Annotated in this window: 47 protein-coding genes and 1 tRNA gene (2 of these 48 cut by a window edge); 38 read left to right on the plus strand and 10 right to left on the minus strand. The window is 64.1% G+C overall.

Annotated features, from left to right (window positions below; translation table 11 throughout):
• A protein-coding gene (gene sdhE / locus C1N62_RS02985) for an FAD assembly factor SdhE (RefSeq protein ID WP_137762228.1) crosses the window boundary here: on the plus strand, window positions 1-102 show its end. Its footprint begins 165 nt before the window's first position; 102 of the gene's 267 nt are visible here — the last part of the coding sequence; its start codon lies off the left edge, out of view; the stop codon is at window positions 100-102.
• A complete protein-coding gene (locus C1N62_RS02990) occupies window positions 83-523 on the plus strand; it encodes a protein YgfX (protein ID WP_137762229.1) in 441 nt (146 codons plus the stop codon). The genes sdhE and C1N62_RS02990 overlap by 20 nt, the downstream gene beginning before the upstream one ends.
• A gap of 17 nt (window positions 524-540) precedes the next feature.
• Here the strand turns inward: C1N62_RS02990 and fldB are convergent, their stop codons facing one another.
• Window positions 541-1,059: a flavodoxin FldB gene (fldB, locus tag C1N62_RS02995; protein ID WP_137762230.1), complete on the minus strand. Its 519-nt coding sequence runs from the start codon at window positions 1,057-1,059 to the stop codon at window positions 541-543.
• Between the two features lie 74 nt (window positions 1,060-1,133).
• On the opposite strand from fldB, the gene xerD reads away from it, so the two are divergent.
• From xerD to C1N62_RS03055, 13 genes are all read left to right on the plus strand, one after another.
• Entirely contained in the window at window positions 1,134-2,084 is a 951-nt protein-coding gene (gene xerD, locus C1N62_RS03000; protein ID WP_137762231.1) for a site-specific tyrosine recombinase XerD, read from the plus strand.
• A gap of 28 nt (window positions 2,085-2,112) precedes the next feature.
• Window positions 2,113-2,829 carry a bifunctional protein-disulfide isomerase/oxidoreductase DsbC gene (dsbC, locus tag C1N62_RS03005; protein ID WP_137762232.1) on the plus strand — a complete coding sequence of 239 codons (717 nt, stop codon included), beginning with the start codon at window positions 2,113-2,115 and terminating at the stop codon, window positions 2,827-2,829.
• Window positions 2,830-2,848: 19 nt separating this feature from the next.
• Window positions 2,849-4,582, plus strand: coding sequence for a single-stranded-DNA-specific exonuclease RecJ (gene recJ, locus C1N62_RS03010; RefSeq protein WP_137762233.1), 1,734 nt, complete (start codon window positions 2,849-2,851; stop codon window positions 4,580-4,582).
• 119 nt (window positions 4,583-4,701) lie between these two features.
• A protein-coding gene (gene prfB / locus C1N62_RS03015; protein ID WP_137762234.1) for a peptide chain release factor 2 occupies window positions 4,702-5,800 on the plus strand; the annotation gives its coding sequence in 2 pieces (ribosomal slippage) (window positions 4,702-4,776 and window positions 4,778-5,800; 1,098 coding nt in all).
• Window positions 5,801-5,809: 9 nt separating this feature from the next.
• Complete coding sequence (gene lysS / locus C1N62_RS03020) at window positions 5,810-7,327, plus strand: lysine--tRNA ligase (protein WP_137762235.1); 1,518 nt, start codon at window positions 5,810-5,812, stop codon at window positions 7,325-7,327.
• A gap of 168 nt (window positions 7,328-7,495) precedes the next feature.
• A complete protein-coding gene (locus C1N62_RS03025) occupies window positions 7,496-10,615 on the plus strand; it encodes a chitinase (RefSeq protein ID WP_137762236.1) in 3,120 nt (1,039 codons plus the stop codon).
• A gap of 99 nt (window positions 10,616-10,714) precedes the next feature.
• Window positions 10,715-10,788: transfer RNA gene (locus tag C1N62_RS03030), tRNA-Gly, on the plus strand.
• A 292-nt stretch (window positions 10,789-11,080) separates the two neighbouring features.
• A complete protein-coding gene (locus C1N62_RS03035; protein ID WP_137762237.1) occupies window positions 11,081-11,938 on the plus strand; it encodes a glucose 1-dehydrogenase in 858 nt (285 codons plus the stop codon).
• A 10-nt stretch (window positions 11,939-11,948) separates the two neighbouring features.
• A complete protein-coding gene (locus C1N62_RS03040; protein ID WP_137762238.1) occupies window positions 11,949-13,016 on the plus strand; it encodes a class I mannose-6-phosphate isomerase in 1,068 nt (355 codons plus the stop codon).
• A 33-nt stretch (window positions 13,017-13,049) separates the two neighbouring features.
• Window positions 13,050-13,223, plus strand: a complete 174-nt coding sequence (locus C1N62_RS23115; protein WP_168195796.1) for a hypothetical protein — start codon at window positions 13,050-13,052, stop codon at window positions 13,221-13,223.
• A 156-nt stretch (window positions 13,224-13,379) separates the two neighbouring features.
• Window positions 13,380-13,886 (plus strand): helix-turn-helix domain-containing protein, encoded by a 507-nt coding sequence (locus C1N62_RS03045; RefSeq protein WP_137762239.1) that lies wholly within the window; start codon window positions 13,380-13,382, stop codon window positions 13,884-13,886.
• A complete protein-coding gene (fabF, locus tag C1N62_RS03050; RefSeq protein ID WP_137762240.1) occupies window positions 13,879-15,153 on the plus strand; it encodes a beta-ketoacyl-ACP synthase II in 1,275 nt (424 codons plus the stop codon). The genes C1N62_RS03045 and fabF overlap by 8 nt, the downstream gene beginning before the upstream one ends.
• Before the next feature lie 260 nt (window positions 15,154-15,413).
• Window positions 15,414-17,051 carry a PTS transporter subunit EIIC gene (locus tag C1N62_RS03055; protein ID WP_137762241.1) on the plus strand — a complete coding sequence of 546 codons (1,638 nt, stop codon included), beginning with the start codon at window positions 15,414-15,416 and terminating at the stop codon, window positions 17,049-17,051.
• A 52-nt stretch (window positions 17,052-17,103) separates the two neighbouring features.
• Here the strand turns inward: C1N62_RS03055 and C1N62_RS03060 are convergent, their stop codons facing one another.
• Window positions 17,104-18,849, minus strand: coding sequence for an ABC transporter ATP-binding protein/permease (locus tag C1N62_RS03060; protein WP_137762242.1), 1,746 nt, complete (start codon window positions 18,847-18,849; stop codon window positions 17,104-17,106).
• Window positions 18,850-19,007: 158 nt separating this feature from the next.
• Between C1N62_RS03060 and C1N62_RS03065 the strand changes: the two genes are divergently transcribed.
• Together C1N62_RS03065 and C1N62_RS03070 are read left to right on the plus strand one after the other, a co-directional pair.
• Window positions 19,008-19,736, plus strand: coding sequence for a tetratricopeptide repeat protein (locus C1N62_RS03065; RefSeq protein ID WP_137764886.1), 729 nt, complete (start codon window positions 19,008-19,010; stop codon window positions 19,734-19,736).
• Between the two features lie 232 nt (window positions 19,737-19,968).
• Entirely contained in the window at window positions 19,969-21,123 is a 1,155-nt protein-coding gene (locus tag C1N62_RS03070; RefSeq protein ID WP_137762243.1) for an MFS transporter, read from the plus strand.
• 8 nt (window positions 21,124-21,131) lie between these two features.
• On the opposite strand, the gene C1N62_RS03075 is transcribed toward C1N62_RS03070, so the two are convergent.
• The gene (locus C1N62_RS03075; RefSeq protein ID WP_137762244.1) at window positions 21,132-22,064 is read right to left on the minus strand and encodes a LysR family transcriptional regulator; all 933 of its coding nucleotides are present in this window, start codon (window positions 22,062-22,064) and stop codon (window positions 21,132-21,134) included.
• 124 nt (window positions 22,065-22,188) lie between these two features.
• Between C1N62_RS03075 and lysA the strand changes: the two genes are divergently transcribed.
• A complete protein-coding gene (gene lysA / locus C1N62_RS03080) occupies window positions 22,189-23,448 on the plus strand; it encodes a diaminopimelate decarboxylase (RefSeq protein ID WP_137762245.1) in 1,260 nt (419 codons plus the stop codon).
• On the opposite strand, the gene C1N62_RS03085 is transcribed toward lysA, so the two are convergent.
• On the minus strand, window positions 23,445-24,452 hold the full coding sequence (locus C1N62_RS03085; RefSeq protein ID WP_137762246.1) for a LacI family DNA-binding transcriptional regulator: 1,008 nt from the start codon (window positions 24,450-24,452) through the stop codon (window positions 23,445-23,447). The genes lysA and C1N62_RS03085 overlap by 4 nt on opposite strands.
• A 368-nt stretch (window positions 24,453-24,820) precedes the next feature.
• On the opposite strand from C1N62_RS03085, the gene C1N62_RS03090 reads away from it, so the two are divergent.
• The 5 genes from C1N62_RS03090 to C1N62_RS03110 all read left to right on the plus strand — a co-directional run bounded on the left by C1N62_RS03090 (window position 24,821) and on the right by C1N62_RS03110 (window position 29,226).
• Entirely contained in the window at window positions 24,821-26,164 is a 1,344-nt protein-coding gene (locus C1N62_RS03090) for a PTS sugar transporter subunit IIC (protein WP_137762247.1), read from the plus strand.
• Window positions 26,165-26,171: 7 nt separating this feature from the next.
• Window positions 26,172-27,599 (plus strand): glycoside hydrolase family 1 protein, encoded by a 1,428-nt coding sequence (locus C1N62_RS03095; protein WP_137762248.1) that lies wholly within the window; start codon window positions 26,172-26,174, stop codon window positions 27,597-27,599.
• Window positions 27,600-27,610: 11 nt separating this feature from the next.
• A complete protein-coding gene (locus C1N62_RS03100; protein ID WP_137762249.1) occupies window positions 27,611-27,928 on the plus strand; it encodes a PTS sugar transporter subunit IIB in 318 nt (105 codons plus the stop codon).
• Window positions 27,929-27,993: 65 nt separating this feature from the next.
• Window positions 27,994-28,761, plus strand: a complete 768-nt coding sequence (locus tag C1N62_RS03105; RefSeq protein WP_137762250.1) for an FCD domain-containing protein — start codon at window positions 27,994-27,996, stop codon at window positions 28,759-28,761.
• Between the two features lie 3 nt (window positions 28,762-28,764).
• Window positions 28,765-29,226, plus strand: a complete 462-nt coding sequence (locus C1N62_RS03110; protein ID WP_137762251.1) for a GNAT family N-acetyltransferase — start codon at window positions 28,765-28,767, stop codon at window positions 29,224-29,226.
• Here the strand turns inward: C1N62_RS03110 and galR are convergent.
• Window positions 29,223-30,263, minus strand: coding sequence for an HTH-type transcriptional regulator GalR (gene galR, locus C1N62_RS03115; RefSeq protein WP_137762252.1), 1,041 nt, complete (start codon window positions 30,261-30,263; stop codon window positions 29,223-29,225). The two genes, C1N62_RS03110 and galR, sit on opposite strands and share 4 nt — an antisense overlap.
• Before the next feature lie 201 nt (window positions 30,264-30,464).
• Complete coding sequence (locus tag C1N62_RS03120) at window positions 30,465-31,607, minus strand: alanine--glyoxylate aminotransferase family protein (RefSeq protein ID WP_137762253.1); 1,143 nt, start codon at window positions 31,605-31,607, stop codon at window positions 30,465-30,467.
• Window positions 31,608-31,727: 120 nt separating this feature from the next.
• On the opposite strand from C1N62_RS03120, the gene C1N62_RS03125 reads away from it, so the two are divergent.
• The 3 genes from C1N62_RS03125 (at window position 31,728) to lplT (ending at window position 37,687) form a co-directional block, all read left to right on the plus strand.
• Window positions 31,728-33,980: a molybdopterin guanine dinucleotide-containing S/N-oxide reductase gene (locus tag C1N62_RS03125; RefSeq protein WP_137762254.1), complete on the plus strand. Its 2,253-nt coding sequence runs from the start codon at window positions 31,728-31,730 to the stop codon at window positions 33,978-33,980.
• Between the two features lie 358 nt (window positions 33,981-34,338).
• On the plus strand, window positions 34,339-36,495 hold the full coding sequence (gene aas / locus C1N62_RS03130) for a bifunctional acyl-ACP--phospholipid O-acyltransferase/long-chain-fatty-acid--ACP ligase (RefSeq protein WP_137762255.1): 2,157 nt from the start codon (window positions 34,339-34,341) through the stop codon (window positions 36,493-36,495).
• Window positions 36,488-37,687 (plus strand): lysophospholipid transporter LplT, encoded by a 1,200-nt coding sequence (lplT, locus tag C1N62_RS03135; RefSeq protein ID WP_137762256.1) that lies wholly within the window; start codon window positions 36,488-36,490, stop codon window positions 37,685-37,687. The genes aas and lplT overlap by 8 nt, the downstream gene beginning before the upstream one ends.
• Before the next feature lie 37 nt (window positions 37,688-37,724).
• On the opposite strand, the gene C1N62_RS03140 is transcribed toward lplT, so the two are convergent.
• The 4 genes from C1N62_RS03140 to C1N62_RS23120 form a co-directional block, all read right to left on the minus strand.
• Window positions 37,725-38,765 carry an NADP(H)-dependent aldo-keto reductase gene (locus tag C1N62_RS03140; protein ID WP_137762257.1) on the minus strand — a complete coding sequence of 347 codons (1,041 nt, stop codon included), beginning with the start codon at window positions 38,763-38,765 and terminating at the stop codon, window positions 37,725-37,727.
• A 204-nt stretch (window positions 38,766-38,969) separates the two neighbouring features.
• A complete protein-coding gene (locus C1N62_RS03145; protein WP_137762258.1) occupies window positions 38,970-39,188 on the minus strand; it encodes a YgdI/YgdR family lipoprotein in 219 nt (72 codons plus the stop codon).
• 132 nt (window positions 39,189-39,320) lie between these two features.
• Complete coding sequence (gene mutH / locus C1N62_RS03150; protein WP_137762259.1) at window positions 39,321-40,001, minus strand: DNA mismatch repair endonuclease MutH; 681 nt, start codon at window positions 39,999-40,001, stop codon at window positions 39,321-39,323.
• A gap of 45 nt (window positions 40,002-40,046) precedes the next feature.
• Window positions 40,047-40,331: a hypothetical protein gene (locus tag C1N62_RS23120; RefSeq protein ID WP_168195797.1), complete on the minus strand. Its 285-nt coding sequence runs from the start codon at window positions 40,329-40,331 to the stop codon at window positions 40,047-40,049.
• Between the two features lie 361 nt (window positions 40,332-40,692).
• Here C1N62_RS23120 and rppH point away from each other — a divergent pair, with 361 nt between their 5' ends.
• From rppH to recD, 12 genes are all read left to right on the plus strand, one after another.
• Window positions 40,693-41,220 carry an RNA pyrophosphohydrolase gene (rppH, locus tag C1N62_RS03155; RefSeq protein ID WP_137762260.1) on the plus strand — a complete coding sequence of 176 codons (528 nt, stop codon included), beginning with the start codon at window positions 40,693-40,695 and terminating at the stop codon, window positions 41,218-41,220.
• Window positions 41,221-41,232: 12 nt separating this feature from the next.
• Window positions 41,233-43,479 carry a phosphoenolpyruvate--protein phosphotransferase gene (ptsP, locus tag C1N62_RS03160; RefSeq protein WP_137762261.1) on the plus strand — a complete coding sequence of 749 codons (2,247 nt, stop codon included), beginning with the start codon at window positions 41,233-41,235 and terminating at the stop codon, window positions 43,477-43,479.
• 149 nt (window positions 43,480-43,628) lie between these two features.
• The gene (gene lgt / locus C1N62_RS03165) at window positions 43,629-44,501 is read left to right on the plus strand and encodes a prolipoprotein diacylglyceryl transferase (RefSeq protein ID WP_137762262.1); all 873 of its coding nucleotides are present in this window, start codon (window positions 43,629-43,631) and stop codon (window positions 44,499-44,501) included.
• Between the two features lies 1 nt (window position 44,502).
• Window positions 44,503-45,297: a thymidylate synthase gene (thyA, locus tag C1N62_RS03170; RefSeq protein ID WP_137762263.1), complete on the plus strand. Its 795-nt coding sequence runs from the start codon at window positions 44,503-44,505 to the stop codon at window positions 45,295-45,297.
• 222 nt (window positions 45,298-45,519) lie between these two features.
• Window positions 45,520-45,981 (plus strand): prepilin-type N-terminal cleavage/methylation domain-containing protein, encoded by a 462-nt coding sequence (locus C1N62_RS03175; RefSeq protein WP_168195798.1) that lies wholly within the window; start codon window positions 45,520-45,522, stop codon window positions 45,979-45,981.
• Window positions 45,972-46,535: a prepilin peptidase-dependent protein gene (locus tag C1N62_RS03180; protein ID WP_137762265.1), complete on the plus strand. Its 564-nt coding sequence runs from the start codon at window positions 45,972-45,974 to the stop codon at window positions 46,533-46,535. The genes C1N62_RS03175 and C1N62_RS03180 overlap by 10 nt, the downstream gene beginning before the upstream one ends.
• Entirely contained in the window at window positions 46,532-46,975 is a 444-nt protein-coding gene (locus C1N62_RS03185) for a YgdB family protein (RefSeq protein ID WP_137762266.1), read from the plus strand. The genes C1N62_RS03180 and C1N62_RS03185 overlap by 4 nt, the downstream gene beginning before the upstream one ends.
• Complete coding sequence (locus tag C1N62_RS03190; RefSeq protein ID WP_137762267.1) at window positions 46,972-47,301, plus strand: prepilin-type N-terminal cleavage/methylation domain-containing protein; 330 nt, start codon at window positions 46,972-46,974, stop codon at window positions 47,299-47,301. The genes C1N62_RS03185 and C1N62_RS03190 overlap by 4 nt, the downstream gene beginning before the upstream one ends.
• Window positions 47,302-47,398: 97 nt before the next feature.
• A complete protein-coding gene (gene recC, locus C1N62_RS03195) occupies window positions 47,399-50,776 on the plus strand; it encodes an exodeoxyribonuclease V subunit gamma (RefSeq protein ID WP_137762268.1) in 3,378 nt (1,125 codons plus the stop codon).
• Window positions 50,777-50,998: 222 nt separating this feature from the next.
• Window positions 50,999-53,893, plus strand: a complete 2,895-nt coding sequence (gene ptrA / locus C1N62_RS03200; RefSeq protein ID WP_137762269.1) for a pitrilysin — start codon at window positions 50,999-51,001, stop codon at window positions 53,891-53,893.
• Window positions 53,890-57,447 (plus strand): exodeoxyribonuclease V subunit beta, encoded by a 3,558-nt coding sequence (gene recB, locus C1N62_RS03205; RefSeq protein WP_137762270.1) that lies wholly within the window; start codon window positions 53,890-53,892, stop codon window positions 57,445-57,447. The genes ptrA and recB overlap by 4 nt, the downstream gene beginning before the upstream one ends.
• Window positions 57,444-57,671, plus strand: the beginning of a protein-coding gene (recD, locus tag C1N62_RS03210) for an exodeoxyribonuclease V subunit alpha (protein ID WP_137762271.1). It continues 1,614 nt past the right edge of the window; only the first 228 of its 1,842 coding nucleotides appear in the window; its start codon is at window positions 57,444-57,446; its stop codon lies off the right edge, out of view. The genes recB and recD overlap by 4 nt, the downstream gene beginning before the upstream one ends.

Genomic DNA, 57,671 nt, shown 5'->3' on the forward strand with positions numbered 1-57,671 from the left:
AACTGGCTGATGAATCACGGCGCGCCGCAGGATGAGGCGTTGCAGCGCATGGTTACCCTGATTCAGACGCGAAATAAAGCCCGTGGCCCAGTGGCGATGTGATCTCCGCGTCTCCTGGCGTACCCAGATCCTCTCCCTGTTGCTGCATGGCGGCCTGATCCTGCTGGTGCTACTGGCCCCCTGGCCGGAGGGCTACACGCTGGTGTGGCTGGCGCTGCTGGTGCCGCTGGTGTTCCAGTGCATCCGCAGCCAAAAGCGCATCTCGGCCTGCCACGGCGAGATGGTGTTCCTGTCGCCGCAGCGCCTGCGCTGGAAGCAGCGGGAGTGGGAGTGTGTCGGCTCGCCTTGGCTGTTGCGCAGTGGGGCCATCATGCTGCTCAAGCCGCTGGCTGGCGCAGAGAGCCTGCCGTTCTGGCAGCGCCGCCGCCAGCGGTTTTGGCTGGCCTCTGACGCGCTGTCGCCAGAGGCATGGCGCCACTTCCGCGCCTACATGCAGAGCGGCGCGGGGCAGGGGGAGGCGTAGGGACTGACGGCAGTTCACTACAGCAGCGGTGCCATCTCCTGGAGGATCTGCTCGCACCACTGCTGGATGCGCTCATCGCTCAGCTCATACTGGTTCACGTCATCCAGCGCCAGCCCGACGAAGTGCTTGCCATCGGGCGTCAGCGGTTTCGGACTGGAGAACTCGAAGCCCTCGATGGGCCAGTAGCCGATAAAGTGCACGCCCTTGGGTTTGAGCTGATCGTGCAGCATCCCGAGCGCGTCCAGGAACCATTCACCGTAGCCGGCCTGGTCGCCCATGCCATACAGGGCGACAATCTTACCCTTCAGGCTTAGGGTCACGAGTTGGTTCCAGACCGCCTCCCAATCCTCCTGCAACTCGCCAAAATCCCAGGTCGGGATGCCGAGGATCAGCACCGGGTACTCCTCCATCAGCTTGGGATCGGCATCGCGCAGGTTATGCAGATCGACCAGCTCCTCGCCCAGAATGTCACGGATCTTCTCCGCTGCCATCTCGGTATAACAGGTGCTCGAACCGTAAAACAGACCAATCTTCATTTTATGTTGCCATCAGGTTACAGAATTGGAGATAAGCTGAGTGTATCAGATTTGCTCCACTATTTTGCCCTACGATGAGGCATAATGACGGCCGAGATCACTTCACTCCGGGAGCCAGCGTGACACAGCTTGAGCATGACCACAGCCTGATTGAACAGTTCCTCGACGCCCTGTGGCTGGAGCGCAACCTGGCGCAAAATACGCTCGATTCCTACCGCATTGACCTGCACACGCTGGCGGCCTGGCTGCACCACCACCAGAGCGGCCTGCTGGCCGCCGACACCCCAGCGTTGCAGGCGTTTCTGACGGAGCGCGTCGAGGGCGGCTACAAGGCCAGCAGCTCGGCGCGGCTGGTCAGCGCCATGCGCCGCCTGTTCCAGTACCTCTACCGGGAGAAGCAGCGCACCGATGACCCGAGCGCGCTGCTGGCCTCGCCCAAGCTGCCGCAGCGGCTGCCGAAAGACCTGAGCGAGGCGCAGGTGGAGGCGCTGTTGCAGGCACCTAGCCCCGAGAACCCGCTGGAGCTGCGCGACAAGGCGATGCTCGAGGTGCTCTACGCCACCGGGCTGCGCGTCTCGGAGCTGGTGGGCCTGACCCTGAGCGATGTCAGCCTGCGTCAGGGCGTGGTGCGGGTGATCGGCAAGGGCAACAAGGAGCGGCTGGTGCCGCTCGGCGAGGAGGCGATCCACTGGCTGGAGAACTACCTGGAGTTTGGCCGCCCGTGGCTGCTGAATGGCCAGACCCTCGACATCGTGTTCCCCAGCAACCGCAGCCAGAAGATGACGCGCCAGACCTTCTGGCACCGCATCAAGCACTATGCGATTCTGGCTGGCATTGACAGCGACCGGCTCTCGCCCCACGTGCTGCGCCACGCCTTTGCCACCCATCTGCTGAACCACGGCGCGGATCTGCGTGTCGTACAGATGCTGCTGGGCCATAGCGATCTCTCCACCACGCAGATCTACACCCATGTGGCAACGGAACGGCTGAAGCAGCTTCATCAACAGCATCATCCCCGCGCCTGAGCGGCGGGGGGCACTACAAGGAACAGGAATGAAAAACCCGATCATGTCGCTGGCCCTGCTGGCCGCGATGTTCTGTGGCGGCGCGCAGGCGGATGACGCCGCCATCATCAACAGCCTGAAGAGCCTCGGCGTGCAGCATATGGAGATCCAGCCCGCGCCGGTGGCTGGCCTGAAGACCATCCTGACCGAGAATGGCGTGCTCTACGCCACCGACGATGGCCGCTATATGGTGCAGGGGCCGCTGTATGACGTCAGCGGCAAGCAGCCGGTCAACATCACCAACCGCCTGCTGCTGAAAAAACTCGACAGCCTCGAGGGCGAGATGATCGTCTACAAGGCCGCACAGCAGCGCCATGTGATCACCGTCTTCACCGACATTACCTGCGGCTACTGCCACAAGCTGCATGAGCAGATGAAAGAGTACAACGCGCTGGGCATCACGGTGCGCTATCTCGCCTTCCCACGGCAGGGGCTGGCCTCGGCCACCGAGAAGCAAATGCAATCGATCTGGTGCGCCGCCGACCGCAACCGCGCCTTCGATGACGCGATGCGTGGCGACGCGCCGTCGCCGGCCACCTGCCAGACTGATATCAGCCGCCACTTCGAGCTGGGCGTGCAGTTTGGCGTCTCCGGCACGCCAGCCATCGTGCTGGAGAATGGCGCGATGGTGCCGGGCTACCAGCCGCCGAAAGAGATGGCAGCGATGCTGGATGCCCAGAAGGCGTCACACAATGAGAATAATTGATGATGGTGGTAAGCCCTGAGTGATCACGCAAACAACCCTGCGCCGCCGTGAGGCGGCCGAGGCCGGGGCGCTGCCCGCCGGTCTCTCCCCGCTGCTGCGCCGCCTCTACGCCGCGCGCGGCGTCCGCCAGCCAGAAGAGCTGGAGCGCGGCGTGCGCGGCCTGCTCAGCTACCAGCAACTGGGCGGCATTGATCAGGCGGTGGCGCTGCTGCAACAGGCGCTGGCCGATCGTCGACGCATCATGGTGGTCGGCGACTTTGACGCCGACGGCGCCACCAGCACCGCCCTGACGGTGCTGGCGTTGCGCAGCATGGGCGGCAGCGAGGTGAGCTATCTGGTGCCTAACCGCTTCGACGATGGCTACGGCCTCAGCCCGGAGGTGGTGGAGCAGGCGGCGGCGCGCGGCGCGGAGCTGATCCTGACGGTCGATAACGGCATCTCCTCCCACGCGGGCGTGGCGCTGGCGCATGAGAAGGGGCTTCAGGTGCTGGTCACCGACCACCACCTGCCGGGCGATACCCTGCCGGAGGCGGACGCCATCGTGAACCCCAATCTGGCGACCTGCGCCTTTCCCTCCAAGTCGTTGGCCGGTGTGGGCGTCGCCTTCTACCTGATGCTGGCGCTGCGCAGCGCCCTGCGCGACGCTGGCTGGTTCGCCCAGCGCGGGCTGGCGGAGCCGAATCTGGCGGAGATGCTTGATCTGGTGGCGCTCGGCACGGTGGCGGACGTGGTGCCGCTGGATGCCAACAACCGCATTTTGGTCTACCAAGGGCTGAACCGCATCCGCGCTGGCAAGTGCCGCCCCGGCATCCGCGCGCTGCTGGAGGTCTCCGGGCGCGAGGCGCGCACCCTGGCGGCCAGTGACCTTGGCTTTGGCCTGGGGCCACGGCTGAACGCTGCTGGCCGGCTGGATGATATGTCGATTGGCGTGGCGCTGCTGCTGAGCGACGACCTCGCACAGGCGCGGGCGCTGGCCAACGATCTCGACGCCCTCAACCAGACGCGGCGCGAGATTGAGCAGGGGATGCAGATGGAGGCGCTGGCGCTCTGCAACCAGCTGGAGCGCAGCACCACCGTGCTCCCTTCCGGTCTGGCGATGTACCACCCGGAGTGGCATCAGGGGGTGGTGGGCATCCTCGCCTCGCGCATCAAAGAGCGCTTCAATCGCCCGGTGATCGCCTTCGCCCCGGCGGGCGAGGGGGTGCTGAAAGGTTCTGGCCGCTCCATCGCTGGCCTGCACATGCGTGACGCGCTGGAGCGCATCGACACCCTCCACCCCGGTTTGATGATGAAGTTCGGCGGCCACGCGATGGCGGCCGGGCTGTCGCTGGAGGAGGCGCACTTTGAGCGCTTCCGCGACTGCTTCGCCGAGCTGGTGGGCGAGTGGCTGGATCCTTCGCAGCTGGAGGGGGTGATCTGGTCGGATGGCGAACTGGCGCCGCAGCAACTGACGCTGGAGACCGCCGAGCTGCTGCGCGACGGCGGCCCGTGGGGGCAGGCGTTCCCGGAGCCGACCTTTGATGGCGTGTTCCGCATCCTGCAACAGCGGCTGGTGGGCGAGCGCCACCTCAAGCTGATGGTGGAGCCGCTCGGCGGTGGCCCGCTGCTGGATGGCATCGCTTTCAACATCGACACCACCCAGTGGCCGGACACCAGCATCCGCGAGGTGCAGCTTGCCTACCGGCTGGATGTCAACGAGTTCCGTGGCAACCGCAGCGTGCAGCTGCTGATCCAGCATCTGTGGCCGCGCTAGGCGGCCGCCGGGGCGGCAGAAATCGGCGCAACTTGCTATAAACCCGCCGCCAGATCCGTTAGAATTATCGGTTCGAATGGCACTTCGTCACCGACGACTTAACGTAAGACTCATAAACCATGTTTGAAATTAATCCGGTAAAAAACCGAATTCAGGACCTGTCTGAGCGGACAGTTGTTCTGAGGGGGTATCTTTGACTACGATGCCAAGAAAGAGCGACTGGAAGAAGTAAACGCCGAGCTGGAGCAGCCCGACGTCTGGAACGAGCCTGAACGCGCCCAGGCGCTGGGCAAAGAGCGCGCCTCACTGGAAGCGATCGTTGAGACCCTCGAGCAGCTGACCCAAGGGCTGGACGATGTCAACGGCCTGCTGGAGCTGGCGGTGGAAGCCGACGACGAAGAGACCTTCAACGAAGCCGTTGAGGAGCTGGACGGTCTGGACGGCAAGCTGCAACAGCTTGAGTTCCGCCGCATGTTCTCCGGTGAGTATGACAGCGCCGACTGCTACCTGGACATCCAGGCTGGCTCTGGCGGCACCGAGGCACAGGACTGGGCCAGCATGTTGCTGCGCATGTACCTGCGCTGGGCTGAGGCCAAGGGCTTCAAGACCGAGATCATCGAAGAGTCCGACGGTGACGTGGCCGGCCTGAAGTCTGCCACCCTGAAAATCATCGGCGACTACGCCTTTGGCTGGCTGCGTACGGAGACCGGCGTCCACCGTCTGGTGCGCAAAAGCCCGTTTGACTCCGGCGGCCGCCGCCACACCTCCTTCAGTTCCGCGTTTGTCTACCCGGAAGTGGATGAGGACATCGACATCGAGATCAACCCGGCAGACCTGCGTATTGACGTCTACCGTGCCTCCGGCGCGGGCGGCCAGCACGTTAACCGGACGGAATCCGCGGTGCGTATCACCCACGTTCCGACCGGCACGGTCACCCAGTGCCAGAACGACCGTTCCCAGCACAAAAACAAAGATCAAGCGATGAAGCAGATGAAGGCGAAGCTGTACGAGCTTGAGATGCAAAAGAAAAATGCTGAGAAACAGGCGATGGAAGAGAACAAATCTGACATCGGCTGGGGCAGCCAGATCCGTTCCTACGTGCTGGATGACTCCCGCATCAAGGATCTGCGCACCGGCGTTGAAACACGCAATACCCAGGCCGTACTCGATGGCGATCTGGACAAATTCATTGAGGCAAGTTTGAAAGCCGGGTTATGAGGAACCGAAATGTCTGAGCAACAACCCCAAGGCGCAGATCAGGCGCAGGAACTGAACAGCGAACTGAAGGCGCGCCGCGAGAAGCTGGCCGCCCTGCGTGAAAAAGGCGTGGCATTCCCGAATGACTTCCGTCGCGAAAACACCTCTGACGCGCTGCACGCCGACTACGACAGCAAAGAGCCGGAAGAGCTGGAAGCGCTGGGCGTCGAAGTGACCATCGCTGGTCGCATGATGACCCGCCGCATCATGGGCAAGGCGTCATTCGCCACCCTGCAAGATGTGGGCGGCCGCATCCAGATCTACGTCTCGCGTGATGACCTGCCGGAAGGCATTTACAACGAGCAGTTCAAGAAGTGGGACTTGGGTGACATCCTGGGTGCGCGCGGCAAGCTGTTCAAGACCAAGACCGGCGAGCTCTCCATCCACTGTACTGAACTGCGTCTGCTGACCAAGGCACTGCGCCCGTTGCCGGACAAGTTCCACGGCCTGGCTGACCAAGAGACCCGCTACCGCCAGCGTTACCTCGACCTGATCGCCAACGACGAGTCGCGTAACACCTTCAAGGTGCGCTCCCAGATCATGTCCGGCATCCGCAGCTTCATGGTGGGCCGCGACTTCATGGAAGTCGAAACGCCGATGATGCAGGTGATCCCGGGCGGCGCCTCCGCGCGTCCGTTCATCACCCACCACAACGCGCTCGACATCGACATGTACCTGCGCATCGCGCCAGAGCTGTACCTGAAGCGTCTGGTGGTGGGCGGTTTCGAGCGCGTGTTCGAGATCAACCGCAACTTCCGCAACGAAGGGGTATCGCCGCGCCATAACCCAGAGTTCACCATGATGGAACTCTACATGGCCTATGCGGACTACCGTGACCTGATCGAGCTGACCGAAAGCCTGTTCCGTACGCTGGCGCAGGACGTGCTCGGCACCACCAAGGTGCCGTATGGCGATCAGGAGTTCGACTTCGGCAAGCCATTCGAGAAGCTGACGATGCGCGAAGCGATCCTGAAGTATCGCCCGGAGACCAACCTGGCCGATCTGGATGATTTCGACAAGTCCGTGGCGATCGCCCACTCGCTGGGCATCAAGGTTGAGAAGAGCTGGGGTCTGGGCCGCTTGGTCACTGAGATCTTTGAAGAGACCGCAGAGAGCCACCTGATTCAGCCGACCTTCATCACCGAGTACCCGGCTGAAGTGTCGCCGCTGGCGCGCCGCAACGACGAGAACCCGGAGATCACTGACCGCTTCGAATTCTTCATCGGCGGCCGTGAGATCGGCAACGGTTTCTCTGAGCTGAACGACGCAGAAGATCAGGCTGAGCGTTTCCAGCAGCAGGTTAACGCCAAGGATGCCGGCGATGACGAAGCGATGTTCTATGACGAAGATTACGTCACCGCGCTGGAGCACGGCCTGCCGCCGACCGCCGGTCTGGGCATCGGCATCGACCGCATGGTAATGCTGTTCACTAACAGCCACACCATCCGCGACGTGATCCTGTTCCCGGCAATGCGCCCGCAGAAATAAGCCTTCCTCATCTTTATCAAAGAGCGCCCCGGCGCTCTTTTTTATGTCTGTTATTTGCCGTGATTGATGTGTTATGACCGCAGGTTATACTTTTTGAGCGGCTAAATGATAGGAATAACAGGTGCTTAGTGAAAACCTTAGCGGACACCTTCCAATAAGGGGATTACCATGGCAACGCAACTTCCATCAGGGCTACATCTGGCCACCAGCGCCATCGACGTCAACAGCTGGTATCAACCGGTCACGCTGATCTTCAGCAACCACGGCAAGGCGGTGCTGGATCTCAATCAGGCCGAGCTGAATTTTTCCGCCAATGGCGGCATCGATGCCTACGCGCCGGTAGGCGGATCGCTGATGGGCGGCAAGATGCCCGACATCACCTTCACTGACGAGTGGCCGCTGAAGCACACGCGCGTGGTGCTGGATAACGGCGGGCCGCTGCTATTAGCGCCCGGCCAGCTTGGCACCTTGGTGTTCAACCTCGCTGCCGGGCAGATCCCGTTTGAGGTCAGCCACTGGACATTGACCCTCGCCAGCGGCGAGCAGGGTGAGGGCGAAGCGATCCCCGCCGAGGAGCCAACGCCCGCCGCCCCCGAGCCAGAGCCTGAAATTGCCCCGGAACCAGAACCTGAGGCAGAGGTGGCCCCGACGCCAGAACCTGAGCCTGAGGTTGCCCCCACGCCCGAGCCGACTGACAACCTGCCGCCGCCGGATTGGGAAGAGGAGGCGTCACCTGCGCCCCAGGAGCCGGCGGCGGCCAGTGTGGCGGTCAGCGTCAGCGCGCTGGCGTCCAGCAGCTGGTATCAGAAGGTGACCCTGAGCCTGACCAACGCCAGCCAGCAGGTGATCGATCTGGCCCACGCGGAGATTGAGTTCCTCGCCACCGGCCACCCCGATGAGTACAGCCCCTACGGCGGCACGCTGGCGGCCGGTGGCGCGCCCACCCTGACCCGTGACGGCGGCTGGCCGCTGGAGAAAAATACGCTGGTGCTGCCCGCCAGCAAGCCCATGACGCTGAAGCCGGGGGCCAGCGGGACATTAAGCTTTAGCCTGAGCGCCACCCAGACGCCGGTCACGCTGGGCGATGTGCACGTCACGCTGCAAAACGATCCGGCCCGGCAGGGGGAGCTGGCGTTGACCGCCCCCGGTTGCCCGCTGGCCGGTTTGCCCAGCCCGATAGTGGTGCTGGTGGATCCGCAGGGCAAATCCGTCACCCACACGCTGGCGTGGGGCAGCACCACGCGCATAGAGAACCTGGCCTATGGCCGCTATACCCTGCAACTGCCGGTGCTGGAGAGTGAGGAGGCGAGCCTCACCCCGCAGCAGGCGCAGCAGACGCTGTCGCTGTCGGCCAGCAACTCGCCCTACCAGGTGGCGCTGGCCTATCAGGCCCCGCACATCTTCGCCTCCGCCACCCTGACGCTGATGAACAACCATAGCATCCGGCAGGGGCTGATCCGCCTCAACCTGTCGCAGGGCGGCCAGACGCTGGAGGGGGATCACACGCTCTCCTTTGGTGAGTCGCTGACCCTCAACCGGCTGACGCATCAGGTGGCCTGTCAGGTCAAGATTGTCACCACCCATATCAACAACACCGAGTTCACCAACCAGTCGGCGCTGAACAGCTTTATCCCTAATAAAAACAGCCCGTTGGCCGTGACGGTGGGCTACCAGACGCGCAACCTCAACACCAGCGGCATGGTGAAGGCGACGCTCTCCACCACCTGCCTGCCAACCGGCAGCCATAAGCTGGAGGTGTCGTTGGTCAGCCCGGACGGCCTGACGCAGTACTACTTCACCCTGAATGGCAGCGGCGAGCTGGCAATCCCGCTACCGCTGGCGGCGGGTGACTACAGCCTGAGCGCGGGCCGCCTGAGCCTCAACGGCCGCACCTATCTGGCGCAGCGCGCCAGCGTCACGCTCTCCGCCAGCCAGAGCCGCATCCGGCTAGCGTTTGAGCAGGGCGTTGACCTCCAGGTGCGCGGCTGGCCGGACTATCTGGCGCACGGCGGTGTCACGGTCAACTCGCAGGCCAGCGTCACCGCCTACCAGAACGTGCCGGTCAGCGCGATCTTCAAGTATGACGGCTTCGACGGTGGCGGCGATCCGCTGCCCGCGCCGGAGGTGGATGAGAACGGCGACGGCTACCTCGATCTCCACACCCTGCCGGTGCACCGCACCTGCAAGGTGGCGCGCGAGATGGAGCAGAACAGCGGGCAGCCGGTGATGCCGGTGATGGTGGTCTACACCGCCAACGCCAGCGGCGGCAGCGCGCTCCCGGATCTCCAGGACACGCAGCGCCTGCGCAACCACTTCGGCAGCTTTATCACCCAGTGTGTCGCGGCGCAGAGTTACAAGGATGCCGCACACCCGGTGCCGGTGACCTTTGTGCTCAACCCGGACTTCCTCGGCGCGATGCAGCAGGAGCCGTATGGCTATGAGGTGGTGCGGCAGGCCAATAGCGTGCAGGTCAACAGGCTGCTAAAACAGGCGGTGCAGGATCTGGCACCGCTGCTTAAGTTCAGCGCGCCCACGCTGCCGACGTTCCGCGACGATCTCTATGGCTATGTGCAGGCGATCAACTTCATCGTGCGCCACTTCGCGCCCGACGTCCCCTTCGGCTGGCAGACCAACGTCTGGGCGACCGGCACCGCCGACTGGGTACTGCGCGAGAACGTGGACGCCCGCGCCCACGCTGACGCGGTGGTCAATTTCATTGATGAGCTGGGGGTCTACCGGGGGGAGGCGGTGCCGGACTTTATCGTCTTCGATAAGTTTGAGCGCGACTGCTTCAGCCCGGATGCGCTGGCGCACTATGGCTGGAACGCCTCCAGCTGGCTCAACTACCTGAAGCTGGTGAAGTACACCGCCGCCGGCTTGAACCGGCCGGCGATGATCTGGCAGATCCCCGGCGGCCACATGCCCACCGAAAGCGAAGGCACCTCGCTGATCCCTAGCAGCCACTTCGGCTCTGGCGGCACCTTCCTGATGGGGGACGATCGCATCGGCAGCAACGTCTCCGCCATCTACGCCGGGCTGCGCAACACGCCGCTCAACCCGGTGAACTATGGCGCGGCCACCGTCGGGGAGTTTTTGCAGCGCGACAAGGGCTACGACTGGGGCCAGCAGCAGGTGCACAACCTGCCGGATTACAACATCTTCTCCGTACTGTGGGGCGGTGGCTCGACCGTCAGTATCACCACCATCCACTCCAACGGTGATGACGGCGGCTGGCTGGCGGAAAAGATGCGGGCTTACTACGCTGCGCCACGCCGATTCTCCGCCTGACGCGGCCAATGCATCGCGATTGCTCAAAACACCGCCAATTGGCGGTGTTTTACTGCTTGTCTCTCAAGCGGTTAGGGTTATAATGCCCCTCACACCGACGCGGGTGTAGTTCAATGGTAGAACGGCAGCTTCCCAAGCTGCATACGAGGGTTCGATTCCCTTCACCCGCTCCAAACACCTGCTTTACCCTTCCCATACATGCTTCTGTTATCTGACATTCTTATTCCCTGCTATCACAGTATCAATCCAACCCACCCCCTTCGCCCATGCCTGAACCTTTATCCTGCGGTTTGGCCGTTTTGCCGGTAATCCTAATCTGGCTTGCAATCTCGTGCAGTCAACTATACTGAAAATCATGGCATCTCATTGCATAACCATGTGAGATAAGTCCAATTTTTAGCGTCAGGCCGTTGCCTGGCTCCGTTCTCAGGCTGGTAACAGCCCTCTGATACAGGAGAAAGCACGATGACACACTATCCGACCCCCCCACAGCCAGAACAGCAGCAGAGCGTACCGGGCACCATCTTTGATATGGACCCGAAACCCGACCATGGCGAAACCAGCTACCAAGGCTCCGGCCGGCTGGCGGGCAAAAAAGCCATCATCACCGGCGGTGACTCCGGGATTGGCCGTGCCGTGGCGATTGCCTATGCGCGTGAAGGGGCCGACGTCCTGATCTCCTACCTGAATGAGCATGAAGACGCCAAAGACACCGCGCGACTGGTGGAAGAGGCTGGCCAGAAAGCAGTGCTGGTCGAGGGTGACATCACCGAGCTGGCGCACTGTAAGGCGATCGTGGAAAAAGCGGTGGAAGCCTTCGGCCGCATCGACATTTTGGTCAACAACGCCGCCTTCCAGATGGTGCGCCAGTCGCTGGATGAGATCAGCGATGAAGAGTTCGACCGCACGATGAAAACCAACATCTACGGCATGTTCCGTCTGGTGAAGGCCGCGGTGCCGCATATGCCGAAGGGCAGCTCCATCATCAGCACCACCTCCATCAATGCCGACCAGCCGAAGCCGATGCTGGTGGCCTACTCGGCGACCAAAGCTGCCATGCTGAACATGTCTGGCAGTCTGGCGCAGTTGCTGGCAGAGAAGGGCATTCGCTCCAATACCGTTGCCCCCGGCCCAATCTGGACGCCGCTGATCCCGGCCACCATGCCAGCGGATCAGGTGAAAGAGCTGGGCAGCGCGATGCCAATCAAGCGCGTCGGTCAGCCAGCCGAGCTGGCGGCCCCCTATGTGATGCTGGCCAGCGATGAGGCGAGCTACATCTCTGGTGCCAACATTGCCGTGACGGGTGGCCAGCCCATCATCTAAGGAGGTGCGGATGGACGCTTACCCCTTATCGCTGACCACGCCGCTCGCCACCCATATCTTTGGCGGAGAGAAGATCCGCCAAATCCTCGGCAGGGCCGGGCTGCCAGAGGGCCGCATCGCCGAGACCTGGGAGGTGAGTGACGTTGACGGCATGATCGCCACCGTCACCAACGGCACGCTGGCGGGCAAAACGCTGCGGGAGCTGACGGAGCGCTACCCCGACGAGCTGGTCGCGCCCGGCTGGCGCGGCCCGCACTTCCCGCTGCTCAGCAAGTTCATCGACGCCAGCCACCTGTTGCCGGTGCACCTGCACGCCAATGACGAGGCAGCGCAGCGGCTTGAGTGCCAGCCCAACGGCAAAACCGAGGCGTGGCACATCCTGTGGGCCGCACCGGGTGCCACCTGCCTGCTGGGCGTCAAGCCGGGCGTGGATCGCGATACCCTGCGCGCCGCGCTGCTGGCCGAGGAGTATGACGCGGTGATGTACCGTTTCCCGGTGCGTGCTGGCGATACCTTCTACGTGCCGGGCGGGATGCTGCACTCGTTCGGGCCGGACACGCTGATCTATGAGATTGAGCAGACCTCCAACATCCAGCAGCACGCGATGCCCTGGCGGATGGAGGATGGCAAACCGCTGTCGCGCGCCACGCAGGAGCGCAACATCGACGCGCTGCTAGAGGAGCTGCGGCCGGAGCTGCGCACCGTGCCGTTCCCCGGCCTGTTGCGTGAAGAGACACCGGCCTGCCGCCGCATTATGTGCTGCGCTGGCCCGTACTTCGCACTGGAGCGCTGGCAGATCTCCGCCTCTTACGCCTACGCCTTCACCTCGGCGCAGTTAATCTCCAATATCGGTGAGCCGTGCGATGTGGAGGCCAACGGCCAGCGTTACCGGCTCGGCTGTGGCGAGAGCCTGCTGCTGCCGGCGGCGCTGGGCAAGGTGCTGTTGCGCGGGCCGGGCGAAATTCTGGTGGGGTATGTGCCAGATCTGGAACGTGACGTGCGTGCGCCGCTGCGGGCGATGGGCTGCGATGCGCGCAGCCTCGCACTGCTCGGCGACGTGGATGACCAGTGGCGGTAACCGCCGCCAACCCAACAACTGCAAGGAGAGAGAATGGCCAGTTATAAAGTGGTATTTGAACGTGAGGATGGCAGCCATGCCAGTGCGGAAGAGCTGGTGATCGTCAGCGAGCATGAGCTGACGGACAAAAGCCCGGAAGTGCTGGAACAGGCGAAACAGAAAGCCGGTGACAACGTCAAAATCATCTCGGTTGCCCCAGTGCCCTGAGCACTCCCCCCGCCCGCTGGGCGGGGGCCATTTCCTCCTCCACTTAGCTTCCTGCCTGTTTACCCCACTGCCTGCCCCCCATCGCGACCCATCCTGTTACTTGCAAAATGCTAGTGACCTCGCTAGAGTGACTTTCATTATGCAAGTGAGGTGGTGATGAAACGACGAGACTTGAGTGAAGAGGCGTGCCCCATTGCGCGCAGTTTGGAGCGGGTGGGGGAGTGGTGGAGCCTGCTGATCATGCGTGACGCCTTCCACGGTTTGCGGCGCTTCGATGAGTTCCAGAAGAGCCTGGCCATCGCGCCCAATATCCTGAGCCGCCGGCTGGCGACGCTGGTGGAGAACGGGCTGCTGGAGAAGCGCGCCTACAGCCAGCGACCGCCGCGTTATGAGTACCACCTGACCGAGGCCGGGCAGGGGCTGGCACCGGTGCTGCTCAGCCTGCTGCACTGGGGCAACACCTACTTTGCGCCCGAGGGGGCGAGCATCACGCTGGCCGACCGCGCCACGGGCCGGGTGGTTACGCCGGTGCTCTATGACCTCGAACAGCAGAAACCCATCAGCCTGGAGAGCCACCAACTGGTGGCCGGGCCAGCCGCCGATGAAAACATGGGCGCGCGCATCCGGCGCGCCAGCGAACAGCAGGAGAGCGCAAATGAGTAAGCAACGCATCGTGGTGACCGGCATGGGCATCGTCTCCCCGCTTGGCTGCGGGATTGAGCCGGTCTGGCGACGGCTGCTGGCGGGCGACTCTGGGGTGGCGGAGCTGCCAGCGGCGGTGGTGGCTGACCTGCCAACCCGCATCGGCGGCCAGGTGCCGGACATCGCGCACGACCCCGAGGCGGGCTTTGACCTTGAGCGGGCGGTGCCAGCCAAGGAGCAAAAGAAGATGGATCGCTTCATCACCTTCGCACTGGCCGCCGCCCGTGAGGCACTGGCGCAGGCCAACTGGCAGCCGGAGAGTGAGGCGCAGCGTGAGCGCACCGCCACGGTGATTGGCTCCGGCATCGGTGGCTTCCCGGCCATCGCGCAGGCGGTGACCACCACGGCAGAGAAGGGGCCGCGCCGTCTCTCCCCCTTCACCATCCCGGCCTTTTTGGCGAACATGGCGGCCGGGCACGTCTCGCTGGCCTTTGGCCTGAAAGGCCCGATGGGTACGCCGGTGGCTGCCTGTGCCGCTGGCGTGCAGGCGATTGGCGACGCGGTGCGCCTGCTGCGCAGTGATGAAGCCGATGTGGTGCTGTGTGGCGGCAGCGAGGCGGCGATCGATCGCGTCAGCCTCGGTGGCTTTGCCGCGGCGCGGGCGCTCTCCACCGGCTTCAACGACCAGCCGCAAGCCGCCTCGCGCCCCTTTGATACCGCCCGCGATGGCTTCGTGATGGGCGAGGGGGCGGGCCTGCTGGTGGTCGAGACGCTGGAACATGCGCTGGCGCGCGGTGCCACGCCGCTGGCGGAAGTGGTGGGCTACGGCACCACCGCCGACGCCTACCACCTGACCGCCGGGCCGGAGGATGGCAGCGGCGCGCGCCGTGCGATGGAACTGGCGCTGAAGCAGGCGGGTGTGGCACCGCATCAGGTGCAGCACCTGAATGCCCACGCCACCTCCACGCCGGTCGGCGACCGGGGCGAACTGGCGGCAATCAAGGCGCTGTTTGGTGAAAACAGTGGCCTGGCCGTCACCTCCACCAAGGCTTCCACCGGCCACCTGCTGGGCGCGGCCGGCGGCATTGAGGCCATCTTCACCCTGCTGGCGCTGCGTGACCAGATTGCGCCACCGAACCGCAACCTGACGCAGCCAGACCCGGCGGCGGAGGGGGTCGATCTGGTCGGCCCGACGGCGCGGCCCATGGCGATGGAGTACGCGCTCTCCAATGGCTTTGGATTTGGCGGCGTCAACGCCAGCGTACTGTTCCGCCGCTGGCAGGGCTGACGCGTCAAAACATCAGCGAAATCAATCAATCCCCGGCCCGCCTTGCGGGCCGTTTTCTTTTCTCTCCTGCCGCCCGCCGTGGGTTGAACGGTGGCGATTGCGCCGCCAATCGCCGCCATCCACCGTGAAAATCCCCGCTGTTGCCTGTCGGTGAAAATGTGACCGCTCTCATACTCTTACCGATGGCGTCTATACAAGCCACCGGTTCGTGACTTTACTCAAAAGGATGATTTTTCACCCTGCTTCAAGGAGATCGGGACATGATCAAGCTCGGCAGCAAGATTCATGATTTGGGTAAGGCACTGATGACGCCAATCTCGGTGATCGCCGCCGCCGGGATATTTCTCGGGCTGGCAGCGGCACTGCAAAACCCGGCCATTACCGGTAACGCCTTCGCCAACCTGCACTATCCGCAGCTGGTGATTGGCTTTATCCGGGCGGTATCTGGCGCGCTGTTCGCCAACCTGCCGCTGTTCTTTGCCGTCGCCACCGCGATGGGGCTGGCGAACGCCGAGAAGGCCACCGCGGCCTTTGCGGCCGGTATCGGCTTTATCAGTTTGCACGTCGGGGTGAACTTCTGCCTGAAGGCGCAGGGGCTGACCGCCGCTACCACCAGCGTCGCGCACCTCACCGGGCAGGGGATGCCGGAGACCGAGGCGATGATGTATGCCGCCGAGTTCACCAACACCCTCGGCATCTTCACCTACAACATGAGCGTGCTGGGCGGGGTGATCACCGGCCTGATTGTGATGCTGCTGCATAACCGCTTCTACACCACCGCGCTGCCAACGGCGATCGCCTTCTTCGGCGGCCGCCGCTTTGTGCCGATCGTTACCGTGCTGGTGCTGCCGCTGGTGGGGGTGGTGATGGCGCTGATCTGGCCAGCGGTGGCGCAGGCGATCCTGTGGGTCGGCGAGCTGATCGGCAAGACCGGCGTGATCGGCACCTTTATCTACGCCACCTCCGAGCGGCTGCTGATCCCGACCGGCCTGCACCACATCATCAATGAAACGGTGCGCTTCACCCCCATCGGCGGCATGACCACCGTAGATGGGCAGAGTATTGTGGGCGCGCTGAACATCTTCAACGCCGCGCTCTCCAACCCCGGCACCATGGCCGATGAGGTGACGCGCGAGGCGACGCGCTTCCTGGCGCAGGGCAAGATCCCGGTAATGATGTTCGGCCTGCCCGCGGCGGCGCTGGCGATGTACCACGCCGCCCGCCCGCAGCACAAGGAGCGGGTGAAAGCGCTGATGCTGGCGGGCGGTCTGGCCTCGTTCACCACCGGCATCACCGAGCCGCTGGAGTTCTGCTTTATCTTCGTCTCACCGATCCTCTACATCGTGCACGCGCTGCTGACCGGCCTCTCCTTTATGCTGATGCAGTTGATGCAGGTGATGATCGGTAACGTGCAGGGCGGGGCGATCGACTTCCTGATCTTTGGCGTGCTGGGCGGCGCACGCACCCACTGGTGGTATGCGCTGCTGCTCGGTCTGATCTATGCGCCGCTCTACTACTTTGTGTTCCGCTTTATCATCCAGCGGATGAGCGTGGAAACGCCGGGGCGTGAGAGCGAAGGGGAGCTGGGCGAAGTGACCAACTCGCCGCAACCGGCCACCGGTACCACCGCGGCGGTGGGCAAGGCCACTGCCGATGACAAGGCGCAGGTGATCATCTCCGGGCTGGGCGGCGTCGGCAACATCGTGCAGGTGGACTGCTGCTTTACCCGCTTACGGGTGAAGGTCAATGACATGGCGCAGGTGGCGGATGACAAGCTGAAAACCACCGGCGCGCACGGCGTGAAGCGGGTGACGGAGCATGACGTGCACGTCATCTACGGCCCGCAGGTGGAGACGATAGCCAATCAGGTCAAGGTGGCGCTGGGAGCCACCGGCTAGCAGGGAAGTAAAGAAAAGGGCGGCCAGTGGGCCGCCCTTTTTTTGCCGTGCGTCAGGCGCTGACGGGCAGCGGGGAGGGGGTGAGCACGATGGCGCGCCGCTGCTCATCCTGACCAAAGCGCCAGCAGTGCTGGTGATACTTCGCCACGCTGTTGCGGTGGGCGACGCTCACCAGCGTCATCTCCGGCAGCTTCTCTACCATCAGCGTGTACATCTGCTGCTCGGTCTCATCATCCAGCGCGCTGGTGGCCTCATCCAAAAACAGCAGGTCAGGCTTCACCAGTAGCACGCGGGCGAAGGCCAGCCGTTGCTGCTCGCCGGGCGAGAGGCGGTGGCCCCAGTTGCCCGCCATGTCGAGCATCGGTTGCAGGTGTTTGAGGCGGCAGAGTTCAAGCACCGACAGCAGTTCGCTGTCCGGGTGGCGCGCCGGGTCATCCGGGTAGCTGAGCGCCTCACGCAGGCTACCAATCGGGATGTAGCTGCGCTGCGGCAGGAACAGCGTGCGCTGGCGGCGATCGAGCGCGATGCCGCCCTGACCGTAGGGCCAGACGCCCGCGATGGCGCGCAGCAGGGTCGATTTGCCACAGCCGGAGGGGCCAGCGATCAGCACGCTCTCGCCGGGGTTCAGGGTGGCGCTGGCCGGTGAGAAGAGCGGCTCGCCATCCGGCAGCGTCAGTTGCAGCTTGTCCAGCACCAGCGCATGGCGCGGCGAGTCGCTGTGCGCGATGTGGTTCGGCTGCGCCTCAATCTCCTCGACGGCGGCATTGAAGCCAGCCAGACGGTTGACGCAGGCTTTCCAGGTGGCGAGGTCGTTGAAGGCGTCGATGAACCAGGAGAGCGCCCCCTGCACCTGCCCGAAGGCGGAGGAGATCTGCATCAGCATCCCGAGCTGGATGGCGCCGGAGAAGTAGCGCGGCGCGGCCACCAGAAACGGGAAGATAATGGCGAACTGGCCATAGAAGGTGGAGGCGATGTTCAGCGACTTGGTGACGCGCATGATCGACCACCAGTTGCTGCGGATGGTCTCAAAGCGCCCCTCCAGCTGCTCGCGCTCGCGCGCCTCGCCTTGGTAGAGCGCGATGGCGTCGCTGTTCTCGCGGATGCGGATCAGCCCGAAGCGGAAGTTCGCCTCAAAGCGCTCCTGATTGAAGCCGAGGCGCACCAGCGGCTTGCCGATCCAGCCAATCAGCAGCGAGCCGAGCACCGCATAGAGCAGCGCGAACCAGACCATGTAGCCGGGGATGGTGATGTCATGGGAGCCGAGCATAAAGCTGATCGGGCCGCTCACCGCCCAGAGGATGGAGACGAAGGAGACCAGCGTCACCACGCTCGACAGCAGCCCGAGCGTCAGCGACAGGGTGCCGCTCGCCAGCACGTTAAGATCCTCGGCGATACGCTGGTCGGGGTTATCCACCGTCTGTTGCCGCTCGGTGTGGTAGTAGGCGTGGTGCCGCATCCACTTCGCCATGTACTTTTTGGTCATCCAGCGCCGCCAGTACATCTGTAGTCCCTGCGTCAGGTAGACTTTGTAGATAGAGATGACGATAAAGGCCAGCGCCAGCCAGGTGAAGTGCAGCAGCTGCGTTTTGAAGACGGCGTAATTTTTGTTCTGCAAGGCGTCGTAGAACACGCGGTTCCACTCGTTCAGCAGCACGTTGATATAGACCGTGGCGAGCGAGAGCGCCACAATGGTCGCCAGCATCGTCCAGGCGCGCCACTTCTCTTCGGAGCGCCAATAGGGCGCAATCAGACGCCAGATTTGGCGCCACTGGCTGTGTGTTCCCGGTGTATGTGTCATAAAAGCATCCAACTTCCAGCAAAGGGGCCATCATAACCATGGCCAGACAAAAGGCAGAATGAGTGTCAGTGATCCAACTGGCAATTATAGACTTGTAAGGATGTTTTTCGTTCCCCCGCATGTGGTTGCGGGCCAGCCATGCAACAGAGGATGAGGTGATGAAGGGTTTGCCGACAGGGTGGACTGCCGGTGTGGTGCTGCTGGCCGGGCTGTGGCCGGCGTTGGATGCCGCCGCCAGGATTGATGAGCCGGACGTGGAGGCCGACTGCGGCAAGATTGGCCAGTATGCCAACGCCGGACAGGCGGCCTACCAACAGGGTGACTTTGCCAAGGCGCGTGAGATCTTCCGCGACCAGGTGGCCTGGAGCGAGTTCTGCCGCCAGCCGCGCGACGCCACGGTCACCGCCTACAACAATATTGCGCTCTCCTACCTGCGACAGGGGATGTGGCTGAAGGCGCGCGCCTGGCTGCAACTGGCACCGGATGATGACAAGTCGCGCTACAACCTCGGCCTGATGCAGGCACAGCTTGACGCCCTGCCGCCGCCGCGCGGCCCGGCGGGGGAGTACTGGCAGTACGCCGGTTACGGCACCTGGAACACGCTGGTGGTGAAGCCGCAGGGCCAGCGCTACCAGATTGAGTACAGCGGCCTCTACATGGGGCCGATGGCGCTCTACTACGGCCCCAATCTGGGCGAGTTCAGCACCGTGACGGCGATTGAGGGCGGCCACGCACTCTACCAGCAGACGGCGGACTCCGATTTCGGCAGCGCCTGCGACATCAGCATGGCGTTCAGCGACCAGCAGGTGACGCTCTCCACCCGCGGCGACTGCGGCTTCGGCCACAACGTGCGCGCGCAGGGGAGCTACTGGCGGGTCACCCCCTGACCCGTTAGATCACTGTGCGATCGCCCCGGCCGCCGCTGGCCTTGTAGCGGCCGGGTGTGCTATTCCTATGGCATTACCCAAGATTAAATCCCTTATGAAATAGAGGGATATTGCCGGCCCGCGTCCCGCTTGCCGGTTCCCATCCTCCCCATCCTATACCGGCCGGTCTACCAGCCTGGGGTGGGTTTGTCTTTCTGCAAGGGCCGCCACGGGCGGTAACACAGGAGCGTGTATGCCTATTTCTCTTCTGGCGCTGGCGATGAGTGCCTTCGCCATCGGCACCACCGAGTTCGTCATCATGGGGCTATTGCCACAGGTGGCGGGCGATTTACAGGTCAGCATCCCGCTGGCCGGCTGGCTGATCAGCGGCTATGCGCTGGGCGTGGCGATTGGCGCGCCAATCATGGCGATTCTCACCGCGCGGCTGCCGCGCAAGCAGACGCTGCTGCTGCTGATGGGCATCTTCATCATCGGCAACCTACTGTGCGCGCTGGCCTACAGCTACAACTTCCTGATGCTGGCGCGGGTGATCACCGCCCTCTGCCACGGCGCGTTCTTCGGCATTGGATCGGTGGTGGCCGCCAATCTGGTGGCACCGAACCGGCGTGCCTCGGCGGTGGCGCTGATGTTCACCGGCCTGACGCTGGCGAACGTGCTGGGCGTGCCGCTCGGCACCGCCCTCGGGCAGGCGCTGGGGTGGCGCTCCACCTTCTGGGCGGTGGTGGTGATTGGTGTGGTGTCGCTGCTGGCGCTCTACACCAAGCTGCCAGCGGTAAAAGAGGAGGAGCCAACCAACCTGCGTAAGGAGCTGGGCGCGCTGCGCGGGCTGGGTATCTGGCTGTCGCTGCTGATGACCGTCTGCTTCGCGGCGGCGATGTTCGCGCTGTTCACCTACATCGCGCCGGTGCTGACTGACATCACCGGCGTCTCGGAGCATGGCGTGAGCTGGACGCTGCTGCTGATGGGCGTCGGCCTGACGGTGGGTAACGTGCTGGGCGGCCGGCTGGCGGACTGGAAACTGCCGGTCAGCCTGACCGCCACCTTCCTGTTGATCGCGCTGTTCTCGGTGCTGTTCAGCGTCACCAGCCACCATCTGGTCTCGGCGGAGATCACGCTGTTCCTCTGGTCGGCGGCCGCCTTTGCCGCGGTGCCAGCGTTGCAGATTAACGTGGTGACCTACGGCAAGAACGCGCCGAATCTGGTCTCGACGCTGAACATCGCCGCCTTCAACATCGGCAACGCCATCGGGGCCTGGGTGGGCGGCGCGGTGATCGCGGGCGGGCTGGGGCTGACCAGCGTGCCGGTGGCGGCGGGCGGTCTGGCGCTGATCGGCTTCCTGCTCTGCCTGTTCACCTTCCGCCGCGCGGCGCGCAAGGTCGCCGCCTGAAAAGCCAGCTAGCGGCGCGCCATCGCCGCCGCCAGCCGGGCCGGGAACTGCGCCGCATGGCGGTGCAGCCAGGTCATGAAGGCATCGACCACCTCTGACGAGGGGCGGTGCAGCGGCCGGATCAGGCTGACGGTAAAGGGCACCGCCACCTCAAACGGGCGGATGCCAATCCCGCCTTGTCCCGCCGCGTAGTCCACCGCCGTCAGCGGGTTAACAATCGAAATGCCTACCCCCTCGCGCACCATCGCGCAGACAGACGCGGCGCTGTGCGTCTCCAGCACCATGCGCCGCGCCACTCCCGCCTCCAGAAACAGCGCATCCAGCAACTGCCGGTAACTGTCGGTGCTGGAGAGGCTGATAAAATTCTCCCCGGCAAAATCTGCCGGTGCCAGACTGGCCTTTGCCAGCAGCGGGTGCCCGGCTGGCAGCACGCACACCTCATTCTGGGTCATCAGCGTCAGGCGCTCGGTGCCAGCGGGCGTCAGGGTGGTCTCCGTCAGGCCGAGATCGTGGCGCTGGGCGGAGAGCCACTCCTCCAGCAACGGTGACTCCTGCGGCACCACGCTCAGGCTGACGCCGGGGTGGGCATCGCTGAAGGGCTTGCACACCGCTGGCAGCAGCGACTGGCTGAAGGCTGGCAGGCAGGCGATGGAGAGCTGCGCCTCGCGGAACTGGCGAATGCCCTCGGCGGCGGCGCTGATGCGCTCCAGCCCGTAGTAGGAGCGCTGCACCTCCTCAAATAGCCGCAGCCCCTGTACCGTCGGCACCAGCCGACCGCGCACCCGGTCAAACAGCGCCAGCCCGACGCTGCGCTCAAAGCGCGCCAGCTCCCGGCTGACGGTGGGTTGCGAGGTGTGCAGCAGCGCGGCGGCCTCGGTCAGGTTGCCGGTGGTCATCACCGCATGGAAAATTTCAATCTGGCGCAGGGAGAGGGCAGGCATCGGCGGCTCCGGCGGGAAAAGCCATATCATAGATGAATAGACACCCGGCAAACAGATATTTTCCCCCCGGCGGCGCGCCCGCTAGGATAGGGCCATCTCAACCCTGATGATGGACTGCCTGACCATGCCTTTTGCCCTGAATGACGCCTCCACCGCCCTGAACGCGGACAACCTGCTGACCCTGCCAGCCCGCTTCGGCTGCCCGGTGTGGGTCTATGACGCCGAGATCATCCGCCAGCGCATCGAGCAACTGCGGCAGTTCGACGTCATCCGTTTCGCGCAGAAAGCCTGCTCCAACACCCATATCCTGCGCCTGATGCGCGGGCAGGGCGTGCGCGTGGATTCGGTGTCGCTCGGCGAGATCGAACGCGCCCTGCACGCTGGCTACCAGCCGGGGCCGGAGGGGGAGATTGTCTTCACCGCCGACGTGCTGGACGAGCCGACGCTGGCGCGCGTTACTGAGCTGTCGATCCCGGTCAACGCCGGTTCCACTGACATGCTGGCGCAGATTGGCGAACGCCGCCCCGGCCACCCGGTGTGGCTGCGCGTCAACCCCGGCTTCGGCCACGGCCATAGCCAGAAGACCAACACCGGCGGCGAGAACAGCAAGCACGGCATCTGGTATGCCGATCTGCCGCAGGCGCTGGCGCTGATCCAGCGCCATGAGCTGAAACTGGTGGGCATCCACATGCACATTGGCTCCGGCGTAGACTACAGCCACCTCGAGCAGGTGTGTGACGCGATGGTGCGGCAGGTGGTGGAGCTGGGGCAGGACATCGAGGCGATCTCCGCTGGCGGCGGCCTCTCCATCCCCTACCAGTTCGGCGGCGAGCGGATCGACACCGATCACTACTTCGGCCTGTGGGATCGGGCGCGTCGGCAGATCGCCGAGCACCTCGGCCACCCGGTGAAGCTGGAGATTGAGCCGGGCCGCTTTTTGGTGGCGGAGTCGGGTGTGTTGCTGGCGCAGGTGCGCGCCGTGAAGGGGATGGGCAGCCGCCACTTCGTGCTGGTGGACGCGGGCTTCAATGACCTGATGCGCCCGGCGATGTATGGCAGTTTCCACCACATCTCCCTGCTGCCAGCCGATGGCCGTGACGTGCAGCACGAGCCGCCGGTGGCATCGGTGGTGGCCGGGCCGCTGTGCGAGTCGGGCGACGTCTTTACCCAGCAGGCGGGCGGCGGCGTGGAGACCTGCGACCTGCCCGCGGCGCGGGTGGGTGACTATCTGGTGTTCCATGACACCGGGGCTTATGGCGCTTCCATGTCCTCTAACTACAACAGCCGCCCGCTGCTGCCGGAAGTGCTGTTCGACGGTGGCGAAGCGCGCCTGATCCGTCGCCGCCAGACCATTGAGGAGCTGCTGGCGTTGGAGCTGCTCTAAGCGAACGGCCCCCGCGCCACCGAGCCGCGCAGCCGCAGCTGGCCGGTGAAGGGGGCCAGCGCCGCCACCGGCTGGCGGTTCAGCAGCCGCAGCGTCTGGCGGATGGCGGTCTCCATCATCGCGTCAATCGGCAGGTAGACGGTGGAGAGCGCCGGTTGCAGGAAGGCCGCCGCTGGCTGGTCATCAAAGCCAAACAGCGACACCTGCTCCGGCATCGTTCGGCCCGCCTCGCTCAGCGCCCGCATCGCGCCAATCACCATGTCATCATTGCTGCAAAACAGCGCGCTGAAGGGCGCGCCGTTGGCCAGCAACTGGCGGCACGCCTCATAGCCACCCGGCACCTTGTTATCCCCCTCTGCCACCCGCGCCTCATGGTAGTCAATGCCGTGGCCAGCCAGCGCCGCGCGGTAGCCCGCCAGCCGCTGCTGGGCGGTGGGCGTGCCCAGTGGCCCGGTGATGCAGGCAATCTCGCGGTGTCCCTGACCAATCAGGTAGGAGACCGCCTCAAACGCCGCCTGCTGCTGCTCGAAGAAGACGCAGCGATCGCGCGCCTGTGGCACATCACGGTTGATCACCACCAGTGGCATCGGCAGCGTCTCAAACAGCCGCATGATCTGCGCCTCGGACATGTGGCGGGTGTAGAGCACGATGGCGTCACAGCGCCGGTCTGCCAGCAGCCGCACCGCCTCAATCTCATCCTCTGGCGTGTCGTGCCCATCGGTGACGATCAGGTGCTTGCCGCTGGCCTCCACATCTTTCGCCGCCTGACGCAGCAATTTGCCGAAGTAGGGGCCATCAAAGTTGGAGAGCACCAGACCAATGCTGTTGGAGCTGCGGGTCGCCAGCGACTGGGCCAAAAAGTTAGGCCGGTAGCCCAGCTCCTCCATCGCGCGGAACACCGCGTCACGCGTGCTCTGCTTGACCTGGCCGGTGCCGTTCAGGACGCGGGAGACCGTCGCCTTCGATACGCCGGCGCGCCGTGAGACATCCAACATGGTGATCATCAGTTAACCATCCTCAGGTAACCGGCAAAAAAGCGCCGGAAAATCATCGATACCGCCGCAGTTTAGCATAGCCGTCGCCCGGAACCTGCCTGCCGGATCGCATGGGATCACGGCCGGTTGCGCCGCGATCGCTGCGGCTTACCAGACAGGGTGAGGTGGTATACCAAATAACAGAATTATGCCTCATTGGAATTCCAATTCGCGCTTCTGTGGGTTTGATCACAGATAAATCGTCACATTCATTTAACTTTGGCATACCAAACGCGATTAAGCCGCACGCGTTTATCGTTGTTCTTCCTCCGGTGCCCGGTGCCGCGCTGCCTTTTGGGCGGGTGCGCCCGTGCGCCATCATCGATAACGAGGTGCGTATGTCATATAAGGACCGGCTGATCGACTCCCTGGGGAGCTTTGCCAATACCTTCAACAGCTATCGCTACATCATGGCCATCAAGGCCGCCTTCATCACGCTGATGCCGGTGATCATCGTCGGCGCCTTCTCGGTGTTGCTCTCCAACATGGTGATGGACCCGAAAAACGGGCTGGCGAGCTTTGAGATCTTCTCCTTCCTGGCAGTGCTGAAGCCGATCATGACCAGCATCAACTACGCCACCCTAAGCTTCATCACCATCGGCGCGGTGTTCCTGATCGGCATTGAGCTGGGCAAGATCAACGGCAACCGCACGCTGTTCCCCGGCTTGCTGGCGGTGATCTGCTTTATCGCCGTCACGCCCACCACGCTGGAGCTGATGGTCAATGACCAGTTGCAGGTGGTGAAGGATGTGCTGGCGAAGCAGTTCTCCGACACCAAGAGCCTGTTCCTCGGCATGTTCATCGCCATCCTCTCCGTGGAGATCTACACCCGGCTGGAGCGCATCAACGGGCTGCGCATCAAGATGCCAGAGAGCGTACCGCCCAACGTCTCCGCCTCCTTCTCGGCGCTGATCCCGGCCATCATTACCGTGGTGATCATCGCCACCTTTGGCTTTGTCTTCCACCGCGTGACCGGCATCTACCTCTATGACGCCGTCTACCGCGTGATCCAACAGCCGCTGGAGTCGGTGGTGCAGAGCCTGCCCGGCATCCTGATCCTGATGTTCGTCGCCCAGCTGTTCTGGGTGATCGGCATCCACGGCAACCAGATGGTGAAGCCGATCCGCGAGCCGCTGCTGCTCGGGGCGATCACCGTCAACATGACCGCCTTTGAGCAGGGCAAAGAGGTGCCGAACATCATCACCATGCCGTTCTGGGACGTCTACATGAGCATCGGTGGCTCCGGCTGCACCATCGGCCTGCTGCTGGCGGTAATGATCGCCTCGCGCCGCAAGGAGATGAAGGAGATCGGCAAGCTGTCGCTCGGGCCAAGCTTCTTCAACATCAATGAGCCGGTGATCTTCGGGATGCCCATCATGCTCAACCCGATCCTGGCGATCCCCTTCATCATCACCCCACTGATCACCGGCACCATCGGCTACTTCGCCACCAGCCTCGGCTTTGCTGGCCGCGCGGTGGTGATGGTGCCGTGGACGACGCCGCCGGTGATCAACGCCTGGCTCTCCACCGCCGGTTCGATGGGCGCGGTGATCACCCAACTGGTGTGCATCGGCGTGGCGGTGATGATCTACCTGCCGTTCGTCAAGGTGGCCTCGCGCCGGGCGGATGCCGCCCAGCTGGCGGCCGAGACGGCAAACGACCAACTGGCCCGCAACGTATGAGGTACGCATGAGCAAGGTTTCATTGGCACTCCCTGACGGATTCATCCTTGGCGCGGCAGCTTCCGCCTGGCAGACCGAGGGCTGGAGCGGCAAAAAGCCGGGGCAGGACTCCTACCTGGACGCCTGGTACCAACAAGATCGCCACGTCTGGCATCAGGGCTACGGCCCGGCGGTGGCGACGGACTTCATCAACCGCTACCCGGAGGATGTAGCGCTGATGAAGGCCAGCGGGCTGAGCCACTACCGCACCTCGATCAACTGGTCGCGCTTTTTGACCGACTATGAGACGGCGACGGTGGACGAGGAGTACGCCGCCTACCTGCACCGGCTGCTGGATGAGCTGGAGGCGGCGGGCATCGAACCGATGCTCTGTCTTGAGCACTATGAGCTGCCAGCGGCGCTGCTGGAGACGTATGGCGGTTGGGGCAGCAAGCAGGTGGTGGAGCTGTTCGTGCGCTATGCCGAACAGGTGTTTGAGCGCTTCGGCCACCGGGTGCGGCGCTGGTTCACCTTCAACGAGCCGGTGGTGGTGCAGACCCGCGTCTACCTGGATGCGCTGCGCTGGCCCTATGAGCAGAACAGCGCCACCTGGATGCAGTGGAACCACAACAAGGTGCTGGCGACCGCGCGGGTGGTGGAGCTGTTCCGCCGCCGCGGCCAGCCCGGCACCCTTGGCGTGATCCTCAACCCGGAGGTGACCTACCCGCGCTCGACGGCAGCCCACGATGTGCGCGCCGCCGCGCTCTACGATCTCTTCTACAACCGGGTGTTCCTCGATCCGCTGATTCTGGGCGAGTACCCGGCGGAGCTGCTGGCGCTGCTGCGCCAGCATGAGGTGCTGTTTGAGTATGATGAGGCGGAGCTGGCGACCATCCGCGCCAACACCGTCGATGAGGTGGGCATCAACCTCTACTACCCGCACCGGGTCAAGGCACCGAGCCACGCGTGGCACCCGGAGACGCCGTTCCACCCGGCCTGCTACTACGACCACTTCGAGCTGCCGGGCCGGCGCATGAACCCGTCACGCGGCTGGGAGATCTACCCGCGCATCATCTATGACATGGCGCTGCGGCTGAAGCGCGACTACCGCAACATCCCGTGGTTCATTGCCGAAAACGGCATGGGGGTGGAGAACGAGGCGCAGCACCGCGGCGAAAAGGGCGAGATTCAGGATGACTACCGCATCCAGTTTATCGCTGAACACCTCTACTGGACGCTGAAGGCGTGCGAGGAGGGGGCCAACTGCCAGGGCTACATGCTGTGGGCCTTCACGGACAACGTCTCGCCGATGAACGCCTTCAAGAACCGCTACGGGCTGATTGAGATCGATCTGGCGCAGCAGCGGGCGCGGCGGCGCAAAAAATCCTCTTACTGGTTCGCGGCGCTGAGCGAGTCGCGCACCCTGACCCTCGAGCTGGATGACCAGCCCAAATAGTGGAGCCATTGATGAAACGAATCGTACTCGCCTGCTCGGCAGGCATGTCCACCTCGCTGGTGGTCACCAAAATGGAGCGGGAAGCCGAGGCGCGCGGGCTGGCATTCCACATCTACGCCATCCCGGAGCAGAACCTGCGCGATGAGCTGCAAAGCTACCCCGGCGAGGTGGCGGCGGTGCTGCTCGGCCCGCAGGTGCGCTTCAAGCTGGCGGCCAACAAGGCGATCACGGACGCGCACCAGGTGCCGATCGGCGTCATCGACAGCGTGGCCTACGGCACCCTCAACGGCGCAAAAGTGCTCGATCAGGCGCTGGGTTTGATAAACTAGCCGCCTGGGTTCCCGCCGGTCATCCGCGCCGGCGGGCCATTATTGGGACGTGGCAGGGTAACAGCGTGGAAAAAGGCACCATTGCGCAGGAAAAGAAACAGTATCAGGAGATTGGCCGCGACCTGCGTGAGCAGATCCAACAGGGCCACTTTCCGGTAGGCTCGCGGCTGCCGCCGGAGCGCAACATGGCGGAGCAGTATGGCGTCAGCCGCACCATCGTGCGCGAGGCGCTGCTGATGCTGGAGCTGGAGGGCACGGTGGACATCCGCCAAGGCTCGGGCGTCTATGTGATCCGCATCCCCTCCGAGGGGGAGCAGGATGATGACCTGCTCAATGAGATTGGCCCGTTTGAGGTGTTGCAGGCCCGGCAACTGCTGGAGAGCAACATCGCCGCCTTCGCCGCCACCATGGCGACCAAGGCCGACATTGAGAATCTGCGCCGCACCCTCGAGCAGGAGCAGCGGGCGATTGTCGCCAATGACACCAGCGGCGACAACGACAAGCTGTTCCACCTGCTGATCGCCGGGGCGACGCAGAACCAGATGCTGCTGGAGACGGTGAAAAACATCTGGCAGCGGCGCGACAACAGCCCGCTGTGGCAGCAGCTGCACAGCCACATCGCCACCCGTGGCTACCGGCTGAAGTGGCTGGCCGACCATCAGGCGATCCTTGCCGCGCTGCGCCGCCGCGACGTGATGGGCTCCTACCAAGCGATGTGGCAGCACATGGAGAACGTAAAGAGCACGCTGATGGAGCTGTCTGACGTGGATGCGCCGGAGTTTGACGGCTACCTGTTTGAGTCGGTGCCGATCTTTCAGGGCAAGCTGGTGTGACCCATGCTGACCTATGATCTGCTGGCCGACTTCCCGGCCCACCAGCCACAGGTGACCGAGTGGCTCTGGCAGGCGTTCGGCAGCGCCGAGAGCCGTCCCTTCTTTGCCGCGCTGGTGCAAAACAGCCTGCGGCGCGATGGCCTGCCCATCACCTTTATTGCCCGTGACGGCGAGCGGCTGGCGGGCACCGTTGGCCTGTGGCGCAGCGACCTGCTCAGTCGGCAGGATCTCACCCCGTGGCTGGCGGCGCTCTACGTGGACGCGGACTACCGTGGGCAGGGGCTGGGCGAGCAACTGCAACAGCACGCCATCGCCGCCGCCCGGCAGGCCGGATTCCACGACCTCTACCTCTACGCCAGCTTCCGCGGCTACTACGAGCGCCACGGCTGGCAGCCGATTGGCGACGGCATGGAGTACCCCGCCGAGCCGGTGACCATCTACCACCGGGCGCTGGGAGAAGATTAGTCGCTGGCCGGGGCCACCACGCCGCGCAGGGCGCTGACCGGTGGGGCCATCACCGAGTGGCGGCGCACCAGCGTCGGGTTGAACATGTGGGTGGTCTCCGGCAGCGGTGTGCCGTTCGCCAGTGCCAGCGCCAGTTCGGCGGCCTGATTGGCCATCGTCACCACCGGGTAGCGGATGGTGGTAAGGCGTGGCCGCAGGTAGCGTGAGATCAGCACGTCATCGAAGCCAATCATCGACATCTGCTGCGGCACCTCAATGCTGTTGTCGCTCAATACCGAGAGCGCGCCAGCGGCCATCGGGTCGTTGTAGCAGGTGACGGCGGTGAAGGTCTGGCCGTGGCCGAGCAGGTCGGTCATCGCCCGTTCGCCGCCAATCTCATCCGGCTCGCCATAGGCGATCAGGCGGTCATCCACCGGGATATTGTGCTCCTTCAGGGCGTCCAGATAGCCCTGCAACCGGTCGTGGGCGTCGGAAATTTGGTGGTTGGAGCAGATCACCGCGATGCGCTGGTGGCCCGCCTGAATCAAATGACGCGTCGCCAGCCAGCCGCCGTGATGGTCATCCAGCGCCACGCAGCGCGCCTCAAAGCCCGGCAGAATGCGGTTGATCAGCACCATGCCGGGGATCTGCGCCATCAGCCCGGCTAGCTCCTCATCCGGCAGCTTCTTGGCGTGCACCACCAGCGCGCCGCAGCGGTGGCGGATCAGCTGCTCAATCGCCTGCCGCTCCTTCTCAATGGTGTGGTAGCCGTTGCCAATCAGCAAAAAGTTGCCGGTGTTGTAGGCGACCTGTTCCACCGCCTTGACCATCGCGCCAAAGAAGGGGTCGGAGACGTCGCCGACCACCAGACCGAGGGTCTCGCTGGATTGCTGCGCCAGCGCGCGGGCGTTGGCGTTGGGGTGATACTGCAACTGCTCCATGGCGCTCAGTACGCTCAGGCGCGAGCTTTCGCTGGCTTTCGGGGAGTGGTTGATAACGCGTGATACCGTGGCAACGGAAACGCCCGCCAGCCTGGCAACATCCTTAATCGTGGCCATAGTTATTCCATCATGCAGTGTGAACGCCGGGATCATCCACAGCGGGGTAATCGATTACATCCCCAGTTTTGCGGAAAAGCCCGGCGGCTGCAAGCGAGCCAGATCCCATCCCGGCACTGCAAACGCGACAATAGCCGTTTTATCCCTCAATCCAGCCAAAGGGTGACTTATCACGGCATTTGTCGGGAGAAATGGCAGCGGTTACAGCGTCGGTTCACTGTGCAGGGTCGGGGCCGGGCTGGGCGGCGGCAGATAGTGGTGGGTGATCACCGCGGCGGCGGCAGCGATGTCCACCGGGCAGCCCGCGCGCGCCAGCGCCGCGCCATAGGCTGCCACGTTGGCCAGCACCGTCGGGAAGGCGGCCTGCGGGCCAGTATGGTGGAGCCGCACCAGCTGGCGGGCGATCGGCCCGACGCCAGCGCTGATCTCCGCGCCCAGCTCGGCGGCATCGGTGAGCAGCGCGTCAATGTCCACCCCCTCCGGCACCGGGGCGGCGGTCAACAGCGCCGAGGCGTAGGCATCCTCTGGCTGCCAGGGCACGATGCCCAGCGCCCGCAGCCCGGCGCGGGTGGCCTGCGCCGCCTTCAGGTGGCGGTTGATCAGGCTCACCAGCCCCTCCTGATCCAGCCGGTCAAGCGCCGACTCCAGCGCCCAGAAGTCGAGCGCGCTGGGGGTGCCCGGCAACGCCTGTCGGCCACGCCCCAGCCACTGGCGCTTCAATTCCGGCAGCGAGAGGCAGGATTGCGCCCAGGCCGGTGGGGTCGCCAGTTGCGCCCATGCGCGCGGGCTGACGCTCAGTGCCGAGACGCCCGCCGGGCCGCCGAGCGCCTTCTGTGGCCCTATCACCGCGATGTCGATGCCCAGCGCATCCACCTCCAGCGTGTGCGCACCGAATGAGGCCACCGCATCCACCACCAGCAGCGCGCCGCGCCGCCGTACCCGCTCGGCAATCTCCGCCAGCGGGTTGAGGATGCCGCTGGCCGACTCGCCATGCGCCAGCACCACCGCATCCAGTTTTGGCATCGCCGCCAGCGCCTGATCAAAGGCGTTGAGGGTGAGCGGGTAGCCCGAGCGCGCCTTGGCGTCATGCACCTCCGCGCCGCCGCGCCGCAGCCACTGGCTGAAGTAGAGGCCATAGGGGCTGCTCACCACGTTCAGCAGATGCTGGCCCGGCCGGGCGAGGCTGACTGCCACCGCCTCCAGCGCCAGCATCGCCTCGCCCTGAAACAGCAGCACGTCATGGCGCGTGCCCAGCAGGCGCGCCAGCCGGTCGGCCAGCGGCGCAAAGCGTGACGGCGGGTAGGGCGGCAGATTGAGCAGCGGGTGCCAGGCGGCGTCGGCCATGTTCACTCCTCGCGATGGGGGTATGGGTAAAGTGTAGAAGCCCGCGGCAGCAAATGTGGAGCGGCGGGCGTGAGGGTGGTACTTTGTGCGTCAGCCCAAATACCAGCCGTAAAGAGAACCATGCCGACACAACGTTTCCCGCATCTGGCGCACTGGGGCGCCTACACCGCCGTGGTGGAGGAGGGCGTATTGACGCGCTGCGAACCCTTCGCCGCCGATCGCCACCCCTCACCGATGCTCGATGCCATTCCGGCGGCGGTCTACTCCGACACCCGCATCCGCAAGCCAGCGGTGCGCCGCTCCTGGCTGTTGCAGCGTGAGCGCAGCGACCGCAGTTTGCGCGGCCACGAGCCGTTCGTGGAGGTGGAGTGGGAGGTCGCCCTCGATCTGATCGCCGAAGAGAACCGCCGCGTGCGGGCGCAGTATGGCGCTTCCGGCATCTTCACCGGCTCCTACGGCTGGTCGTCGGCCGGGCGGCTGCACCACGCGCGCTCGCTGGTGCGCCGCTTCTACTTCAGCGGCGGCGGCGGGGTCGATCAGGTCGGCAACTACAGCTGGGGGGCGGCACAATTCTTCCTGCCCTATGTGATCGGCACCTTCAGCCCACTGACCGGCCGCGTCACCTCCTGGGAGAGCGTGGCGGAGCACTGCCAGCTGCTGGTGGCCTTCGGCGGGCTGGCGCTGAAGAACGCGCAGGTCGCCTCCGGCGGCGCGGGCGAGCACACGCTGCAACCCTGGCTGGAGCGGCTGGCGGCGCAGGGCACGCCGGTGATCAACATCAGCCCGACGCGCGACGACTGCCCGGCCTTCCTCAACGCCGAGTGGATCCCGATCCGCCCCAACACCGATGTGGCGCTGATGCTGGCGCTCGGGCAGGAGATCGCCCGCCTCGGCGCAGCGGATGAGGCCTTCCTCGCCAGCCACTGCACCGGCTACCCGCAGCTGCTGGCCTACCTGAATGGCGACAGCGACGGCGTGGCGAAAACCCCGGCGTGGGCCGAGGGGATCACTGGCATTCCGGCGGCGCGCATCCGCCAGTTGGCGCAGCAACTGATTGGCGTGCGCAGCTTCATGACCGGGGCCTACGCGGTGCAGCGCGCCCACCGTGGCGAGCAGCCCTACTGGATGATGATCGCCCTGAGCGCGATGCTCGGGCAGGTCGGGCTGCCGGGCGGCGGCTTCTCCTTCGGCCACGGCTCGATGAACAGCGTCGGCAACCCGCGCCACGACACCCCCGGCCCGTCGATGGCGGTGGGCAGCAACCCGGCGGGGCTGGCGATCCCAGTGGCGCGCATCGCCGACATGCTGCTCCATCCCGGCGAGCCTTACCACTTTCAGGGCGAGACGCACCACTACCCGGATATCCATCTGGTGCACTGGGCCGGTGGCAACCCCTTCCACCATCACCAGCAGCTCAACCGCCTGCTGGCGGGCTGGCAGAAGCCGGAGACGGTGATTGTGCAGGATATCTGGTGGACGCCAGCGGCGAAAATGGCCGACATCGTGCTGCCGGTGACCACCACGCTGGAGCGCAACGACATCGGCGGCTCCTCGCGTGACCGTTTTGTCTTCGCCATGCATCAGGCGATTGCGCCGCAGCATCAGGCGCGCAATGACTTCGACATCTTCAGCGAGCTGGCGGAGCGGCTCGGCTACCGTGACGCCTTCACCGGCGGGCGCGACGAGCAGGGCTGGCTGCGCCAGATCTATGCCGAGTGCGGCGCGGCGCAGGTTGGCACCGGCGTCGAGTGGCCGGACTTTGAGACGTTCTGGCAGCGCGGCCACGTCGAACTGCCGAAACCCGCCACCCCCTACGTCTTCTTTGAGCGCTTCCGCCAGGATCCGGCGCGCCATCCGCTGAAGACGCCGAGCGGCCGCATCGAACTCTACAGCGAGACGCTGGCGCGCCACGACCAGCCGGACATGGCACCGCACCCGCAGTGGCAGCCGCCGGTGGAGTGGCTGGGCGCGGCCGATCGCTGGCCGCTGCACCTGATCACCGTGCAGCCCACCGACCGCCTGCACAGCCAGCTCGACCAGACGCCGCAGGCGCAGGGCAACAAAATCGCGGGCAAAGAGACGATTCAGATGCACCCCGCCGATGCCGCCGCGCGTGGCCTGCACGAGGGGGCGCAGGTGCGGGTGCACAATGAGCGGGGCGCTTGCCTGGCTGGCTTGCGGCTGAATGAGGGGCTGGCCCGCGGCGTGGTGGTGATGGCGACCGGGGCATGGTTTGACCCCGGCTTTGGCGCGGCGTGGTCAGGCACCGAGCAGGCTGGCAACCCGAATGTTTTGACGCTCGACATTGGCACCTCCTCCCTGACGCAGGGGCCAAATGCCATGAGCTGTCTGGTGGAGGTCAGCGCCACCTGACCCACTTTTAATCCATTGATTACATGCGGGGATACGAATTTACAGTTGGTTGCATTTAGAGCAGAACTCTTTCGATTATGCGGTAGTTTCTTAAGAGGGGGATCTCTAGAGTATGAGGTCCCAGAGGTATTGATTGGTGAGAAATCAGCATACTCTGTATGTTGATACCCTATTCAATTGCACCAACCTACGCGGATGCGTAGGTTTTTTTTTGCCTGCGATCCACCTCCCACTAAACAGCTATCCTTAACTCACGCGTCAGCCGTGCCTTATCGTCAGTCACCGATGGGTGCGGTATCCTGTCGCCTGTTTTGGGCTGGCATTTTGCTGGCCCTGTTTCCTCATAAGGAGATGGGCTGTGTATGCACTGCTGAGGGGATTGCTCCGAATCCTGTTCCGAGTCTCGGTCAACGCCGACCCGGCGCTGTTCCGGCATGACAAACTATTGATCACGCCAAACCATGTCTCTTTCCTCGACGGCGCGCTGCTGGCGCTGTTCCTGCCGGTGAAGCCGGTATTTGGCGTCTACAGCCGCATTGCCGATCGCTGGTACATGCGCCTGATTACGCCCTATGTAGACGTGGTGCCGCTCGACCCCACCAGCCCGATGGCTATCAAGCGGCTGGTGCGCGAGGTGCAGGCGGGCCGGCCGGTGGTGGTGTTCCCCGAGGGGCGCATCACCATCACCGGCTCATTGATGAAGGTGTATGACGGCGCGGCCTTTATCGCCGCCCGCGCCGGTGCGGCCGTGGTGCCGGTGCGCATCGACGGGGCGGAGTTCACGCCATTTGGCCGCCTGCGCGGCAACTTCAAGATCCGCCTGTTCCCGAAGATCACCATTGAGGCGCTGCCCGCCACCCGGCTGCCGATGCCGGACGCGCCGCGCGCCCGCGACCGCCGGATTTTGGCTGGCCAGCACCTGCACCAGATCATGATGGAAGCGCGCATGGCGACGCTGGCACCGCAGACGCTGTTTGAGGCGCTACTGGCGGCGCAGACGCGCTACGGCCGCTTCAAGCCCTGCATCGAGGACATCAACTTCCACGAGGACAGCTACCACGGGCTGCTGAAGAAGTCCCTTGGCGTCAGCCGCATCCTGCAACGCTTTACCCGCGAGGGCGAGCACGTCGGCCTGCTGCTGCCGAACGCCACCATCACCGCCGCGGCGATCTTTGGCGCTATCCTGCGTGGCCGGGTGCCCGCGATGCTCAACTACACCGCGGGCGCGAATGGCATCCGCAGCGCCATGCGCGCGGCGGAGATCCACACTATCGTCACCTCGCGCCAGTTCCTCGAGAAGGGCAAGCTGACCGAGCTGCCAGCGCAGGTGCCTGAGGCAGAGTGGGTCTACCTGGAAGATCTCAAGGATACCGTCACCCGCGAGGACAAGATCTGGATCCTGAAGCACCTGATCTTCCCGCGCCGGGCGATGACGCCGCAGCGGCCCGACGACGCCGCGCTGATCCTGTTTACCTCTGGCTCCGAGGGCAACCCCAAGGGGGTGGTGCACAGCCACCGCAGCCTGCTGGCGAACGTCGAGCAGATCCGCACCGTCGCTGACTTCACGCCGCGTGACCGCTTTATGTCGGCGCTGCCGCTGTTCCACGCCTTCGGCCTGACCGTGGGGCTGTTCACGCCGCTGCTCACCGGTAGCCGGGTGTTCCTCTACCCCAGCCCGCTGCACTACCGGGTAGTACCGGAGCTGGTCTACGACCGCAACTGCACCGTGCTGTTCGGCACCTCCACCTTCCTGGGCAACTATGCGCGCTTCGCCCACCCCTATGACTTCGCGCGCGTGCGCTACGTGGTGGCCGGGGCGGAGAAGCTCTCTCAGGCCACCCGTCAGGTGTGGCAGGAGAAGTATGGCATTCGCATTCTGGAGGGCTATGGCGTCACCGAGTGCGCGCCAGTGGTCGCCATCAACGTGCCGATGGCCGCCAAAACCGGCACCGTGGGCCGCATCCTGCCGGGCATGGCGGCGCGCCTGCTGCCGGTGGCGGGCATCCCGGAGGGCGGTCGGCTGCAACTGAAGGGGCCGAATATCATGAAGGGCTACCTGCGGGTGGAGCACCCCGGCCAGCTAGAGCCGCCGGTGGCGGAGAATGCGCAGGGGCAGCCGGAGGCGGGCTGGTATGACACCGGCGACATCGTCACGCTGGATGAGCAGGGCTACTGCACCATCCTTGGCCGGGTGAAGCGCTTCGCCAAGCTGGCAGGGGAGATGGTTTCGCTGGAGAGCGTCGAGCAGCTGGCACTGCGCGCCTCGCCGGAGGGGCAGCACGCTGCCGCCGCCAAGCCTGACAGCGCCAGGGGCGAGGCGCTGGTGCTGTTCACCACCGACGCTGGCCTGACCCGTGACGCGCTGCTTCAGGCGGCACGTGAATCCGGCGCGCCAGAGCTGGCGGTGCCGCGCGACATCCGCGTCCTGAAAGCGCTGCCGCTGCTCGGCAGCGGCAAACCTGACTTTGTTGCTCTGCGACAACTGGCGGAACACCCGGAGGCTTCCCATGACTAACCCGGCCAATGATCGCCTGCTGTCACGCGGCATGATGGCGGTGATGGCGGCGCAGTTCCTCTCCGCCTTTGGCGATAACGCGCTGCTGTTCGCCACGCTGGCGCTGATCGCCCGCGAGCACTATCCCGACTGGAGCCAGCCGATATTGCAGATGGTGTTTGTCGCCGCCTACATCGTGCTCGCGCCCTTTGTCGGGCAGTTCGCCGACAGCCTCGCCAAGGGGCGGGCGATGATGATCGCCAACCTGCTGAAGCTGGCGGGCGCGGCAGTGATCCTCGCGGGCCTCAACCCGTTTGCTGGCTACGCGCTGGTGGGTGTCGGGGCGGCAGCCTACTCGCCGGCCAAGTATGGCATCCTCGGCGAGATAACCCATGGCGAGCTGCTGGTGAAGGCCAACGGCCTGATGGAGGCCTCCACCATCGCCGCCATCCTGCTCGGATCGGTGGCGGGCGGCTGGCTCTCTGACTGGCACCTGACGGCGGCAGTCGGGGCCTGCGCGGCGGCCTATGGCGCGGCAGTGCTGGCAAACCTGTTCATCCCGCGCCTGCCAGCGGCGCGCCCGGCCAGCGGCTGGCACCCTGGGCAGATGCTGCGTACCTTTGCGGGCGCGACCCGCACCCTGTGGCAGGATAACGAGGCGCGCTTCTCGCTGATTGGCACCAGCCTGTTCTGGGGAGCGGGCGTCACCCTGCGCCTGCTGCTGGTACTGTGGGTGCCGGTGGCGCTCGGCATCACCGACCACACCACGCCGACGCTGCTCAATGCCTTTGTGGCGATTGGCATCGTGTTTGGCGCGGCGGCGGCGGCCTGGCTGGTGACGCTGGAGAAGGTGCGCCGCAGCCTGCCAGCGGGCGTGCTGATGGGCGGCGCGGTGGTGCTGTTCGCCCTCCAGCATCAGCTGGTGGGGGCGGGCGTGGTACTGGTGGCGATTGGCACGCTCGGCGGCTTCTTCGTGGTGCCGCTCAACGCGCTGTTGCAGGTGCGCGGCAAACTGACGGTCGGCGCGGGCAACGCGATTGCGGTACAGAACCTCGGCGAGAACAGCGCAATGCTGCTGATGCTGGGGCTTTACTCGCTGGTGGTGAAGCTGGGCGCACCGGTGATTGGTATCGGCATCGGTTTTGGCGTGGTGTTTGTGGTGGCGATTGGCGGGCTATGGATCTGGCAGGCGCGGCGAGCGCCCACCCGGTAGTGCAACAGGGCGGACTCTCCGCCCTGTTTTTTTGGCCTTAGGGAGCCGGGAAGGTGAAGCGGCGGTGGATCGCCTCCAGCGCCTGCAACACCTCCTCGTCCAGGACCAGATCCTGGCTGTCGATGTTGGTCTTCAGCTGCTCCAGGTTGGTCGCGCCCAGCAACGTGCTGGCGACGAACGGCTGCTGGCGCACGAAGGCCAGCGCCATCTGGCTCGGATCGAGGCCGTGGTGTTTGGCCAGCGCCACATACTCGGCGATCGCCTGCTCGGTGTGCTCACCGCTGTAACGGGTGAAGCGGCTGAACAGTGTGTTGCGCGCGCCGGCTGGCTTCGCGCCATTCAGGTACTTGCCGCTCAGCGTGCCGAACGCCAGGCTGGAGTAGGCCAGCAGCTCCACGCCCTCGTGGTGGCTGATCTCCGCCAAACCCACCTCAAAGCTGCGGTTCAGCAGGCTGTAGGGGTTTTGGATCGAGACGATGCGCGGCAGGTCATGCTTCTCCGCCAATTGCAGGTAGCGCATCACCCCCCACGGCGTCTCGTTGGAGACACCGATGTAGCGGATCTTGCCCGCGCGCACCTGCTCATTCAGCGCCTCCAGCGTCTCCAGCAGCGTCACCGCCGGTTTGTCATCTTCATAGCGGTAGTTCAGCTTGCCGAAGCAGTTGGTCTGGCGCTGCGGCCAGTGCAGCTGGTAGAGATCGAGGTAGTCGGTGTTCAGGCGCTTCAGGCTGGCGTCCAGCGCGTTGCGGATGTTTTTGCGATCCAGCGCCTGATCCGGGCGGATGGCGGCGTCGCTGCCGCGTGACGGCCCGGCGACCTTGCTGGCCAGCACCACCTTCTCACGGCAGCCGCGCGCCTTCAGCCAGCTGCCGATGTAGCTCTCGGTCAGGCCCTGTGTCTCCGGGCGCGGCGGCACCGGGTACATCTCGGCGGTGTCAATCAGGTTGATCCCGGCGGAGAGGGCATAGTCCAGCTGCTGGTGGGCCTCGGCTTCGCTGTTCTGCTCACCAAACGTCATGGTGCCCAGTCCCAGTACGCTCACTTCCAAAGAACTGTGGGGGATACGGTGATAGTGCATAGCCGGTTTTCCTTAGTGTTGAGAATGGAGACTGAAAAATGCGCCGTTATCGACGTTATCGCTTGTCATTGACTCATTAACACGTTTTTCTCTGCGCGCACAAGTGCGGTGCCTGATTGTATGCCGGTAGGAAAGGGGAGCGGGGCGCCACGGGTGGTCGCGCTCCCGGCGCAGGCTGGCTGGCCGGGAGGGAGGCGTAACGGGTTAGCGTTCAATCATTTGGTTGACGTTATCGGCGTTGATCTGGCGCTGGTTGCCCTGCTCATCGGTATAGCTGATGAGGCCAGTTTCCTTGTCAATTGCCGGTTTACCCTGGGTCAGGATCATATTGCCATCTTTTGTGGCAATCACATAGTCGCTGGCGCACCCGGTGAGTGTGCACGCGACGATCAGCGCCGATACAGCGATAGCCCATGTTTTCATGATGTTTTCCTTGATAATCGACGAAGAGGGGGGACGTTTTAAGCGTAGCAAACTGACATATAAAGCAAGGTAAAATCACCTCTAAAAATCCGAATTTTGCCGTCCGGCCCCTCAATCAGGAAAATGAACGAACTACAGCAAGAAGTGGCGCGCCAGCAGGGCGGCGGTGAAGGGCTTTTTCAGGTAGAAGCCGCGTGGCAGGGTCAGGATCGGCTGGCCGCGATCGCCAATCGCCTCGGTCAGCGCCTTGCTGTTGGCCGCCTTGGGCCGCAGTTGCAGCACCTCGCCGTGGCGGGCGGTGATGCTCTCCACCTTGCCCAGCACAATCATGTCCATCAGCTCTTCCCAGTCGCAGCGCAACTGTGCCTCCTCCTCCGGGCTGGGCGACCAGAGCAGCGGCGCGCCGATGCGCCGCGCCGCCAGCGGCAACTGGCGCTCGCCCTCCACCGGCACCCAGAGCACCCGCGCCAGCTTGTGGCGCACGTGGCTGCGCTCCCAGCTGACGCCGCTGTTGCCGGTCAGCGGCGCAACACAGACGAAGGTGGTCTCCAGCGGTTTGCCCGCGGCATCAATCGGGATGGTTTTCAACTCCACGCCGAGCGCCGGGAAGTCCCGCTCGGCCTTGCTGCCAGCCGTCGCACCGAGATAGAACTCCAGCAACATGCCGACCCACCCCTTGTCGCGCTTGAGGTCAGCCGGGATGGCGATGCCCGCGCGCGCCGCCAGCTCGCCCAGCGACTGGCCGGCCAGTGCCTGCGCGCGTTGCAGCAGTTCCTCACAATCATTTGGCGGGGGCAGGGGCGAAAGGCTCATGGTAGTCACTCACGGTTGATTAAAAAATATACAGTCGCGCAGCCCCTATTTTGGCAGGTCAGGCAGGTGGCGGCACACTGGAAATAATAGCATGATTTGTCTGGGGATTTTCCCGGCCCATAGCAGGCATTTACCGATCGGCCCGCTTTTTTTCACCGCCTGATCACTGCTATAAACCGGATCTTGCACCAGGTTATCCACAGATTTTTTGGATAAGAGAGGGCAAAGCACATAACTGGTTCCATTTACAGCCTTGACTCCCGGCGTTTTTGCCGGTTTTACTCTTTTCATGCCCAATAAATTGGCGTTATCTGTGGATAAAAGCGACATTGGTCACTATTTAGACATATTAACATCATAAGGTGATATTGATCACATTATCATTGCCAGCCAGCCCGGCGTTATTGGGGTATGCGGCTGTTTTAAATAGGAATATGCCGATGGGCTCTAAGGGGGTTTTTATCCACTGCCTGCCCCTATTTTACCCGGATTGCCACTTCTGCACAAAGATATCCACAGAAAAAGTGAATAAAATGGCCCCCCGATCTGGGTATATGTTTATAACTTGGCAGCAAGCTGTGGGTTAACTCAATGTTATTCCGTGCGGCGGGCCGTGAAGCAGTGGTTTACCGCCTGTTGGGAGTGTGAAACAATCAAGACATATGCATTTACGCTTATTTGAGGTAGTCCGGTGATCGATGATGATGGCTACCGCCCGAATGTTGGTATCGTAATCTGTAATCGGCAGGGGCAGGTATTATGGGCCCGTCGTTACGGTCAGCACTCCTGGCAGTTTCCCCAGGGGGGAATCAACCCCGGTGAGACCGCCGAGCAGGCGATGTACCGTGAACTGTTTGAAGAAGTGGGACTGAACCGCAAGGATGTCCGCATCCTGGCCTCAACCCGCAACTGGTTGCGCTATAAATTGCCAAAACGTTTGGTGCGTTGGGACACAAAGCCGGTATGTATCGGCCAAAAGCAAAAATGGTTTCTCTTGCAGCTCATGTGCGACGATGCGGATATCAATATGCAGCGCAGCAGCACGCCGGAGTTTGACGGCTGGCGCTGGGTCAGCTTCTGGTATCCGGTGCGCCAGGTCGTCTCCTTTAAACGTGACGTCTACCGGCGCGTGATGAAAGAGTTTTCCACTACCGTGATGCCGATGCAGGAGCTCAGCCCGCCTCGCTCACCCCCCGCTTACCGTCGTAAAAGAGGTTAAGTCACGCAGATTATGCTCACGCGTTTGCGAGAAATTGTTGAGAAGGTCGCCGCAGCCACCAGCCTGAACGAGGCGCTGGATCTGCTGGTGAATGAGACCTGCCAGGCGATGAGCACGGAGGTCTGCTCCATCTATCTGGCAGACAACGATCGCCGCTGCTTCTACCTGATGGCCACGCGCGGCCTGAAAAAGCCGCGCGGCCGCCAGGTGGCGCTGGCCTTTGACGAAGGGATCGTCGGGCTGGTCGGCCGGCTGGCCGAACCCATCAACCTCGCTGACGCCCACAGCCACCCCAGTTTCAAATATATTCCGCAGGTCAAAGAGGAGCGCTTCCGCTCCTTCCTTGGCGTGCCGATCATCCATCGCCGCCAACTGCTCGGCGTGCTGGTGGTGCAGCAGCGCGAACACCGCCAGTTTGACGAGAGCGAAGAGTCCTTTATGGTCACGCTGGCGACGCAGGTGGCAGGCTTCCTGACGCAGGCGCAGCTCAATGTGCTGTTTGGCCGCTTCCGCCAGACGCGCGTCAAGGCGCTGCCCGCCTCGCCGGGCGTGGCCATCGGCACCGGCTGGCAGGACAGTTCGCAGCCGTCGCTGGATCTGGTCTACATGGCCTCGTCACTCGACAGCACCCGCGAGCGCGAACGCCTGACGCGCGCGCTGGAGGAGGCGGGCGCCGAGTTCCGCCGCTTCAGCAAGCGCTTCACCGCCAGCGCGCAGAAAGAGAGCGCGGCGATCTTTGACCTCTACTCCCACCTGCTCAACGACGCCCGCCTGAAGCGCGAGCTTTACTTTGAGGTGGATGGCGGCTCGGTGGCGGAGTGGGCGGTGAAAAAGGTGGTGGAACACTTCGCCGCCCAGTTCGCCAGTTTGCAGGACGCCTACATGCGCGAGCGTGCCGGTGACCTGCGCGCTCTCGGCCAGCGGCTGCTGTTCCACCTTGATGACAGCGTGCAGGGCGACGTCGAGTGGCCAGCGCGTTTCGTGCTGGTGGCCGACGAGCTGACCGCCACCCTGCTGGCCGAACTGCCTGCCGATCGCCTCGCTGGCGTGGTGGTGCGCGACGGCGCGGCCAACTCGCACGCGGCCATTCTGGTGCGGGCGATGGGCGTGCCGACGATAATGGGCGCGGACATCCAGCCCTCGCTGCTCAACCAGCGGCTGCTGATTGTCGATGGCTACCGCGGCGAGCTGCTGATCGACCCGGAACCGGTGCTGGTGCAGGAGTACCAACGGCTGATCAGCGAGGAGCAGGAGCTGAGCCAGCGCGCCGAGGATGACGTGGAGCAACCGGCGCAATTGCAGAGCGGCGAGCGCATCCACACCCTGTTGAACGCTGGTCTGAGCGCCGACCACGAAAAATTGTTCGGCAGCCGGGTGGATGGCATCGGCCTCTACCGCACCGAGATCCCCTTCATGCTCCAGGGCGGCTTCCCCTCCGAGGAGGAGCAGGTGGCGCAGTACCAAGGGATGTTGCAGATCTTCCCACAGCGGCCAGTGACGCTGCGCACGCTGGACATCGGCGCGGATAAGCAACTGCCCTACATGCCGATCAGCGAGGAGAACCCCTGCCTTGGCTGGCGCGGCATCCGCGTCACCCTCGACCAGCCGGAGATCTTTTTAATTCAGGTGCGGGCGATGCTGCGCGCCAACGCCGCCACCGGCAACCTTGGCATCCTGCTGCCAATGGTCACCAGCCTTGAGGAGCTGGATGAGGCGAAGCGCCTGATTGAGCGCGCCGGGCGCGAGGTGCAGGAGGTGCTCGGCTACGCCCTGCCGCCGGTGCGCCTTGGCGTGATGATTGAGGTGCCAGCGATGGTGTTCCTGATCCCGCATCTGGCGGGGCGGGTGGATTTTGTCTCGGTGGGCACCAACGACCTGACGCAGTACCTGCTGGCGGTGGATCGCAACAACACGCGGGTGGCGGCGCTGTATGACAACCTGCACCCCTCAATGCTGCGGGTGCTGAAGATGATTGCCGACCAGAGCCACGCCGCCGGGCTGGATCTGAGCCTGTGTGGCGAGATGGCCGGCGACCCGATGGGTGCGCTGCTGCTGGTCGGGCTGGGCTACCGCCACCTCAGCATGAACGGGCGCAGCATCGCCCGCATCAAGTACCTGTTGCGCCGCATCGACCTGTGTGACGCCGAGGCGCTGGCAGCGCGCGCGCTGACGGCGGCGCAGACCAGCGACGTGCGCCACAGCGTCTCGGCGTTCATGGAGCGGCGCGGGCTGGGCGGCCTGATCCGCGGCGGCAAGTAGCGCCACGCCCCCGTCTGCCGGGCCTGCCGGCAGACGCCTTTCTTTACAGATAATTTATCCCGCCGCGCCCGGCGTGCTTTTCGCCTATGCTATGATTCGCAACCTGCCGACCCCCCCGGGGTAAAACACTAGACAATTTGTGGTGATGGATGAGTAACAGCTATCTGGCGTTTCCGAACTTCGACCCGGTCATTTTTTCCATAGGCCCGGTTTCCCTCCACTGGTACGGCATGATGTACCTGGTGGGCTTTATTTTTGCCATGTGGCTGGCGGTGCGTCGCGCCAACAAGCCCGGCAGCGGCTGGACCAAGGAGGAGGTGGAGAACCTGCTCTATTTCGGCTTCCTCGGCGTGTTCGTCGGTGGCCGTGTCGGCTATGTGCTGTTCTACAACCTGCCGCTGTTCCTGGATAACCCGCTCTACCTGTTCCGTGTCTGGGATGGCGGCATGTCATTCCACGGCGGCCTGCTGGGCGTGATCTGCGTGATGCTGCTGTTCGCCCGCCGCACCAAACGCACCTTCTTCCAGGTGTCGGACTTTATCGCGCCGCTGATCCCGTTTGGGCTGGGCGCGGGCCGTCTGGGCAACTTCATCAATGGCGAACTGTGGGGCCGCGTCACCACCAGCACGCCGTGGGCGATGCTGTTCCCCGGCTCGCGCAGCGAGGATGTGGCGCTGGCCGCCGCCGACCCGTCGCTGCAACCGCTGCTGGCGCAGTACGGCGTACTGCCGCGCCACCCGTCGCAGCTGTATGAACTGTTGCTGGAGGGGGTGGTGCTGTTTATCATCCTCAACCTGTTTATCCGCAAACCGCGCCCGATGGGCAGCGTCTCTGGCCTGTTTTTGATTGGCTATGGCGCGTTCCGCATCGTGGTTGAGCACTTCCGCCAGCCGGATGCGCAACTCGGCCTGTTTGACGGCATAATTAGCATGGGACAGATCCTCTCAATTCCGATGATCGTCGCGGGTGTGATTATGATGATTTGGGCGTACCGCCGCCCCCAAAAAAGTGTCGTGAGGTAAAATGAAACAGTATCTGGATTTAATGCATAAAGTGCTGCATGAGGGCACCCCGAAAGCCGACCGTACCGGCACTGGCACGCTGTCGATCTTCGGCCATCAGATGCGTTTCAACCTGCAAGAGGGTTTCCCGCTGGTGACCACCAAGCGTTGCCACCTGCGCTCCATCATCCATGAGCTGCTGTGGTTCCTGAACGGTGACACCAACACCGCCTACCTGCGTGAGAACAATGTCACCATCTGGGATGAGTGGGCCGATGAGAACGGCGATCTGGGGCCGGTCTACGGCAAGCAGTGGCGCGCGTGGGGTGCGGCCGATGGCCGTGAAATTGACCAGCTGGCCAAGGTGGTGGAGCAGCTCAAGCGTGACCCGGATTCGCGCCGCATCATCGTCTCCGCCTGGAACGTCGGCGAGCTGGAGAGCATGGCGCTGGCACCGTGCCACGCCTTCTTCCAGTTCTATGTGGCGGATGGCAAACTCTCCTGCCAACTCTACCAGCGCTCCTGTGACGTGTTCCTCGGCCTGCCGTTCAACATCGCCAGCTATGCGCTGCTGGTGCACATGATGGCGCAGCAGTGCGATCTGGAAGTGGGCGATTTCGTCTGGACTGGCGGCGACACCCACCTCTACAGCAACCATCTGGAGCAGGCACGCCTGCAACTGACGCGTGAGCCGCGCCCGATGCCGAAGCTGGTGATTAAACGCAAACCGGCCTCGCTGTTCGACTACCGCTTTGAGGATTTCGAGATCGAGGGCTACGACCCGCACCCGGCCATCAAGGCACCGGTCGCCATCTAACCCATCGCTCTGCTGTATCAAACCGAAGCCAAGGCTTCGGTTTTTTTATGCCTGTCGCCCGGCGAACGGCCGCAGTTTTGCGCGCGCGCTTCCAGAAAAATGACGGAAACGGAAAACGCCGCCGCCGCGCTGGAAAGCACGCCGCAGGGTTGGCATCTGGCGCGCCAGCGGGGTGCAAGGCCGCGTAGAGTGGCTGGCATGAAAAACCAGAACGAGCAGGGCATGAGCTTACTTGAAATGCTGGTGGTGATGGCACTGGTTGCCATCCTGACCGCTGGCGGCATCCAGTCATGGCAGGGCGTGCGTGAGGCGCAACGGCTGCGCCAAGGCGCGCTGGCGCTCCAGACCTTTCTGGGGCGGGTGCAGGCACAGGCCAATGCCGCCAATGACACCCGTTTGCTGTGGGTGGAGGAGGGCGCGCGCGGGTGTGTCACCACGCAGCCCCCACCGCCAGCGGGCTGCGGCACGGCATCCGCGGCCCTCTACCCGGCGGCGCGCTACGGCGTTACCGTGCAGGCGTTCAGCGGCAATGGCATGGGCTTCTATGGCCTGCGCAATACCGCGCAGCCGGGGCATATCACGCTCCGCAACGGCGCGGGGCATATCCGGGTGGTGCTGTCGGGGCAGGGGCGGTTGCGGCTATGCAGCGAGGATAACCTCAGCGGGGTGCCGCCATGCCGTTGAATCAGGCACAGGGCTTTACCCTGCCGGAGGTGCTGCTGGCGATGGCGATAGGCAGCGTGGTGATGCTGGCCGCCGCATCTGGCTACCCGCCGATCTACCTGCAAGGCCAGCGGCTGGGGCAGCGCGTCTGGCTGGAGCAGGCCCTGTATCAGGCCGCGAACCGGCTGGAGAAAGACCTGCGCCGCGCCGGTTTCTGCGCGGGCGAACAGTGTGGCACTCAGGCCATTCTGTTGGGCGCTGCACCCGGCGAGGCGGCTGGCTCCTGTGTGCAGGCTGCCTATGACCTCAACCGCAATGGGCGCTGGGAGCACAGTGGGCCAGAGGCGGAAATTTTTGGCTATCGCCTGTCAGCGGGCGCACTGGAGACGCGGCGCGGGGAGGGCTGTCACGGCGCGGGCTGGGAGCGGTTGCTCGATCCGGCGGAAGTCACCGTGACTCAATTCCAGCTGGCGCGGCAGGGCGAGTTTTACCGGCTGACGCTGGCGGCGCAGGGGGCGCGTACGCCAGCGGTACACCGCCAGATCGAACGTCTGATGCGGGGGAGGGCGCGATGAGCGCGGTGAAACAGCGCGGCAATGCGCTGCTGCTCACCCTGCTGGGCATGATGGCGCTGGGACTGGCAGGGTTGCAGGCGCTGCACGGCCAGCTCGACGAAGCGGTGCGCATGACCGGGGATACCCGGCGCACGCTGCTGGCATGGAATCAGGCCGCTTCCGCGCTGGCGTGGGGCACCACCCAGCGCTGGCCCGAACCGCCACCCGGCCGCTGGCAGTGCCGCACATCTGACGCAGGGCGCAGTTGCCTGAAGGCCAGCACCCAGTTGGGGGGATACCTGCTGCGCGGGCAGGGGCAGGTGGATGCGCGGACGCCGCTCTACCTCTACCAGTTGGTCACGCGCGACGGGGAGGGGCAGGTGCAACAGCTGGCTGGCGGCTGGCTCGACTTCTGCCCGGAGAGAGAGCGCCGCGACTGTGATGTACAGGAGGTGCCATGAGAGGCCAGCAAGGATTTACGCTGGTGGAGATGCTGGTCGCCGCCCTGCTGTTCGCGGTGTCGTTGCTGGGGCTGCTGCGCTACCAGCAGGCGCTGGCCGCCGGGTTTGAGCGGCAGCGGCAGGCGCAACAGGCGTGGCAACTGGCCGGAGAGCGGCTGGAGGCTGCCGCCCTGTCGGCCACGGCTGAGGTGCCTTTGGCGCCGCCAGCGGGCTGGACGCTGGCCGTGACGGCCTCCCCGGCGGCCACGCCTGCCTGCCATTGGGCGAAAGTGGTGGTGGTCACACCGATGCATTATCAGGTATCGCTGAGCCGCCTGTTGTGCTAAAAACCCGCCGCGTGCTGTTGATTTACACCGACGTCAGGTTACAGTGGGGCTGCGGCGCACGCCGTCTGCTATACCCGTTATTCACTTCAGAGGCACCATGTTCACCGTCTACCACTCCAACCATCTGGATTTGCTAAAAAAATTGATTGCCGCACTGATTGAGGGGCAACCGCTTGCCGATCCCTTTGAGCAGGAGGTGATCCTGGTGCAAAGCCCCGGCATGGCGCAGTGGCTGCAAATGCAGCTGGCGGAGGAGTTTGGCATCGCGGCGAATATCCACTTCCCGCTGCCCGCCACCTTTATCTGGGAGATGTTCACCCGCGTCCTGCCGGGCATCCCGAAAGAGAGCGCCTTCAGCAAAGATGCGATGACCTGGAAGCTGATGTGGTTGCTGCCGCAGATGTTGCCGCAGCCGGAGTTCACGGCGCTGCGCCACTACCTGACTGATGACGGCGACAAACGCAAAATCCACCAGCTTGCGGCGCGGGTGGCGGATCTGTTCGACCAATATCTGGTCTACCGACCGACCTGGCTCGAAGGATGGCAGCGCGGTGAGCTGCAACCGGATTTGGGCGAGGCGCAGCAGTGGCAATCGGTGCTGTGGAAGCGGCTGTGTGAATACACCGAATCGCTGAACCAGCCGACGTGGCACCGCGCCAACCTCTACCAGCGCTTTATCTCCACCCTGCACCAGAGCGCGGAGTGCCCGCCGGGGTTGCCGAAGCGGGTCTTTATCTGCGGCATCTCGGCACTGCCGCCGGTCTACCTACAGGCGTTGCAGGCGCTCGGCCAGCACATCGACATCCACCTGATGTTCACCAACCCCTGCCGCTACTACTGGGGCGACATCCAGAACTACGCCTTCCTGGCGAAGTTGCAGAGCCGCAAGCGCCGTGACTATCTGGCGCGCGCGGAGGTCGATCTGTTCCGTGACCCGGAGCAGGCACCGCAACTGTTCAATCAGGAGGGCGAGCAGGCGCTGACCAACCCGTTGCTGGCCTCCTGGGGCAAGCTGGGGCGCGATCATATGTATTTGCTGTCGCAGGTGGATGAGATCCAAGAGGTGCAGGCATTTGTTGAGCTGGAGGATGATAGCCTGCTCCATGCGGTGCAGCGCGACATGCTGGAGCTGGATGACCGGGCGGTGCTCGGCATGACGCCGGAGACGCTGGCCAGCAGCGCTGGCAAGCGGCTGCTTGACCCGCAGGATCGCTCCATCTGCATCCACGCCTGCCACAGCCCGCAGCGCGAGGTGGAGGTGCTGCACGACAAATTGCTGACGATGATGGCCGAAGACCCGTCACTGACGCCGCGCGACATCATCGTGATGGTGGCGGACATCGACAGCTACGCGCCCTATATTCAGGCGGTGTTCGGCAACGCGCCGCCAGAGCGCTACCTGCCGTTCGCCATCTCTGACCGCAAGGCCAGTCAGGCCCACCCGGCGTTGCAGGCCTTCCTCTCGCTGCTGGAGATGCCGCAGAGCCGCTTCACCGCCGAGCAGGTGCTGGCGCTGCTGGAGGTGCCCGCGCTGGCCAGCCGCTTCTCCATCCATGAAGATGGGTTGCGGCTGCTGCGCCTGTGGGTCAGCGAGTCTGGCATCCGCTGGGGGCTGGATGATGATGCCATCCGCCAGTTGGCGCTGCCGCCGACCGGCCAGCACACCTGGCGCTTTGGCCTGACGCGCATGTTGCTGGGCTATGCGATGGAGAGCGAGGCAGGCCACTGGCAGGGCGTGCTGCCCTATGACGAAACCACCGGGCTGGCGGCGGAGCTGGCTGGCCACCTGGCCGAACTGTTGATGCAGTTGACGCGCTGGCGCAGCCTGCTGGCTGAGTCCCGCCCACTGGCCGACTGGCTGCCGCTCTGCCGGCAGATGCTCGATACCTTCTTCACCAAGGACGTGGAGACGGAGGGGGTACTGACGGTGATTGAGGAGCAGTGGCAGAAGGCGATCAACTTTGGCCTCTCGGCGCAGTACCCGGACGCGGTGCCGCTGACCATCCTGCGGGATGACCTGGCGGCGCGCCTCGATCAGGAGCGCATCAGCCAGCGCTTTTTGGCGGGGCCGATCAACTTCTGTACCCTGATGCCGATGCGCTCGATCCCGTTTAAAGTGGTCTGCCTGCTCGGCATGAATGATGGCGTCTACCCGCGCACCCTGCCACCGCTCGGCTTTGACCTGATGGCGCATCAGGTGAAGAAGGGCGACCGCAGCCGCCGCGACGATGACCGCTACCTGTTTTTGGAGGCGATGCTCTCCGCGCAGCAGCGGCTCTACATCAGCTTTATCGGCCGCTCTATTCAGGACAACAGCGAGCGCTACGCCTCGGTGCTGGTGACGGAACTGATGGAGTATATCGGCCAAAGCTTTGTGCTGCCGGATGACCTGGATCGTGAGGCGGATGAGAGCGAGCGGCGCGTGCGCGAGCATCTGGTGTGCTGGCATGCGCGAATGCCATTCAATGCCGAAAATTTTGTACCGGGCCATGAGCACCAGAGCTATGCCAAAGAGTGGCTGCCCGCTGCCAGCGCCCTCGGCGAGCCACACCCGGACTTCAACCAGCCGCTGGATCCGCAGCCGCTGGAGGAGATCACGCTGGACAACCTGATGCGCTTCTATCGCCATCCGGTACGCGCCTTCTTCCAGATGCGGCTGGGGGTCAACTTCATCCTTGAAGAGACCGAGCTGCCGGATGAGGAGCCGTTCGTGTTGGACAGCCTCAACCGCTACAAATTCAACAGCCAGTTGCTGAATACGCTGATCGAAGAGCAGGATGTCTCGGCGCTCTACGATCGCGTGAAAGCCTCTGGCGCGCTGCCCTACGGCGCGTTTGGCGAGATCTACTGGCAGACGCAATCTGAGGAGATGGGCGCGCTGGCAGAGCGGGTGCGTGGCCTGCGTGGCGAGTCGCACAGCGAGGAGGTCGCCCTGCAAATCGGTGGCGCGTGGGTGACTGGCTGGATCCATCAGGTGCAGGCTGACGGCTTGCTGCGCTGGCGTCCGGCGCAGCTGAACGCGGTGGATGGCATATTGCTGTGGATTGAGCATTTGGCGTATTGTGCATCGGGGGGCGAGGGGGCCAGCCGCAGCTATGGCCGCAAGGAGAGCGAGTGGCACTTCCCGCCGCTGCCGGCCGACGAGGCGGCGCAGCTGCTGGGGCAACTGATTGAGGGTTACCGCCAAGGGATGCGCGAGCCGCTGCTATTGCTGAACAAGAGCGGCTGGGCCTGGCTCAACCAGTGTTATGATTCCCAGACCGGTGAGATCAAGCGCGACGATGAGACGCAGGGCAAGGCGCGCGGCAAGCTGTTGCAGGCGTGGCTGGGCGACCCGCGGATGCCCGGCGAAAGCGAGGATCCCTACCTGCAACGTGTCATCCGCCAACTGGATGAGGATGACATTATCCAGATTCAGCGTCAGGCAGAGCGCTTCTTGCTGCCCCTGATGCGCCATCATCAACCCGATGCCTGAAGGCAGCCGGATAACCCCATGAAAGGACGCTGGCGCACTCCATCGCTATACGATGGATGCAGAAAATGCGAGAGTGCGCCGATTGGCGAAACTTTCGCCGCATAACCGGGTCTGACCCCATCGGGCCAGCCCGGCCTGACATTCGCAGCGTGCACGCAGAGTGGCCAGGCCAATTTGACGTTTACACCAGCGGTATATTTACGAAGTGATGGGAGAGTGGGAATGCGAAAACAGCTTACCTGTATTTCCAGGTTACTGTTGTTAGTGGTTTTTGTTTTGCCTTTCAGTGTATTTGCTCAGGGATGGCAGCCACTGGCGGAAACAATCAACAAGAGTGAACACGATCCCCGTCACTATCAGGCGGTGAAATTGGACAACGGGATGACCGTGCTGCTGGTCTCGGATGCGCAAGCGCCGAAGTCACTGGCGGCGCTGGCGTTGCCGGTCGGCTCGCTGGAGGATCCCGACAGCCAGCTGGGGCTGGCGCACTACCTTGAGCACATGGTGCTGATGGGGTCGAAAAAGTACCCGGAGCCGGAGAACCTGGCGGAGTTCCTCAAAAAGCATGGGGGCAGCCACAACGCCAGCACCGCCTCCTACCGCACCGCCTTCTATTTGGAGGTGGAGAATGAGGCACTGGCACCGGCGGTGGATCGGCTGGCGGATGCCATCGCCGCGCCGCTGCTCGATCCGGTCAATGCCGATCGCGAGCGCCATGCGGTAAATGCCGAGCTGACGATGGCACGCTCCCGCGACGGGATGCGCATGGCGCAGGTGCGGGCCGAGACCCTCAACCCGGCGCACCCCAGCGCGCGCTTCTCCGGTGGCAACCTCGATACCCTGAAGGACAAACCGGGTAGCGTGCTGCACGATGAGCTGACCGCCTTCTATCACCGCTACTACTCCGCCAACCTGATGGTGGGGGTGATCTACAGCAACCAGCCGCTGCCGGCGCTGGGGCAACTGGCGGCGGAGACCTTCGGGCGCATCGCCAACCATGATGCAACGGTGCCAGCCATCACCGCACCGACCCTGACGGCCGCGCAGAAGGGCATCATGATCCACGTGGTGCCCGCCCAGCCACGCAAACAGCTCAAGCTGGAGTTCGCGATTGACAATAACAGTCAGGCGTTCCGCAGCAAAATCGACACCTACATCAGCTACCTGATTGGCAACCGCAGCCCCGGCACCCTCTCTGACTGGTTGCAGAAGCAGGGGCTGGCAGACGCCATCAACGCCGGGGCCGATCCGCTGGTGGATCGCAACCAAGGCGTGTTTGCCATCTCGGTCTCGCTGACGGACAAGGGGCTGGCGCAGAAGGATGAGGTGATCGCCGCCATCTTCAACTACCTCGCGCTGCTGCGCCGCGACGGCATCAGCCAGAGCTATTTCGATGAGATTGGCCATGTGCTGAACCTCGATTTCCGCTACCCGGCCATCACCCGCGACATGAACTACATCGAATGGCTGGTGGACACCCTGCTGCGGGTGCCGGTCAACCATGCGCTGGATGCGCCCTATCTGGCTGACCGCTATGATCCGCAAGCCATCAGCCAGCGGCTGGACCAATTGACGCCGCAAAACGCCCGCGTCTGGGTGGTCAGCCCGGATCAGCCACACAACCGTACCGCCTACTTTGTGGACGCACCCTATCAGGTCGAGCCGATCGCCCCGGCACAGTATGCGCGCTGGCAACAGTTGGGCAGCCAGATCGCCCTGACCCTGCCAGCGCTCAACCCCTACATCCCGGATGACCTGTCGCTGATCAAGGCTGACCCGCAGGCTACGCGCCCGCAGCTGGTGGTAGATGAGCCGGGGCTGCGCGCGCTCTACATGCCGAGCCGCTACTTCGGCGATGAGCCGCGTGCTGACATCACCTTTGCCTTCCGCAACCCGACGGCGCTCGACTCCGCCCGCCATCAGGTGATGTATGCGCTCACTGACTATCTGGCGGGCCTCTCTCTGGATCAGTTGAGCTATCAGGCCTCGATTGGCGGCATCAGCTTCTCCACCTCGCCGGACAACGGGCTGGTGTTCAACGCCAATGGCTACACCCAGCGCCTGCCGCAGTTGCTGACCTCGCTGGTGGAGGGCTACTCCAGCTTTACGCCAACCGACGAGCAGCTGGCGCAGGCGAAGTCTTGGTATCGCGAAAAGCTGGACTCCGCCGAACGTGGCAAGGCGTTTGAACAGGCGATCATGCCGGTGCAGATGCTGTCACGCATCCCCTACAGCGAACGGGCCGCGCGGCGCGCGATGCTGGATGGCATCACGGTGCAGGATATTGTTGCCTACCGCGACAGCCTGCTGCATCTGGCCGCCCCTGAGGTGATGGTGGTCGGCAACATGACGCCGGAGCAGGTGCAGGCGCTGGCGCGCTCGCTGAAGACCCAGCTCGGCTGCACCGGCAAGGCGTGGTGGCACGGCAAGGAGGTGGTGATCGAGAAGCAACAGCTCGCCCTCCTGCAACAGAACAGCACGGGCAGCGACTCGGCGCTGGCCGCGGTGTTTGTGCCGCCGGGCTATGACGAGGTGAAAAGCATGGCCTACAGCGCGCTGCTGGGGCAGATTATCCAGCCTTGGTTCTACAGCCAGCTGCGCACCCAGGAGCAACTGGGCTATGCGGTGTTCGCCTTCCCCATCTCTGTGGGCAAACAGTGGGGGATGGGCTTCCTGTTGCAGAGCAGCAACCAGTCGCCGGCCTACCTCTATACCCGTTATCTCGATTTCTTTACCCAGGCCGATAAGCGTCTGGCCAGCATGAGCAATGAGGATTTTATGCAGTACCGTCAAGGGATGATCAATGAGCTGACCCAGCGCCCACAGACCCTGAGTGAGGAGGCCGGCCGGTTCAGCAATGACTTCAGCCGTGGCAATTTCGCCTTCGATACCCGTGACAAGGTATTGAAAGTGCTGGGCAGTCTGACGCGCGAACAGCTTCATACCTACTATCGGCAAGCGGTCATGGCCCCTGAGGGGCTGGCGCTGCTGTCGCAGTTGCAGGGCAGTGGCACCGAGCCGGGGAAAGCTGGCTTTGCCGCGCCGCAGGGCTGGACGCGCTATGAGAACGTCACCGGCCTGCAGGCTACCCTGCCGCAAAAGGTGAACGGGCAATGAGTACGGCCATCCCGCTGCCGCTTGATCCCCTGACACTGCCGCTCTCTGGGGAGCGGCTGATTGAGGCGTCAGCCGGTACCGGCAAAACCTTTACCATCGGCATCCTCTATTTGCGCCTGCTGCTCGGGCTGGGCGGCGCGGCGGCCTTCCCCCGGCCGCTGACGGTGGAGGAGATTCTGGTGGTGACCTTTACCGAGGCCGCCACCGAAGAGCTGCGTGGGCGTATCCGTGAGAATATCCACGCGCTGCGGCTGGCCTGTGTGCGCGGCAACAGCAGTGATGGCATGTTGCAGTCGCTGATGGCGGAGATGACCGATCTGGCCGACGCCGCCGCGCTGCTGCTGGCAGCCGAGCGCCAGATGGATGAGGCCGCCATCTACACCATCCACGGTTTCTGCCAGCGGATGCTGACCCATAATGCCTTCGAGTCCGGCATCCTGTTCGAGCAGACGCTGGTGCAGGATGAGACGCCGCTGCGCCGTCAGGCTTGCGCTGACTTCTGGCGTCGCCACTGCTACCCGCTGCCGATTGCAGTGGCGCGGCCGGTGGGGCAGATGTGGAGCGGGCCGGAGGAGCTGTTGCGCGACCTGACGCCCTACTTGCAGGGCGAGGCCCCGGCGCTGCGCTACCCGCCAGCCGAAGGCGAGACCCTGCTGATCCGCCATGCGCGCATCGTCGAGCGCATCACCGAGGTGAAACAGGGCTGGGCCGCGTCGGCGGCGGAACTGGGCACGCTGATCGGTGACTCTGGCGTGGACAAGCGCAGCTACAGCAGCCGTTACCTGCCGCAGTGGCTGGAGGCCGTCGGTGCCTGGAGCCAGCTGGAGACACTGGACTACCAGTTGCCGAAGGAGCTGGAGAGGTTCAGCCAGGCGACGTTGCTGGAGAAGACCAAAAAGGGCGAGCCACCGCGCCACCCGGTGTTTGAGCTGATTGAAAGGCTCTATGCCGAGCCGCTGTCGCTGCGTGATGTGGTGATGGCGCAGGCAATCAAGGAGATCCGCCAGTCGGTGCAGCAGGAGAAACGCCAGCGCGCCGAAATGGGCTTTGACGACCTGCTGAGTCGGCTGGATGAGGCGCTGCAATCGGCAGGCGGCGAGGCGCTGGCCGAGGCAATCCGTACCCGCTACCCGGTGGCGATGATCGATGAGTTCCAGGATACCGATCCCCAGCAGTACCGCATTTTCCGCGCCATCTACGGGCAGCAACCCCAGTGCGGGCTGCTGCTGATCGGTGACCCAAAGCAGGCGATCTACGCCTTCCGGGGCGCGGACATCTTCACCTATATGCGCGCCAGAGCCGAAGTGAATGCTCACTATACGCTTGGCACCAACTGGCGCTCCGCCCACCCGATGGTGACCGCGGTCAACCGCTTGTTCCAGTTATCGGATAACCCCTTCATCTTTGCGCAGATTCCCTTTAGCCCGGTGCAGGCCGCCGGGCGCAACCGCGATCTGGCCTTTGAGGTGGAGGGCGCGGTACAGCCAGCGCTGCACTTCTGGCTTCAGGCGGGCGAGGGGATTGGCGTCAGTGACTACCAGCAGTTGATGGCGCGCCAGTGCGCTGGCCAGATCAGCGACTGGCTCTCCGCCGGGCAGCGTGATGCCGCCTGGCTGGTGAGCGGGGGCGAGCGCCGCGCGGTGCGCGCCTCGGACATCACGGTGCTGGTGCGTAACCGCAATGAGGCGGCGCTGGTGCGCGAGGCGCTCGGCGCGCTCGGCATCCCATCGGTCTACCTCTCCAACCGCGACAGTGTTTTTGACACCCCGGAGGCGCGCGACCTGCTCTGGCTGTTGCAGGCGGTGCTGGCGCCGGAGCAGGAGCGCGCACTGCGCAGCGCACTGGCCGCCGGCATTATGGGACTCGACGCCCGCACACTGGCGGCGCTGAGCGAGAGCGAAACGGAGTGGGATGCGCTGGTACTGGAGTTTGACGGCTACCGCGAACACTGGGAGCGGCGTGGTGTGCTGCCGATGCTGCGCGAGCTGATGCGCAAGCGCCATCTGGCGGAAAACCTGCTGGTGAGCGAGGAGGGCGAGCGCCGCCTGACCGACTTCCTGCACTTGGGTGAGCTGTTGCAGGAGGCTTCGGCGCAACTGGAGAGCGAGTACGCGCTGGTGCGCTGGCTGGCGCAGCAGATCGCCCAGCCAGAGAGTCAGGCGGAGAACCAGCAACTGCGGCTGGAGAGCGATCGCCATCTGGTGCAGATCGTCACCATCCACAAATCCAAAGGGCTGGAGTACCCGCTGGTGTGGCTGCCCTTTATTGCCCACTTCCGCCCGCAGCAGCAGGCGCTCTACCACGATCGCCAGACCTTTGCGGCGCTGCTCGACTTACGCGCCGAGGAGGAGAGTCAGGCGCTGGCGGAAGAGGAGCGGCTGGCAGAGGATCTGCGCCTGCTCTACGTGGCGCTGACCCGCTCGGTCTACCACTGTAGCATCGGCATGGCCCCGCTGATTCAGGGCAACCGCAAAAAGCAGGGCGAAACCGACCTGCACCGCAGCGCGCTCGGCTACCTGATCCAGCAGGGCCAGCCCTGTGACGCCGCCGAGCTGGCGACGCGGCTGGCAGCGCTGGAGGGCGAGGGCATCGCCCTGACGCAGGTGGCCGAGCCAGCTCCGCAGCCGTGGGAGGCACCGGGCAACCCGGCGCTCACGCTGGCTGCCCGCGACTTCAGCCGCCGCGTCAGCGACAACTGGCGCGTCACCAGCTACTCCGGCCTGCAACAGCACGGCAGTGCGTTGGCGGAGGCGCTGTTGCCACGTCTGGACATTGACGCCGCTGGCGAAAACCCCGCCGAACCGGCTCCGGGCATGACGCCGCACGCCTTCCCGAAGGGCGCGTCGCCCGGCACCTTCCTGCATAGCCTGTTTGAGGAGATGGAGTTCAGCCAGACGCCGCAGAGCGACTGGCTGGCGGAGAAACTGGTGGCACACGGCTTTGGCGCGGAGTGGGGCGAAGTGCTGGCCCCGTGGCTGGAGCAGGTGCTACAGGCGCCGCTTGGGCCGCCGGGGCTGTCGTTGCGGCAGCTGACACCGGCGATGCGTCAGGCCGAGTTGCAGTTCTACATCCCGATCCGTGGCCTGCTGCACGCCGCCGATCTGGACGCGCTGGTCAAACGGCATGACCTGCTCTCTGCCCGCTGCCCGCCCCTCGATTTCCGGCAGGTGCAGGGGATGCTGAAAGGCTTTATCGATTTGGTGTTCCGCTGGGAGGGTAAATTCTACCTGCTGGACTACAAATCCAACTGGCTGGGCGACAGTGCCGCGGCCTACACCCAACCGGCGATGGAGCAGGCGATGGCGGAGCACCGCTACGACCTGCAATACCAGCTCTACAGTCTGGCGCTGCACCGCTATTTGCGCCACCGTCTGGCTGACTATGACATTGACCGCCACTTTGGCGGGGTGATTTATCTCTTTTTGCGCGGCATTGACCGGCAGCACCCGGATAACGGCCTGTTCCGCTGTCGGCCATCGGGAGCATTCATCGAGCAGATGGACGCCCTGTTTGAGGGCCACGCGCTTAACATGGAGGCGGAGACACGCCCATGATGACCTTACTGGAACGCGCGCTGCTGGGCGGCGCATTGAGGCCGCTGGATGTGCAATTTGCCCGTTTTCTGGCGGATGAGCGCGAGCCAGCGCTGATGCTGGCGGCGGCCTGTGTCAGCGCCGAGGCGGGCAGCGGCCACGTCTGCTTGCCGCTGACCCACCTGAGCGCCGCGGCGCTGTTTGATGGTCGCCACCCGGAGCTGGCCGGTGCCATGGGTGAGCGC

It is taken from the genome of Nissabacter sp. SGAir0207, assembly GCF_005491205.1.
In the GTDB taxonomy this organism is placed as follows: Bacteria; Pseudomonadota; Gammaproteobacteria; order Enterobacterales; family Enterobacteriaceae; genus Chimaeribacter.

What these genes read in the sequence shown, in the direction of transcription:
- fldB (WP_137762230.1), bottom strand. Translation starts at nt 1,059, where the DNA reads ATGAAGATTGGTCTGTTTTACGGTTCGAGCACCTGTTATACCGAGATG.
- xerD (WP_137762231.1), top strand. Translation starts at nt 1,134, where the DNA reads ATGAGGCATAATGACGGCCGAGATCACTTCACTCCGGGAGCCAGCGTG.
- dsbC (WP_137762232.1), top strand. Translation starts at nt 2,113, where the DNA reads ATGAAAAACCCGATCATGTCGCTGGCCCTGCTGGCCGCGATGTTCTGT.
- lysS (WP_137762235.1), top strand. Translation starts at nt 5,810, where the DNA reads ATGTCTGAGCAACAACCCCAAGGCGCAGATCAGGCGCAGGAACTGAAC.
- C1N62_RS03025 (WP_137762236.1), top strand. Translation starts at nt 7,496, where the DNA reads ATGGCAACGCAACTTCCATCAGGGCTACATCTGGCCACCAGCGCCATC.
- C1N62_RS03035 (WP_137762237.1), top strand. Translation starts at nt 11,081, where the DNA reads ATGACACACTATCCGACCCCCCCACAGCCAGAACAGCAGCAGAGCGTA.
- C1N62_RS03040 (WP_137762238.1), top strand. Translation starts at nt 11,949, where the DNA reads ATGGACGCTTACCCCTTATCGCTGACCACGCCGCTCGCCACCCATATC.
- C1N62_RS23115 (WP_168195796.1), top strand. Translation starts at nt 13,050, where the DNA reads ATGGCCAGTTATAAAGTGGTATTTGAACGTGAGGATGGCAGCCATGCC.
- C1N62_RS03045 (WP_137762239.1), top strand. Translation starts at nt 13,380, where the DNA reads ATGAAACGACGAGACTTGAGTGAAGAGGCGTGCCCCATTGCGCGCAGT.
- fabF (WP_137762240.1), top strand. Translation starts at nt 13,879, where the DNA reads ATGAGTAAGCAACGCATCGTGGTGACCGGCATGGGCATCGTCTCCCCG.
- C1N62_RS03055 (WP_137762241.1), top strand. Translation starts at nt 15,414, where the DNA reads ATGATCAAGCTCGGCAGCAAGATTCATGATTTGGGTAAGGCACTGATG.
- C1N62_RS03060 (WP_137762242.1), bottom strand. Translation starts at nt 18,849, where the DNA reads ATGACACATACACCGGGAACACACAGCCAGTGGCGCCAAATCTGGCGT.
- C1N62_RS03065 (WP_137764886.1), top strand. Translation starts at nt 19,008, where the DNA reads ATGAAGGGTTTGCCGACAGGGTGGACTGCCGGTGTGGTGCTGCTGGCC.
- C1N62_RS03070 (WP_137762243.1), top strand. Translation starts at nt 19,969, where the DNA reads ATGCCTATTTCTCTTCTGGCGCTGGCGATGAGTGCCTTCGCCATCGGC.
- C1N62_RS03075 (WP_137762244.1), bottom strand. Translation starts at nt 22,064, where the DNA reads ATGCCTGCCCTCTCCCTGCGCCAGATTGAAATTTTCCATGCGGTGATG.
- lysA (WP_137762245.1), top strand. Translation starts at nt 22,189, where the DNA reads ATGCCTTTTGCCCTGAATGACGCCTCCACCGCCCTGAACGCGGACAAC.
- C1N62_RS03085 (WP_137762246.1), bottom strand. Translation starts at nt 24,452, where the DNA reads ATGATCACCATGTTGGATGTCTCACGGCGCGCCGGCGTATCGAAGGCG.
- C1N62_RS03090 (WP_137762247.1), top strand. Translation starts at nt 24,821, where the DNA reads ATGTCATATAAGGACCGGCTGATCGACTCCCTGGGGAGCTTTGCCAAT.
- C1N62_RS03095 (WP_137762248.1), top strand. Translation starts at nt 26,172, where the DNA reads ATGAGCAAGGTTTCATTGGCACTCCCTGACGGATTCATCCTTGGCGCG.
- C1N62_RS03100 (WP_137762249.1), top strand. Translation starts at nt 27,611, where the DNA reads ATGAAACGAATCGTACTCGCCTGCTCGGCAGGCATGTCCACCTCGCTG.
- C1N62_RS03110 (WP_137762251.1), top strand. Translation starts at nt 28,765, where the DNA reads ATGCTGACCTATGATCTGCTGGCCGACTTCCCGGCCCACCAGCCACAG.
- galR (WP_137762252.1), bottom strand. Translation starts at nt 30,263, where the DNA reads ATGGCCACGATTAAGGATGTTGCCAGGCTGGCGGGCGTTTCCGTTGCC.
- C1N62_RS03120 (WP_137762253.1), bottom strand. Translation starts at nt 31,607, where the DNA reads ATGGCCGACGCCGCCTGGCACCCGCTGCTCAATCTGCCGCCCTACCCG.
- C1N62_RS03125 (WP_137762254.1), top strand. Translation starts at nt 31,728, where the DNA reads ATGCCGACACAACGTTTCCCGCATCTGGCGCACTGGGGCGCCTACACC.
- lplT (WP_137762256.1), top strand. Translation starts at nt 36,488, where the DNA reads ATGACTAACCCGGCCAATGATCGCCTGCTGTCACGCGGCATGATGGCG.
- C1N62_RS03140 (WP_137762257.1), bottom strand. Translation starts at nt 38,765, where the DNA reads ATGCACTATCACCGTATCCCCCACAGTTCTTTGGAAGTGAGCGTACTG.
- C1N62_RS03145 (WP_137762258.1), bottom strand. Translation starts at nt 39,188, where the DNA reads ATGAAAACATGGGCTATCGCTGTATCGGCGCTGATCGTCGCGTGCACA.
- mutH (WP_137762259.1), bottom strand. Translation starts at nt 40,001, where the DNA reads ATGAGCCTTTCGCCCCTGCCCCCGCCAAATGATTGTGAGGAACTGCTG.
- C1N62_RS23120 (WP_168195797.1), bottom strand. Translation starts at nt 40,331, where the DNA reads ATGTCGCTTTTATCCACAGATAACGCCAATTTATTGGGCATGAAAAGA.
- ptsP (WP_137762261.1), top strand. Translation starts at nt 41,233, where the DNA reads ATGCTCACGCGTTTGCGAGAAATTGTTGAGAAGGTCGCCGCAGCCACC.
- lgt (WP_137762262.1), top strand. Translation starts at nt 43,629, where the DNA reads ATGAGTAACAGCTATCTGGCGTTTCCGAACTTCGACCCGGTCATTTTT.
- thyA (WP_137762263.1), top strand. Translation starts at nt 44,503, where the DNA reads ATGAAACAGTATCTGGATTTAATGCATAAAGTGCTGCATGAGGGCACC.
- C1N62_RS03175 (WP_168195798.1), top strand. Translation starts at nt 45,520, where the DNA reads ATGAGCTTACTTGAAATGCTGGTGGTGATGGCACTGGTTGCCATCCTG.
- C1N62_RS03180 (WP_137762265.1), top strand. Translation starts at nt 45,972, where the DNA reads ATGCCGTTGAATCAGGCACAGGGCTTTACCCTGCCGGAGGTGCTGCTG.
- C1N62_RS03185 (WP_137762266.1), top strand. Translation starts at nt 46,532, where the DNA reads ATGAGCGCGGTGAAACAGCGCGGCAATGCGCTGCTGCTCACCCTGCTG.
- C1N62_RS03190 (WP_137762267.1), top strand. Translation starts at nt 46,972, where the DNA reads ATGAGAGGCCAGCAAGGATTTACGCTGGTGGAGATGCTGGTCGCCGCC.
- recC (WP_137762268.1), top strand. Translation starts at nt 47,399, where the DNA reads ATGTTCACCGTCTACCACTCCAACCATCTGGATTTGCTAAAAAAATTG.
- ptrA (WP_137762269.1), top strand. Translation starts at nt 50,999, where the DNA reads ATGCGAAAACAGCTTACCTGTATTTCCAGGTTACTGTTGTTAGTGGTT.
- recB (WP_137762270.1), top strand. Translation starts at nt 53,890, where the DNA reads ATGAGTACGGCCATCCCGCTGCCGCTTGATCCCCTGACACTGCCGCTC.